Source organism: Candidatus Woesearchaeota archaeon (assembly GCA_018302225.1).
GTDB lineage: Archaea > Nanobdellota > Nanobdellia > SCGC-AAA011-G17 > JAGVZY01 > JAGVZY01.
In genome coordinates this window covers 1-41,309 of record JAGVZY010000004.1, presented here as the reverse complement: position 1 = coordinate 41,309, position 41,309 = coordinate 1, and the positions used below count along the sequence as shown (strand labels likewise).

49 protein-coding genes and 1 tRNA gene are annotated in these 41,309 nt (G+C 28.4%); 14 read left to right on the top strand and 36 right to left on the bottom strand.

The annotated features are described in order from the left end of the window. The 12 genes from J4403_00605 to truD form a co-directional block, all read right to left on the bottom strand. A partial coding sequence (locus J4403_00605; GenBank protein MBS3166691.1) for a transcription factor S occupies positions 1 to 117 on the bottom strand: 117 nt, incomplete at its 3' end. Then, entirely contained in the window at positions 114 to 686 is a 573-nt protein-coding gene (locus tag J4403_00600; GenBank protein ID MBS3166690.1) for a hypothetical protein, read from the bottom strand. The genes J4403_00605 and J4403_00600, both read right to left, overlap by 4 nt. Positions 687 to 731: 45 nt before the next feature. After that, positions 732 to 1,244, bottom strand: a complete 513-nt coding sequence (locus J4403_00595) for a TIGR00296 family protein (protein ID MBS3166689.1) — start codon at positions 1,242 to 1,244, stop codon at positions 732 to 734. Next, positions 1,231 to 1,851 (bottom strand): methyltransferase, encoded by a 621-nt coding sequence (locus J4403_00590; protein ID MBS3166688.1) that lies wholly within the window; start codon positions 1,849 to 1,851, stop codon positions 1,231 to 1,233. Before J4403_00590 ends, J4403_00595 begins: the two co-directional genes overlap by 14 nt. A 1-nt stretch (position 1,852) precedes the next feature. Then, positions 1,853 to 2,254 (bottom strand): TIGR00270 family protein, encoded by a 402-nt coding sequence (locus J4403_00585; protein ID MBS3166687.1) that lies wholly within the window; start codon positions 2,252 to 2,254, stop codon positions 1,853 to 1,855. Position 2,255: 1 nt separating this feature from the next. Further along, complete coding sequence (locus J4403_00580; GenBank protein MBS3166686.1) at positions 2,256 to 2,897, bottom strand: hypothetical protein; 642 nt, start codon at positions 2,895 to 2,897, stop codon at positions 2,256 to 2,258. Then, positions 2,891 to 4,117: a glycosyltransferase family 2 protein gene (locus J4403_00575; GenBank protein MBS3166685.1), complete on the bottom strand. Its 1,227-nt coding sequence runs from the start codon at positions 4,115 to 4,117 to the stop codon at positions 2,891 to 2,893. The genes J4403_00580 and J4403_00575 overlap by 7 nt, the downstream gene beginning before the upstream one ends. After that, a complete protein-coding gene (locus tag J4403_00570; GenBank protein MBS3166684.1) occupies positions 4,114 to 5,574 on the bottom strand; it encodes a hypothetical protein in 1,461 nt (486 codons plus the stop codon). The genes J4403_00575 and J4403_00570 overlap by 4 nt, the downstream gene beginning before the upstream one ends. Then, positions 5,504 to 6,967 (bottom strand): hypothetical protein, encoded by a 1,464-nt coding sequence (locus J4403_00565; protein ID MBS3166683.1) that lies wholly within the window; start codon positions 6,965 to 6,967, stop codon positions 5,504 to 5,506. Before J4403_00565 ends, J4403_00570 begins: the two co-directional genes overlap by 71 nt. After that, a complete protein-coding gene (locus J4403_00560) occupies positions 6,954 to 10,046 on the bottom strand; it encodes a thrombospondin type-1 domain-containing protein (GenBank protein ID MBS3166682.1) in 3,093 nt (1,030 codons plus the stop codon). The genes J4403_00565 and J4403_00560 overlap by 14 nt, the downstream gene beginning before the upstream one ends. Then, positions 10,039 to 10,371, bottom strand: a complete 333-nt coding sequence (locus tag J4403_00555; protein ID MBS3166681.1) for a hypothetical protein — start codon at positions 10,369 to 10,371, stop codon at positions 10,039 to 10,041. The genes J4403_00560 and J4403_00555 overlap by 8 nt, the downstream gene beginning before the upstream one ends. Before the next feature lie 92 nt (positions 10,372 to 10,463). Next, positions 10,464 to 11,360: a tRNA pseudouridine(13) synthase TruD gene (truD, locus tag J4403_00550; GenBank protein ID MBS3166680.1), complete on the bottom strand. Its 897-nt coding sequence runs from the start codon at positions 11,358 to 11,360 to the stop codon at positions 10,464 to 10,466. Positions 11,361 to 11,445: 85 nt separating this feature from the next. On the opposite strand from truD, the gene J4403_00545 reads away from it, so the two are divergent. The 7 genes from J4403_00545 to J4403_00515 are packed head-to-tail and all read left to right on the top strand — an operon-like array spanning position 11,446 to position 15,481. Continuing rightward, a complete protein-coding gene (locus tag J4403_00545) occupies positions 11,446 to 12,522 on the top strand; it encodes a hypothetical protein (GenBank protein ID MBS3166679.1) in 1,077 nt (358 codons plus the stop codon). A gap of 45 nt (positions 12,523 to 12,567) precedes the next feature. Then, positions 12,568 to 13,191 (top strand): hypothetical protein, encoded by a 624-nt coding sequence (locus J4403_00540; protein MBS3166678.1) that lies wholly within the window; start codon positions 12,568 to 12,570, stop codon positions 13,189 to 13,191. Positions 13,192 to 13,195: 4 nt separating this feature from the next. Further along, the gene (locus J4403_00535; GenBank protein ID MBS3166677.1) at positions 13,196 to 13,513 is read left to right on the top strand and encodes a hypothetical protein; all 318 of its coding nucleotides are present in this window, start codon (positions 13,196 to 13,198) and stop codon (positions 13,511 to 13,513) included. A gap of 1 nt (position 13,514) precedes the next feature. After that, on the top strand, positions 13,515 to 13,700 hold the full coding sequence (locus J4403_00530; protein MBS3166676.1) for a 30S ribosomal protein S27e: 186 nt from the start codon (positions 13,515 to 13,517) through the stop codon (positions 13,698 to 13,700). Between the two features lie 33 nt (positions 13,701 to 13,733). Beyond that, positions 13,734 to 14,516, top strand: coding sequence for a S1 RNA-binding domain-containing protein (locus J4403_00525; GenBank protein ID MBS3166675.1), 783 nt, complete (start codon positions 13,734 to 13,736; stop codon positions 14,514 to 14,516). A gap of 7 nt (positions 14,517 to 14,523) precedes the next feature. Next, positions 14,524 to 14,685: an RNA-protein complex protein Nop10 gene (locus J4403_00520; GenBank protein MBS3166674.1), complete on the top strand. Its 162-nt coding sequence runs from the start codon at positions 14,524 to 14,526 to the stop codon at positions 14,683 to 14,685. Further along, positions 14,642 to 15,481, top strand: a complete 840-nt coding sequence (locus J4403_00515; GenBank protein MBS3166673.1) for a PAC2 family protein — start codon at positions 14,642 to 14,644, stop codon at positions 15,479 to 15,481. The genes J4403_00520 and J4403_00515 overlap by 44 nt, the downstream gene beginning before the upstream one ends. Here J4403_00515 and J4403_00510 read toward each other — a convergent pair. From J4403_00510 to J4403_00490, 5 genes are read right to left on the bottom strand one after another with little or no spacing between them, the layout of a single operon-like run. Beyond that, entirely contained in the window at positions 15,478 to 16,785 is a 1,308-nt protein-coding gene (locus J4403_00510; GenBank protein ID MBS3166672.1) for a DNA helicase UvrD, read from the bottom strand. The genes J4403_00515 and J4403_00510 overlap by 4 nt on opposite strands. Positions 16,786 to 16,809: 24 nt before the next feature. Beyond that, positions 16,810 to 17,745, bottom strand: coding sequence for a hypothetical protein (locus J4403_00505; protein MBS3166671.1), 936 nt, complete (start codon positions 17,743 to 17,745; stop codon positions 16,810 to 16,812). An 18-nt stretch (positions 17,746 to 17,763) separates the two neighbouring features. Further along, positions 17,764 to 18,744 carry a hypothetical protein gene (locus J4403_00500; protein MBS3166670.1) on the bottom strand — a complete coding sequence of 327 codons (981 nt, stop codon included), beginning with the start codon at positions 18,742 to 18,744 and terminating at the stop codon, positions 17,764 to 17,766. A 51-nt stretch (positions 18,745 to 18,795) separates the two neighbouring features. Next, positions 18,796 to 20,100 carry a hypothetical protein gene (locus J4403_00495; GenBank protein MBS3166669.1) on the bottom strand — a complete coding sequence of 435 codons (1,305 nt, stop codon included), beginning with the start codon at positions 20,098 to 20,100 and terminating at the stop codon, positions 18,796 to 18,798. Between the two features lie 28 nt (positions 20,101 to 20,128). Further along, positions 20,129 to 21,289 carry a hypothetical protein gene (locus tag J4403_00490; GenBank protein ID MBS3166668.1) on the bottom strand — a complete coding sequence of 387 codons (1,161 nt, stop codon included), beginning with the start codon at positions 21,287 to 21,289 and terminating at the stop codon, positions 20,129 to 20,131. Positions 21,290 to 21,335: 46 nt separating this feature from the next. Between J4403_00490 and J4403_00485 the strand changes: the two genes are divergently transcribed. Continuing rightward, positions 21,336 to 22,400, top strand: coding sequence for an mRNA surveillance protein pelota (locus J4403_00485; protein ID MBS3166667.1), 1,065 nt, complete (start codon positions 21,336 to 21,338; stop codon positions 22,398 to 22,400). Next, positions 22,400 to 22,903 (top strand): hypothetical protein, encoded by a 504-nt coding sequence (locus J4403_00480; GenBank protein MBS3166666.1) that lies wholly within the window; start codon positions 22,400 to 22,402, stop codon positions 22,901 to 22,903. The genes J4403_00485 and J4403_00480 overlap by 1 nt, the downstream gene beginning before the upstream one ends. Here the strand turns inward: J4403_00480 and J4403_00475 are convergent. Beyond that, positions 22,900 to 23,985: an NAD(P)/FAD-dependent oxidoreductase gene (locus J4403_00475; GenBank protein MBS3166665.1), complete on the bottom strand. Its 1,086-nt coding sequence runs from the start codon at positions 23,983 to 23,985 to the stop codon at positions 22,900 to 22,902. The genes J4403_00480 and J4403_00475 overlap by 4 nt on opposite strands. Positions 23,986 to 24,036: 51 nt before the next feature. Here J4403_00475 and J4403_00470 point away from each other — a divergent pair, with 51 nt between their 5' ends. Genes J4403_00470 through J4403_00460 form a run of 3 tightly spaced genes read left to right on the top strand, consistent with a single transcriptional unit; the run spans position 24,037 to position 28,247 of the window. Further along, positions 24,037 to 24,897 carry a prepilin peptidase gene (locus J4403_00470; protein MBS3166664.1) on the top strand — a complete coding sequence of 287 codons (861 nt, stop codon included), beginning with the start codon at positions 24,037 to 24,039 and terminating at the stop codon, positions 24,895 to 24,897. A gap of 41 nt (positions 24,898 to 24,938) precedes the next feature. Continuing rightward, entirely contained in the window at positions 24,939 to 26,564 is a 1,626-nt protein-coding gene (locus J4403_00465; protein ID MBS3166663.1) for a TldD/PmbA family protein, read from the top strand. A 60-nt stretch (positions 26,565 to 26,624) separates the two neighbouring features. Then, the gene (locus J4403_00460; protein ID MBS3166662.1) at positions 26,625 to 28,247 is read left to right on the top strand and encodes a TldD/PmbA family protein; all 1,623 of its coding nucleotides are present in this window, start codon (positions 26,625 to 26,627) and stop codon (positions 28,245 to 28,247) included. Here the strand turns inward: J4403_00460 and J4403_00455 are convergent, their stop codons facing one another. Beyond that, complete coding sequence (locus tag J4403_00455; GenBank protein MBS3166661.1) at positions 28,248 to 28,523, bottom strand: elongation factor 1-beta; 276 nt, start codon at positions 28,521 to 28,523, stop codon at positions 28,248 to 28,250. It abuts the gene before it with no gap. A 9-nt stretch (positions 28,524 to 28,532) separates the two neighbouring features. After that, positions 28,533 to 28,703: a DUF1610 domain-containing protein gene (locus tag J4403_00450; GenBank protein ID MBS3166660.1), complete on the bottom strand. Its 171-nt coding sequence runs from the start codon at positions 28,701 to 28,703 to the stop codon at positions 28,533 to 28,535. Between the two features lie 61 nt (positions 28,704 to 28,764). On the opposite strand from J4403_00450, the gene J4403_00445 reads away from it, so the two are divergent. Continuing rightward, positions 28,765 to 28,838: transfer RNA gene (locus J4403_00445), tRNA-Arg, on the top strand. 36 nt (positions 28,839 to 28,874) lie between these two features. Here J4403_00445 and J4403_00440 read toward each other — a convergent pair. The 14 genes from J4403_00440 to J4403_00375 all read right to left on the bottom strand — a co-directional run bounded on the left by J4403_00440 (position 28,875) and on the right by J4403_00375 (position 38,091). After that, entirely contained in the window at positions 28,875 to 29,063 is a 189-nt protein-coding gene (locus J4403_00440) for a hypothetical protein (GenBank protein MBS3166659.1), read from the bottom strand. A gap of 301 nt (positions 29,064 to 29,364) precedes the next feature. Beyond that, a complete protein-coding gene (locus J4403_00435; protein MBS3166658.1) occupies positions 29,365 to 29,958 on the bottom strand; it encodes an HNH endonuclease in 594 nt (197 codons plus the stop codon). 5 nt (positions 29,959 to 29,963) lie between these two features. Then, positions 29,964 to 30,767 carry a site-specific DNA-methyltransferase gene (locus tag J4403_00430; protein MBS3166657.1) on the bottom strand — a complete coding sequence of 268 codons (804 nt, stop codon included), beginning with the start codon at positions 30,765 to 30,767 and terminating at the stop codon, positions 29,964 to 29,966. Positions 30,768 to 30,823: 56 nt separating this feature from the next. Beyond that, positions 30,824 to 31,816: a DNA repair and recombination protein RadA gene (radA, locus tag J4403_00425; GenBank protein MBS3166656.1), complete on the bottom strand. Its 993-nt coding sequence runs from the start codon at positions 31,814 to 31,816 to the stop codon at positions 30,824 to 30,826. Further along, entirely contained in the window at positions 31,782 to 32,045 is a 264-nt protein-coding gene (locus tag J4403_00420) for a hypothetical protein (GenBank protein ID MBS3166655.1), read from the bottom strand. The genes radA and J4403_00420 overlap by 35 nt, the downstream gene beginning before the upstream one ends. A 185-nt stretch (positions 32,046 to 32,230) precedes the next feature. Next, positions 32,231 to 32,695: a metal-dependent hydrolase gene (locus J4403_00415; GenBank protein ID MBS3166654.1), complete on the bottom strand. Its 465-nt coding sequence runs from the start codon at positions 32,693 to 32,695 to the stop codon at positions 32,231 to 32,233. A 40-nt stretch (positions 32,696 to 32,735) separates the two neighbouring features. Beyond that, entirely contained in the window at positions 32,736 to 33,770 is a 1,035-nt protein-coding gene (locus J4403_00410; protein ID MBS3166653.1) for a hypothetical protein, read from the bottom strand. 17 nt (positions 33,771 to 33,787) lie between these two features. Then, the gene (locus J4403_00405) at positions 33,788 to 34,537 is read right to left on the bottom strand and encodes a hypothetical protein (GenBank protein ID MBS3166652.1); all 750 of its coding nucleotides are present in this window, start codon (positions 34,535 to 34,537) and stop codon (positions 33,788 to 33,790) included. Next, positions 34,534 to 35,052 carry a hypothetical protein gene (locus tag J4403_00400; GenBank protein MBS3166651.1) on the bottom strand — a complete coding sequence of 173 codons (519 nt, stop codon included), beginning with the start codon at positions 35,050 to 35,052 and terminating at the stop codon, positions 34,534 to 34,536. Before J4403_00400 ends, J4403_00405 begins: the two co-directional genes overlap by 4 nt. Continuing rightward, positions 35,036 to 35,467: a hypothetical protein gene (locus tag J4403_00395; protein MBS3166650.1), complete on the bottom strand. Its 432-nt coding sequence runs from the start codon at positions 35,465 to 35,467 to the stop codon at positions 35,036 to 35,038. Before J4403_00395 ends, J4403_00400 begins: the two co-directional genes overlap by 17 nt. Further along, a complete protein-coding gene (locus J4403_00390) occupies positions 35,464 to 35,865 on the bottom strand; it encodes a hypothetical protein (GenBank protein ID MBS3166649.1) in 402 nt (133 codons plus the stop codon). Before J4403_00390 ends, J4403_00395 begins: the two co-directional genes overlap by 4 nt. Beyond that, positions 35,837 to 37,510 carry a hypothetical protein gene (locus tag J4403_00385; GenBank protein ID MBS3166648.1) on the bottom strand — a complete coding sequence of 558 codons (1,674 nt, stop codon included), beginning with the start codon at positions 37,508 to 37,510 and terminating at the stop codon, positions 35,837 to 35,839. The genes J4403_00390 and J4403_00385 overlap by 29 nt, the downstream gene beginning before the upstream one ends. Before the next feature lie 3 nt (positions 37,511 to 37,513). Next, entirely contained in the window at positions 37,514 to 37,714 is a 201-nt protein-coding gene (locus J4403_00380; protein ID MBS3166647.1) for a hypothetical protein, read from the bottom strand. Next, the gene (locus tag J4403_00375; protein MBS3166646.1) at positions 37,708 to 38,091 is read right to left on the bottom strand and encodes a hypothetical protein; all 384 of its coding nucleotides are present in this window, start codon (positions 38,089 to 38,091) and stop codon (positions 37,708 to 37,710) included. Before J4403_00375 ends, J4403_00380 begins: the two co-directional genes overlap by 7 nt. Positions 38,092 to 38,231: 140 nt before the next feature. Here J4403_00375 and J4403_00370 point away from each other — a divergent pair, with 140 nt between their 5' ends. Further along, positions 38,232 to 38,858 carry an AAA family ATPase gene (locus tag J4403_00370; protein MBS3166645.1) on the top strand — a complete coding sequence of 209 codons (627 nt, stop codon included), beginning with the start codon at positions 38,232 to 38,234 and terminating at the stop codon, positions 38,856 to 38,858. 1 nt (position 38,859) lies between these two features. Here J4403_00370 and topA read toward each other — a convergent pair whose 3' ends face one another. Then, positions 38,860 to 41,037 (bottom strand): DNA topoisomerase I, encoded by a 2,178-nt coding sequence (gene topA / locus J4403_00365; GenBank protein ID MBS3166644.1) that lies wholly within the window; start codon positions 41,035 to 41,037, stop codon positions 38,860 to 38,862. Between the two features lie 65 nt (positions 41,038 to 41,102). Then, positions 41,103 to 41,309 (bottom strand): hypothetical protein (locus tag J4403_00360; protein ID MBS3166643.1); only part of this gene is annotated, 207 nt, incomplete at its 5' end.

The following is a 41,309-nucleotide window of genomic DNA, read 5'->3' as shown; positions in this document are numbered from 1 at the left end:
AGTGGTTGTTTCATGAAGTTTTGTGGATCCTGTTGATTCTTCTTTGTAACCACAACCACATACAAATTCATTTTTCCGAGGCATCATTAAACTGCCACATTTTTTACAAAATTTCATGTTATAATCCAATTCAAAAGATCAACAGCTTTTATTTTTATCCACCCTAAATAAGGTATTCTAATAATTGCCTTGCCCAAAATATTTTCTTTTGAAATTTGTTTTTCAAAAGATTGAACATAAACAACATTATCTCCTTTAGTAGTAATATAATCATCTTGTAGATCTACAACCCTATGTATAATTGGTTGTTTGTATAATCCTGTAGTATAAACTGCAATTTGACCTTTTTTAAGATTCTTTGCAGAAAATAAAATCATTATATCCCCTTTATTAAATCCGTGCTTAAAATTCCAAGAATTTAAGTCTTGTTCTGTAAAATTATAATCTGCATAAAATTCTTTATTTTCTTGAATCCAAGCTTGTAAATTGTCTTGATGTTCCATACTGTTTGAAACTACTGCAACTATAGGATATTGAGTTCCTAACATCAATCCAAGAAAAGGGTAAATCAGATATTTTACTAAAATAAAAGCAAGAATAATATTAACTACCCAGCTTAAAAGACTGTCATCTTCCCAGATAAACTTCCAGAAATCTTTTAGTAATTTTATGATTTTAGGGTTCATTTTTTAAGTATAGTTTAAAATTAAAGCTCAGAAATAAAAAGGTTTCTATGTTTCAGAAATAATTTCTGCTTCAAATCTGTAAATTCTTGTTAATTTAGACTTCCAAGCATCTTCTGGAAGTCCTGCTTTTTCACAAGTCATAGATAGTGCGTCTTCAATTGAGGTTATATTAAATTCTGTAAAGACTTGTGGAAGCAACAAACCTTTGTTATACCCTTGTTCAATTATCAAACCATCCCTTCCAAGTTTTATTTCTTTAATATTTTTTACTTGAAGAGGTTTTGATAAAATACTTATTTCTATTTCTAAATCTTTTACTTCTTCTTTTTTTAAAACTGGAAATCTTGGGTCTTCAAATGCTGCAAGTCTTGATGCTTCAACTAATGCTTTGTCTAAAGGATAAATAGGTTCTATAAATCCAATACAACCTCTTAGATTTCCGTGTTTTTTAAGAGTCACAAAAATGCCTTTCTTCTCTGGAAAACCTGTAAAATTAAAATCTGGATTTAAAATTGCTTCTTTCACAGCTTCTAAAAATATTTTTTTATTTTTTATCATTTTCAACAAACCATAAGCTTACATCAATATGATATTTATTTTTTTTATGAAAAAACATTGTCTTTTTTAATGTAAATTCAAATTGCTTAATCTTTTTATATTTATTATTTTTAAGAAGATTATCAATAAAATTATCTGTTTTTGAATTTGTTAAAATATAGGAGTATTTGGATTTTTTTAATGCGACTTCTATAAATATTCTATCTGCATTTTTATTTTGAACACCAAAAGGAGGATTTTCTAAAATAGTATCAATTTCTTTATTGAATTCTTCTACATTCAAATTTAGAAATTCTGCATTAAATTTCTTTTTAGTTTCTAATTCTAGATATTTTAAATTTTTTTGAGCTTGAATTAAGACTTTTTTTGAGATATCTACAAAGTAAACTTTTTTTGCACCTAAGAGAAGAGCACAAATTCCAAGTATTCCTGTACCACAACCTAAATCTGCGATGATTTGATTCTCTATATTTTTGTTTAAATAAGCTATCCAAACCATTTCTGAAGCTATTTCTGATGGGGTGGAATATTGTTCTAATTTAGGATTAGGAGAATTGAAATCTTCTAATTTTGAAATTAAAATTTCCACTTCTTTTTTAGATACCATTTTATTTTTCTATTAATTTAACTTTGAAAAATCTTTCTAATTTTCTTATTACTTGGATTGAAGGATCTTCTGAATCGGATTCTATTTTATGAATTATACTTTCTTTTTCTGATATTTTTTGAGCTAATTCGGATTGTTTTAAGTTTAATTTTTCTCTTAATTGCTTTACTCTTTTCCCAAGATTTTCTATATATAGCGGTTCATCTTTAAAATCAGATGAAATATTTTCTTTGAATTTAAGAATAGTATTTTTTTTATGCTGCATTTGGGAAAGAGGATTATTTTCCTTTAAATATTCGATAGGTTTTCCATATTTTAAACAATTAGCGCATAAATTCATTAAAGTACTTTCTACTTTCGCTTTATAAAGCTGTCCGGAAAAACCGCATATTTCACATTGCATCTTAATTTAAAGAGTTTAATATCTCTTTATAGGTTGTAAACCCTTCTAATTTTTTGTTTGAATTAATTATTAGAGTAGGAGATTTGGTAATATTATATTGGGTTTTAATCGACTCTAAAAGCGGTTCTTGAGTGTAGGTTCTATCAAAAGAAAAAACATAAACCAATTTATTCTCTTCAACTAATTCATCTAGATTGGTACCTTGTGCAATAGAAGAACCTTGGTCAATATCATAAAAAAATAGAATCATATGATTTTTAGTTTTACAATTTTGATTCATTTTTGTAAAAAGTATAAATGCATTTAATTCTAATAAGAAATACTTTCTTTTTAAATAATTATATTCATCTTCATTATAAAATTTTTTTGATTCATAGGAAGATAGAAGTCTTCCAACCCTTACGGACTCTAAAGATACTTTTTCTGCAAGAGGGAGTGCATTTTTACACCAATCTCCACCAAATACAGAATAAAAGTCTTGATTAATGAGATAACTTTGAGAATTTAAATCACTCTCACTTAGAAGATTTGAAAGATCATTTACTCTTAATTTATCCATCTGAAAACCGATAAATAAACCAATTATAAAAACAACTAAAGTAAATATAAAACTTCCAATCAATAGTTTTGTTCGACTTACCATTTTTTCTTTAAATTTCCTGTTTCATTAATAAATGCTGAAACCCAGTGTGAAGCAATAATGTAAGGATAAATAACAAAGAATATAAATATAACGAATGGGCTCTTGATTTTTTCCTTATTTAAAATATGGGAGATGTAAAAAATATAAATTCCTAAGATTAGCATAACTACGATTGGAAAAATTAATTTATAATCTAGAGAGAGCAAAGTTTCTTTTACGCCCAAAAAATTAATATTTAAAGCTGAAAATCCTAAACTAAATAGCTCCATTAATTTTATTCTTAAAGTTTTAAAGAGAGTTATTAAAGTAAGTGAAGTTAGGGCAATTATAATTAAAGGATATAAAATATTTATTGGAAATTGAAATTTACCCATCATACCATATCTTTGATTTAAGAACATCTTACTATATTGAATATGGTGTCTTATATATCCCCTAAACCACCGCACTCTTTGCCTCCACAAGGCTTTAAATGTTAATGGGGGGTGAGTAAATACTGCGGCTTTTGCTTCCATCTTTATTTTATAACCATGATAAATTAAACGCATACCCATTTCAAAATCATCTGTTAAAGTTAATTCATCAAATCCCCCAAGTTTTTTCAATAAAGAAGTTCTATATACTGTCATTACTCCATGAGTTAAATGAAGGGTTTCTATTGAAGACATCAAAGATCTTATTACTCCAGCAATAAGATATTCTATTTTTTGTATCTTGCTTATTATTTTTTTAGGATTCTTTATTTGCATAAAAGGAACTGTGGCAGCAATTGATTCATCTGAAAAATGGGGTAATAATAAACTTAAAGTTTCAGGTTGCACTTCTGAATCAGCGTCTACATTTGAAAAAAATTCTCCTTTTGAAATTTCAAGAGTTTTATTTAACGCATGTGCTTTGCCTTTATGATTTAAAGAGATTATTGTTAACGAATGTGTTTTTGAAAAATTCTTGACTAAATTTAAAGTATTATCTTTGCTACCATCATCGGCTACGATTACTTCTATGTTTTTGTAATTTAATAAAAAAATAGAATTTAAAGTGTTAATAATCTTTTTTTCCTCGTTATAACAAGGGATGGCAATAGTCACTAAAGGATAATTTAATAAAATGTTAAGATTGGTTTTTTCTTGTTTAATTCCATTAAATAGAAGAATGCTAAACCAAAAAGTAGTCATAAATAACATGACAAAGGAAGCAAACCAGATTATAGCAGTAATCATTGTATTTCTCCTTTATTATATCTCCAAATTTCAATATTTTCATCTTTGTATATTCTTTTAAAGTTATCATTCGGGTTTTTTTGCAAAATATTCAAAACAAAGATTAGACCTTTTTCTTCGTTATTCCATATTTGTCTTTTCATTTCGGTGGTTATTAAGATGTAATCTAGATTTGTATTATTTAAATAGGTTAAAATGTCTTCAAGATTTTTAGAGCTTAAGAAAATATCATTTACTAAGTTATCTTTCTTTTCTACACCAAAACTAAAATCATCATAGAAATTCTTTTTTCCAAAATAGTTTATTAAATAACCATTATCTTTTGATGAAAGAATAATACTATCATTATTTAGTTCGTTTAGATAGGAAAATGAATTCACTGTTGCTTGAGTGGGTTCTAAATTGAAGGAGTGTGTTATGAATGATGCACCTGAAAAGATAATCCCACATATTAAAATCCAGATTGTTAAATTCTTAATAAGATAGCTTTCCCATTTATCATTTATCATTAAGATTATAGCATAAGCAGAGATAAAAGCAATTATAAAAGAAAGTAAAAATATTGCCCAATGTTCAAATATCAACAAAATTAGTCCCGGTATTAATAAAAAGTAAGGAATATAAAATTCTTTTTTCTTTTTCCAAAAAAAGAAAATGCTTGAAAATACAGTTAAAATAGCAAATAAACTTAATCCATAAGTAGCACCAAAATCAAAAATTAATGTTCTAAGTTGAATTACTGAATTGGTTGGTGCAAAAAAATTCCAAAGTATAGGGACTAATGCCAATTCTAAAACTAGTAGGATGAGTGTCTTTTTTGTATCTGCTTTCTTATAGAAAAGTGAAACCAATAAAAATCCAGTTATACAAATTAATGCAAAATAAATATCTACTAAAGCTAACAGTATATTTAAGATGATAAAAAGATTTTTTTTGTTTTTTATAAAAAGGTAAATAATAATCAAAAGTAAAGTAATTGGTAATGCAAATCTGGTTAAAACTGTGTAAAGATAAATAAAGGGTGGAGAAATTATTAATATTAAAGAGCTTAAGGATTTTATATTATATTCAAATTTTTCTAAAATTAAATAAAAGAAAGTGAAACTAATCAAACCTAGAATTAATAAGAAAATTCTTCCTGCATTAAATAGACCTATATTAAAAGTCTTATTTAAAATATACAATAAATAAGGTGTGGAAAGAGGCATAAAATTGTCCCTGCCTGAATAACTTAAGTTATCAGATATTTTTTCTGCCCCCAACATTTTTGCAAATCTGTAGTGATAGTAAGCTTCTTCTCCAGGTGGATATTCTGAGTTTCTAAGAATATTAGGCAAGAGAAGTATAACTAGACAGAACAAAACCAGTGCAAGATAGGTTATTAGTTTAGCACTGGATTTTGATGATTTCTGGGTTTCCATTCCTGATTCTTTCAAAGCAAGTTTTGTCATTTGCATATTCTATTTCTTTAACTAAATATTTTTCTTTTGTTAAATTTGAAAAATATATATAATTTATCTCATACTTTTTTATTAAATTTAATGCCTTTGTTTCTGAATTGGTGGTATAAATAGTTTGTATATCTTTTGTTTTTTCTTCTATTTCTATTCTAGAAAGAGTATAATCATCCCAAACGGTTTTTCTTTCTATAAAATAAGTTATAAGATGGCTTTCTTCTGGCGAGGTTAAAATAAGAGCAGATTTTGGGAGGTTATCCTTTAACCATTGAAGAGTATTTATTTCTTCTGAAGTAATTGAATTTTTTATAGTTTGATTTCCTGCATCTAAACTAAGATAAACATTTGAAATTAAAAATAAAAGGATAATAAATATATAAAAACCTCTTTTAAATCTAATAAGTTTGGTTTTTTTATAATATTCATATAATAATTCAAGCCCTTTTGCAGAAAATAATGTTAGTGGAGCTATTAAAATGAGTAAACCGATATAGGGGTTGATAGTCCTGGATATGAGAAGTATAATTGTTGAGATTATGAATGCTAAGTTTATAAGAACATACTCTGGAGGTTTTGAATAGATTGAAGCTATTAAACCAATTATGCCAAAGATTAAGATTAAAACTCCTACACTTAAAATTAGATTTATTATACTTAGACTAGCAAATTCTATGTTTAATGGATCTAAAGGAGTATTCTGCGTTAATCCTTGTAATCCTGAACTAAATAAAACATTCTTATAAATTAAAAGATTGGAGAATATAATTGCAAAGATACAGAAAATAATCGCTTCTCCTTTAAGTCTTTCAAGTTTCATTGACTCAGATAACATAAGTAATAAATAAATTATTAATGCAAAAGCAATTAAAATGGACATTGGAGAGATTAAGGCCAATATAAATGAAAGTATAATAAAATAGGTTATATTGTTTTTAAATTTGAGATTTAAAGAAAAATAAATTATTCCAAGCATTAAAAATAAAATGATAGGAATAAGAGATATTTTGTTTAAGGTTATTTTAAATAATACGGGGGAAAAACTAAAAAGTAAAGTTGAGATAAAACAAATTTTTTCGTCTTTACAAAATAATTTTGAAAAATAAAATAAAACTATTGCTGCAAATACAATTAGTAAAGATATAAATATTTTAATACCCCCATTTCCAAATATTGAAAAAGGTACTAATAGATAGGAAAATAATGGGGAAAGAGTAAGCAAATTTATATTCTGAGCTTCTGTCTGAGAAACTTTACCTGTATCTTTGATACTTTCTATTTGCTTTATATAAAAATAAGACTTTCCATTACTAAACTCAGGTGTTGAAAACTCGAAGATAAATCTGGATAGAAGGATTACAAAAATCAATGCAATTATATATTTATTTAGTTTCATGTTTTTTTGTTAGCGTAGCATTTTGAAGCTTCTTTCTTGACTCTTTGATTATCTCTTCTATAGATTTGCGATCCTCAATAGTTAAAATGCTAAATAAACCCATGGGTGCCTTATTTAATAGTATATGGGCTTCACTCGCTCTATTTATATCGACAAGTCTATTAATCTTATTAAATCTTAGTTTTTCCTCTTCTAAAAGTTTTTCGTCTAAAACTTTGCCTAATTTAACCATTTGGCTATGGAATTGGCCCTGTTTCGGGGAATTATCTAAATATTTCTTGTATTGTTTTAATAAAGATGCGAATTCTAATACAAATTGGTTTAGGTTTTCTTGTTTTAATAAACTGTCCAACCTTTCTAATCTTTCTTTTATAATTTTTTCGTTAAATACTAAACGCCATTGTCCTTCTCTTGACTCAGGCATTTTTTCTGATTTAAAGAATCTTAATGAAATAGTTTTATATGTATCTATAAGAAGATTATGTATTTCTCCGAATGAATCAAAATTCTTATAATATTTAGGAAGTTTTTTATAAACTGTTGAAATTTGTTTGTATCTTTTCATTGAATCAAAATAATTTCCTTTATTAACTAGTTCTTTTATTTTTGAACACTCTTCTTTCCATTTGGAAATTGGTGCTCTTCCCCATAAGTAAATATGCCATCTTTCATTTTTATCTTTTATTAAAACATATATTAATAATAAAAGTAATATAATTACTAAAATAATTAATATCCAGAAAGAATCCTTTATAATTGAATATCTTTTTGATGGAACTTCTGTGTGTGATGTGCCTTTAGTTGTGTTAATATTAACGTCTAAAGAAGGCTTTGTGAAAATTCCTTCATTGTCTTTATTTAATTTTACATCTATAGTTACATCATCGGCAGTAATTGAGAAACCTTCATCGCCATATTTGAAGTTTATTTTTGGTTTATCTTCATAACTATATTTTTTTAATAATTCTGCTAAATCTTTTTCTAGTTTATCTGTAATTCCAGGGTATAAAGATAAATCTAAACCTGATTGTTTTAACATTTTTTCAATACCTTCTTCAAGAGGGGATTTTAATTCGTAAGGTATTTCATAGGAATAACTGCAGAATTTGAATTCTGAATGATCCCCCAAGCATTTTCCATCTGAGCAAGAACATGAACAAGTTCTTGTTTGAATTCCTTTTTCTGTACAATCAGACCATTGACTACAAGACCATTGTTTTGTACAAGATAAGATTGTTGAAGATCCTCCACCACCACCGCCAGAAGAACCTCCACCTGGAGTGGATGTTGGTGTTGAAGCAGTTACTGTAAATGTAGCATTACTACAATCTACGCCTTCGTTTTCTTCATCCCACCCCGAGAAAACTATTCCTACTGAACCTGTCCATCCTGCTGTTGGTGTAAGAGTTGCAATCTCAGTATCATTGTCTGTAGCAATTGCAATATTATCTACTTCTGTATAAGTATAATTAATTGCATCTTCATCTAAATCTGTAATATATAGACTTAAATTCAAAGTTTGTGAAGTGTCTTGTACCCAACTTGTTGTTGGAATGACTGCACAAGTTGGAATAATATTATATATACTTAAATTCCAAAAGTCTGTTGTAGCTAATTGATTTGAAGAATTTACATAAACAGTTATATTATGCCATCCTGTATCTGAACCATTTGAAATATAAGTGAAGTTATCTGTAGTTGCATTTCCATAATCATCAAAGTACCATAAGTAGTCAATTGCGTCTGAGTCTGTGTCTATTGCAGTTATATTAAATGAAATTGTACTTCTTTTGGAAATATTTACTAGTTCTGATTTAGTTTTAGTAAAAAAGAATATATTTGGTATATCTGTTGAAATTCCAGGATAATCATCATAATCAAAAATATAAGCGTTTCCATTTTTATCTGAAGCTACTGCGGGTTTTGCGGCATTAGTTGCACTATTTATTGAAATATTTTGAGGTATTGTCCAAGCACTATTTTTATATTCTGTTAAAGCAATCATTCTTGTTGAAACATTTGTATATCTCCATACAACAAATAAATCAGTTCCATTTGCAGAGATTGAAGGATTGACGGCTGATGAACCATAACCTCCAGATAAGAAAGTTTCTGTACCTAGTGTATCTGTTTCAAGGTTATACGTTCTATAATAGATTCCTTCAGCACCTGCGCGTGCATCTTCCCAGACTACATGAACTGTGTTATCTACTGTAACAGCTAAGTCTGCTCTTAAAGAATTTGCAGTATCTGGAGAGGTTATTATAGGAGGTATATCTGAATAAGAATTATTACTTGCATTAATTGTACGAAGTTCTACTTCATAAGCGGTATTATCTCCGAAATCATTGTAAACAATATAATACATATCATCGTAACCTGCTACAACTTTTGGAATACCTGTATCTAAATCATCATCTACAGTTAAATTAGTTTCATTTTCCCATTCCATTGTATTATTAAATAGCCTATAATAAGTTTCAAAATAATTTCCAGATAAATCTGTATCTCTATCATCATCCCATACGACTAAGATAGTATCATTAAATCCAATTGCAACATCAACCGAATATGCTCTTGCTGAAGTATTATCCATTAAAACAGAATTGTTAGTCCAATTTTGCGCAGCATCATCATAGATATTATAATAAACTCTTCCTTGAGCTTCTGAGTCCCTATAATCTATCCAAACTACAAATGGTGAATCTGTTGAGTTTACTGCAATACTTGCATTTGATGAAGGAGAATTTATATCTACTGAGGGCCAGGAATCTCTTTCCCAAGCTTTCGAAGTTGTATTATACATAGAATAATGAACTTCATCTGTATTTGATGTGTCTGAGTTTAATTCTGTATCTGACCACACCGCATGAACATTTCCTGAACTATCAATTGCAATTTGTATATCTTGAGCATAAGAAGTTTGATCTGTAAGATTTTTTGAATTACTCCAAACATTTCCTGTTGAAGGTTCTGCATAATGAATATTTGGTGCAGAGTTTGCAAAAATAAATATTGAAGTAAATATAATTGAGACTAGTAAAAATACTAATATTCCAATTTTACTTATTTTATTCATTTTTTAATTTTAAATACCATTGATTATTTTCAAATTCGAAAATTGCTTTTTTTGGTTTGTTTTCATCTAATGTGAAAAGAAGTTCTTTTGGAATTGTTACTTCATAACTTCCAGAACGATTGTAAACTCTTCTTCTAATTTCTCTTGTTGAATTTGTTTTCAAATAATCTTCAAAAAGGATTAGTGTGCGATTAGAGTTTATTACTTTAAAGACAGCACAGAAATTGTCATCAAGGTTAAAATGAAGTATTAAAGGCTTAGGTAGAGTGGTTTCTAAACTATTTCCACGTTTGTAAATACCCCTTTCTATGGATTTTGCCTGCATTTTTTACTTACTTTTTTACTTATTTTAGTACTTATATAATTACTTATTTAGATTAAAGAAAGGTTGTATATAAAGGTTTCTGAGCCCAGAATCTAATCTTTAAACATTTGTTCTACTAAAACTGTTGCATAACATCCCTTAGGTAAAAAGAATCTAATCTCTTGCTTCCATGATTTTGGAAAGAATTCGTCTTCTGCAAAGTTTACAGTTTCTATTTGTACTTCTTGTTGATATACTCTTTTTGAAGAATCTGCACTTAAAAATGGAAGCTCTTTGAATATAAAATCTTTCTTTGTTAAACCTTCTCCAGCAAGTAAATTATTGTATTCTTCACCTTCGTAATCAAATCCAATTACATCTAAGGGTTTATCTAATCTATTCCAAAGATAAGATTGAAATGCAGAGACATAGAATTTTAACTCTCTTTTATCATATTCATTTAAAGCAGCAATATAGTCTGTGTATTTAGGTTTAAGTTTTAATAGTTCTGTTACAGTTTTATAATCTTTTTTTAATAAAGCTCGACCAATAATAATATTGTTCTTATCCATTCCAAATCTTTGATCTCCATAATAATTTTTAAAACTTTTAATTTCTTCATATTTCTTTTTTAGATTTCTAACTACAATATCAAAGAAGTTTCCTTCTAAGTCTCCTAAAGAAATAGGTTTTTTACCTTTACCAAGATATTCAAAACTAACATCTTTGAGTTTTATTGATTTTAATTTCTGTTCTGGATTTGAAAAAGTTCTTATTGAAATATATTGTTCTGTTACTGCATCTTTGTCTTTATTACCTGCATATCCAAAGTCTTTTAAGTTAATATCTAGAATATCTGCAAGTTTTCTTAAAATATCAAAAGTATTCCAGCCATCTTTTTTTAAGATAAAATAATGATAACAACAACCTTTTTCATCTTTTTCTAAGAATTTATTAATATCTAAAATTTCTTTAACAAAAAAATCTTGATTCTTATACTTTAGTTGCATAAGAAAGTTTATAAGTCCTAAAGAGTTATAAGCATTTCGTAACTATTATAAGTTATATTAGAATATACAAAATAGAGGTGTGATATTGAAGAAGATAATAATAATTCTTGATGGCTTGGCAGATTTACCTCTAAAGGAATTAGGAAATAAAACTCCATTAGAAGTTGCTAAAACCCCTAATTTGGATTATCTTGCTCGAAAGAGTCTATATGGTTTGATGTGGCCTGTTAAAGGTATTGCACCTGAATCTGATTTATCTCAATTTTTAATTTTGGGTGGAGATAAAAAAGACTATCTTGGGAGAGGAGTTATTGAGGCCTTGGGTACCGGAATTAAAATTAAAAAAGATTGTATTTATATGCGAGTTAATTTTGCTGAATTTTCTAAAAATAAGATTACAAATAAACGCATAATTCTATCTGACAAAGATATAGGGAGGGTTAATAAAATTTCTCAGACTATAAAAGTTTACAAAACAGTAGATTATAGAGGAATATTAGAAATAAAAAATGCTTCTGAAAATGTCACAAATACACATCCAGGATATAAAAAAATAAAAAACTATTCTGTTGCAATTGATGGAAATAATAAATTGAAATGCTTTGGAGATAAATTAACTTCTGAAAGAATAAATAATTTTATTGAAAACTTTGAAATTATAAATGGAAAGACATTATTGTTAAGAGGGGCAGGAAAGATAAGAAAGACTAAAACAAAAAAATTAGATTGGAATATGATTGGAGAGATGCCTGTTGAAATAGGACTTGCAAAGTTATTTAAAATGAAAGTGATTAAAAAAACTAAAAATAAAATTAAAGAGGTAATAAATTCTAAAAAATCAATTTATGTTCAAATCAAAGGCCCAGATACTTATGGACATAGGGGAGATTATAAAGGCAAAATTAAGGCAATAGAAAATATTGATAAAATGCTAAAACTTTTATGCAATCAAGATTTATTAAACAAAGTTAAACTATGCATAACCGCAGATCATGCTACACCTTGTTTGTTAAAAAGACATTCTAATAATCCTGTTCCAATCTTGATTACAGGTAGAGATATAAAAGGCCAAAATATCAAAAAATTCTGTGAAGCTGAAGTTAAAAAAGGCAGTTTAAAGATTGAAGGAAAGAGCCTCATGAAACTTTTAAATAGTATTTAAAAATTAAACAATAGATTTATAATATTTTTTAAAGATTCTAAATGCATGGAAGAAGAAAGTATTATAATCACTTATGAGAGTTTGTATGAAATTTTAAGAAGAGAGAAGTTTAAAGAAGAAATCCAGGAACTTCCAAAGGATTTTATAAAAAAAGTAGTCAATTACCTTAATGACAAAGCAGGAATAATAGAAACCCAAGAAAAGAAAAGGAGTATATTCTCTGGTGAAGTAGATAGAGTAAAAAAAGAATTCTTAAATATTAAAAAGATGATAAAAGAACTCTTTGAAAGACGTGAAAGAAAGATTATTGACAGTGCAATAATGACTGCTAGATCTGGCGGACAGCTTAATTTTAAGAATTTACTTGATGAAGAAAAGATATTTATTGAGTCATTTTATAAGAATTTATGCGAATATCAACGTGGATTTATGCTCAATCTATTAGAAGGGGTTATGCCTAGTCAACCGAAAGAATTAAAAAGGGTCTCTGATAATGTGAAAACGAAAAGCCTTTTAAAGGTTACTAGTGCTATACCTATGTTTGTAGGTCCAGATGAAAGGATTTATGGCCCATTTGAGGCTGAAGATATAATATCAATACCTCAAGAAATAAAAGAGGTATTAATCAAAAGAAACAAAGTAGAAGAAATGTTTAATACTTTAGGATAAAACTATGAAATTAAAAAAAATAATAAAAAGATATTGTAAGTTTTGTAAAAAGCAAACTGAACAAACTGTTAGTCAGATAAAAAATAGAGGACTTAATGCTACACACCATCTTACTCATGGCTCTAAAATCAGAGCTAATATAAGAGGAAGATCAAAAGGTAAAGGAAATTTAGGAAGATATTCTAGAAAAGCTATTTCAGCTTGGAAAAGAACGGGTGTAAAGGCTTCTAAAAAAATTAATATTAAATATACTTGTAAAGAATGTAAAAAATCTGTTCCACAAGCAAAAGGAAAGAGAGCTAAAAAATTGGAGATAATCTAAAATGCGAAAAAGAAAATTAGAACCTGATTCAAAGTTTATAAAAGTTAGATGTGCATGTAAAAATGAACAAATAATTTTTGGAAAAACATCTTCATTAATCAAATGTTTAATTTGTAATAAGCCTTTGGCTGAGCCAAGTGGTGGAAAAAGTAAGATTAAAGCAAGAATCATTGAAGTTTTAGGATAATTATTTTGTATATAGGAAGGATATTAAGAAAAGATGTTCTATAAGAAGAAAGGTCTACCTGAAGAATCGGAAATTGTAATGTGCACAGTTACAAAGATATTATTTCATTCTGTTTTTGTTACAATTGATGAGTATGAAAACCTTGAAGGTATGATTCATATTTCTGAGATAGCTCCTGGAAGAATAAGAAACTTAAGAGATTATATTGTTGAAGGTAAAAGGATAGTATGTAAGGTTTTAAAAGTAGATCAAATAAAGAAGCAAATAGATTTATCGTTAAGAAGAGTTAATTTAAGTCAAAAAATAGAAAAAACAAAACTTCTTAAAAATGAAGAAAAAGCCTATAAAATAATTGAAATTATTGCTAAAAAGTTTAGTCTTCAACCTTTAGAAATTTATGAAAGTACTTTGAAAAATTTACAAGGCAAATTTGAATATCTAAATGTTTTCTTTCAAAAAATTGCCGAAGATAATAATCTTATAAAAGAAGCTAAATTGAAAAAAGAAGTTGAAACTGAGTTATTAAAAATTTTAAAAGATAAAATAAAAATACCTGAAGTAAATATTAGAGCAGAAGCAGATTTGCAAACCTATAGAGCAGATGGGATAGAACATATTAAAAAAGCAATTATATCTGCAAAATCCAAATTTACAAAGGAAATTGAAATAAATTATGTTGGTGCTCCAAGATATATTGTAAATATTACTACAAAGGATTACAAGGCTGGAGAAAAAATACTTGAAGAGTTTTCAAAAGCTCTTGAACAATCATTTAAACCTGAGAAAGGCGATATTTGCTCTATTAAAAAGATTTAATATTCATATGACCCATATAATGAAGTGTACTAAATGTAAAGTTTATACGCTTGAGACTAAATGTCCTAAATGCAAGTCAGAAACAATAAGACCCTTACCTCCAAAATACTCTCCAGAGGATAAATATGGAGAATACAGAAGAAAGTATAAACAGGCAAAAAATGTTTGAAATAAAACAAATAAAGGATTTTGGAAAATTAGAGAATCCAATAGTTATTGAAGGTTTGCCTGGAATGGGTAATGTGGGTAAAATTGCTTTAGATTTTATGATTGATGAATTAAAAGCTGAAAAAGCTTATGAAATTTATTCTGATAGCTTTCCTCATTCAGTTTTTATAAATGAAGAAAACCTTGTTGAGCTTCCTAAGATTGAAATTTTTAGAAAAGGAAATATTTTATTTTTGACTGGAGATGTTCAGCCTTCAAACGAACAAGCATGTTATGAGTTTTGCACTAAGGTCCTTGATTTGTTTGAACAATTAGGTGTGAAAGAGATTATAACTACAGGTGGAATTGGTTTAAATGATATTCCTCAAAATCCTAAAGTTTATTGTACAGGTAATGACAAAGAAATAATTAAAAGATATACTTCTAAATATTCTAAGTTTAATGATAAAATACATAATGTTGTAGGACCAATAATGGGTGTTTCTGGCTTATTAATAGGCTTAAGTAAAAAAAGGAATATACCAGCAATTTCATTTTTATCTGAAACTTTTGGACATCCAACTTATTTAGGAATAAATGGGGCCCAAGAAATTTTAAAAGGTTTAGACAGCACATTAAAACTGAAACTTAATCTTAAGAAAATGGAAAAAGAAATTAAGAAAATGGAAAAAGAAATTGATAGCTTGTATAAACCTGAAAAAGATGAAGAAAAAGTTGAAAAAATTGATAAGACTCAACCAAAAAAATTAATTGCAGAAGAAAAGTTCACACAACACACAAATAAATATATTGGTTAAAATTCAGATAAAGATTTTTGTTCTTTAAGTTTAGGAATTGTTTTTGATTTTATATTAAGAGGTTTCTGAATAATTTCTTTATCTCCAAAGATTGGAATTCCATATAAGCCATCATAACCAGGTTTAACATTTACTTTTCCGTGCCTTACATTAATAATAGATTCTACTAATTTTGGGTCACATACTTTTGCGAGTTCTTCTTCTGAGACATTTAAAAGAATATTAAACTCATTATCAAATTTCTCAATCAGTAGATTATAAATATCCCAACATTTTCTAGTTGCTAAGCCAGTGTCATAAATTCCAGAAATTATTTCTGAAAGAGGAATCATATTATAAAAAGGTTTTACAGTTTTTGGTTTAAATCCTGGCGCTCTGTCTGCTAATTGTTCTACTCTTTCTAGAACTCCTATTGTCATTTTTTGATGACACTTTGGACAGATTTGATTTAATTTTTTAGATTCAACTGGATCAACGCAAACATTACAATTTCTATGTCCAGTATAATGATAAATACCGTAATTAGGGTTTGTTTCTATAGTTCCTATTATGTTCTCTCCAGTTCTTAAAGCAGTTAATATTGATTTATAAGAGATTTCTTTGTTGAGATTTAGTATTGTGGCTTCTCTGCCTATTCTCCATGGCCAAAAACTATGTATATCTGAAAAGCTAACTAAATTATATTTATCTAATTGGCTCAATCTATAGTTCATTGCAGGATCTGAAGACATTCCAGTTTCTAGAGAGTGAATATGCTTTGTTTGATCTTTATAACAATCTTCTACCTTTGAGAATTGATTATATTCTCCAAATAAAGAAAAATAAGGTGTCCAAATATGTGCTGGAATAACTTCTATATCTGGAGAAATTTTTCTTAGCATTTCTACAAAATCTGGACAGGATATTTTGAAAATTGGGCGACCATCATAATCTACACGTCCACGTTTTTTTAATTCATCTGTAATTTGTAGTGCAGTTTCAAAATCTGGTGCAATAATGACATTATGAATCCTTCTTCCTTTTCCATCTTGAGTATAAATTAGAGAAATTTCTGTTTGAAATATAAATGGAAATTTATCTCTTGATAAATAAATTCCTTTTCCAAAGCTAGTATCTAATCCAGAGTCTTCTGCAGGAACTAATTCTTGTTTTAATTCTTTTGTCCATTCTGGATGAGTAAAATCTCCTGTACCCAAAAGATTTAAACCTTTGATTTTTGCATATTTACTTAAATTTTTTATAGAAATATCTTTGCTACAAGCTCTACTATACCTAGAATGTATATGTAAATCTATGAAAAACATTTTAAAAAATAAAAAAAATCAAAATCAAGTCTTTTTAATTATGACTTGTTTTGATACTTCTTGTGTAAAGCTATAATCTAAGGAAGCTTCAAAGTTTATATTATAAGCTTTTCCTGAGACTGCTGCTTTTTCACAGATTAATTTTGCAGTATTATCGCTCTTTAGTATAACTATTCCAGAATTACCTGAACCTTCTGTAAATCCACAATTAATATCTGTTGGAGAGTTTATGTGAACAGTTATTTTATTTTTATCTTTAGATTCTGGATTTTCAACACATTCTATAACTTTTCCATCTCCAAGTTTAGAAATTTCTAAAGTAATTCTAACTGCATTTTGTACTATTTCTTGTCTTATTGAAGTTATTTGAACTGGTGCTCCTGAATTGGAGTTTGCTGTAACAAGATTCTTTGTTTGATCAATTAAACATGTTTGATCTTCTGTAGCCCTGCTTGTTGAAGGTATACAGAATTTGTCTAATTTAAACATTGTTTTATAAGGATAACAGGCTTCAACTGAAAGATCGGGTTTGTAATCTGGTGACATTGTTTGTGCAGTATAAGTTGCATAACCTAAATCCACTATTGCATCATCATAATCTATTTCATTATTTAATCCTTTTGATGCTGGAAGTAAATCATGAATAGTTGAAGATTTTGGTTTTGTAAGTTTGAAATTTTTATCTGTAAAAGTTTTAATTATTTTTACTACAACTGTATCTTTTTTTACGGGATATTCTCCTTTATTTTTAAGAAGAACGCTTATTGGAAATTGTTCATTTTGATAATTATTTGTTTCGGGAGGCATATCTTGAACAAAACTTAATTCTAAGCCTTGATTTCCACCAATAAATGTTGCAGAGGTGTCTACTTTCTTTTTACTACTACAATCTGCTCCTGAGACTACTAAAAGTCCTGAAAGCAAAATTACAAGTATATAATTTATATATTTAATGTTCATGTTTAATCTCCTCCTGATTTAAACCACATTTTGATTCATTTTTGCTTTTAATTTGAATGTTCCTTCTTTTTCGATTACATATCCAAATTTAAGATTAATATTAGCTTCTAATGGGTAAGATTTATCTTTTTCATAATAAATTTCTTTACAAATTACTTTTGCATTTCCTGAATTGTCAAACATTGCATAATTTGCAGGAGTACATTTTGCAGTACCATATTCTCCTGGAAGTGAAACTGTAATTTTTGCTTTATTTTTTATTGCACTATCTGAAATAGAAGGGCAAGATCCTGAAGAGATTGATGAAGAATCATATACTTTTCCAGCATCAGTATTTTTTAGTAATATGGTTAACATTATTTCATTTTGGTTTTCAGTTGGAATAATATCTTCTTTTATTGAAACAATTTGTATCGGTCCGCCTTGTGACGAAGGAGTTAAAGTTAACATTCCAGTGTTACATGAATTTTCTGCACCTACTTCTAAAGATTTTAAACAAACACTAAAGGGTATATTCATTTCATATGAATAACAAGCTTTTCCTTTAATAGGATAATTTGTGTCTAATCTATAATCTAATTTAAAATTATAACCTTCTTCAATATATTCTTTTGATTCTCCACCAATCATATTTCTTCTTCCATACAAATTTCCAAGAGGTAAACAAGTATCTGGCTTTGAAAATACATCTTCACTTAAGCTACCAAAACAGACTGCACCATCTTGAACATCAAATGCACCTTCATTTTTTACAGTAAAACCTATACTAAAAGGACTATCTTTATAAATTTCTGAAGGAGGACGCCCTTCCATAAATTGTATGTTTAAACCTTTTGTTCCTGAGAAATCATCTTCTTTTGTAACTGATCTAGAGCCCCCACTATTACCTAAACTAAATGATTTTAAGCCTGCACTAGAAGTATCACACCCTGCACCAGCAGTAAGTAATATTAAGCTTACAAATAAAACTAATAATATCTTAAATTTACTAAATACCATATTAGAATTATTAAAATAGTGCTTTAAATAGTTTTCTATAAGATTTAAAGATTAAATAAGTAACTCTGCACTTTTTTCTTTAGTGCTATCAATAGAATTCATATTTATAGTTGTTTTTTCTTTTAATTTATAAGCATAATTTGCTATAAGTCTTGCTTTAAGAGTTACTGGTGCTCCAAGTGTTTGCTTTGAACCACCTAAAGCCAATTCTGAAACTTGTACTGGAACTGAAATGTAAGCTTTTTGACCTTTTTTTAAAGAATTTTCCCATTTTTTTATTTCTGTGTCTTTTAAAGAATAAGAATTTTGCTTAGCTTCAAAATAATCAGAATAGTCTTGTAATGAAACTCCTTTTGGCAGTTCTAAACTCAAACTATTAATCTTTACTTCAGTATCTTGCTTTTTGTTGATTAATCCTAAGTTTAAGTAAGTCAGGCCATCTGATAAAGATCCATCTTTAGACATACCTTCAGCTACAACTGGCTGAGAATCAAAATAAAGAGAAATGTCTAAGTCACTTTTATAATTCATTATAGAAGGAATTTGCTTTCTGTCTTTTGGACTGAGCGAATAGTCTACATCTGGACTTACAATATTAATATCTAATTCTGCAAAATTTTCAAAATAATAGGTTAATGTGAAGTAAATATCTTTTGAATTATAAGAAATTAAATTTTTTCTAAACTCTTCTGAAGTTGTTTGTTTAAATGTACAAGTTGCAGTGTCTTCATAAGGTTCACCAGTATTTGGATAGGTTACTATTTGTTTGCTACCTACTTTTCTTTGTGGAAAACCGGTTTTTAATTCTCCTGAAGAGTTATCCATTTCACAAGATATTTCTGCAGGTATACTTTTTATGTTTTCATCAAGTTGATTGATTTCAATCTTGCTTCTTACTCTTAAGGGAGAGGTTGATGAAATAAAACCCCCATTTATACCCGAGACTACTTCTGCTTTTCCCAATTCAATCCCTGTTTTTTCTGAATTTTTTGTGTTTGAACTTTTGAATTGATAACTTGGCCCTTCAGTAATCATTCTAGAAGTTTCTTCTAATCCTTCTACACCAGATTTTACAAATGGTTTGATTGCATCATCATAAAGATTTTTTAGAGGTTGTAGGGTGGTCTGTGTCCATCCTGAGTCTGAACCTAATGTAAAAAAACCTATGATAAGCAAAACAAATAAGACAAATATAATTAGGTTAATAGGAATATGAATAGGTTTGTGTTCTTTTGTTTTAGACTCACCGGATTCTATTTTGTTTTTAATTTTTTCTTTTACTGCACCACCTAAAAAACTAAGGAAACCTGAACCCTTTGGACTAGTTGGGGGTGTAACTGAAGATGCTTCTGGCATTAATAATCAACCTCTCTTTTTAGTAAATTTATTTTGCAATTTCAACTTTAAGACTTATTATCTCAAACGATGTTAAAGGTTCTATTTTTAACGAATTATCTCCCTTTTGTATATACTTTGAGATAGAAGTTAAATAATTACTTTCATCTGTTGAAATTTCGATTTTATTTTCGTTTATATAAACATTAAGCTTTTTGCTATCCCCATATAAGAAGAAGGAAAGTATTACATCTAAATTTCCAAACCTTATTTCTTTGTAATCTGAGTCGTCTATCTTAAAGTAATATTCTGGGTATCCTTTTTTCTCTGAGATTGTTTCTAACTTTATATCATTAATTAAATAATTTCCTGAAGTTGTTTCAAATATTAATTTATTTGGCCCCTGTATTAAATAAGATTTGTCTAACTCTATGGGTGTTTCTGTGCTACAATCTAAATAGCTGTTAAATATAATATTATTATTAAGATATATTCTTAATTTTGAGCCAATTTCTTCTGAGATACATTCATAACTTAGTAAAGCTTTTGAAGTTCCTGACAATTCTGAAGCAGTTATAGACAGTTGTCTTTCGGCATTATTATTTACAATACTGTAAGACTTTCTTGCTTTAATATATTCTATATTATATAAGTTAGTTCCGACTAATAATCCTGGAGAACCTACTGAGACTCTTATTAGGTTGTTATTTTTAATTTTGGAATTAGGAAGTTGAATAATTTTGGGTTGATTTTTTTCAAGTTTTTCATCGAAGATTATTTCATCATTTAATTTAATAATTAAATTTCCTGACACTTCTGAAGCTAAAACATATAATGATAAATCTTTAATATTTTGTGGTTCATCCACCTTTAAATTAAATTCTCTTTCAATCGAGTTAAAAAGAGATTTTTTAACCTCTGTTCCATCTGACAAAGAGATTACTTCACTTTCATCTTCTGTAAACAAATGAACTGGTTGAAGTATATGCTTGATTGTTGCTTCTTTTTCTGTAGGATTTACATTACCTGTATACTCAGATAGAATTACTTTACTATTATTTGTTCCTGAAATTGAAGGATTATCACCAAGAAGATCATGTCTTTCTTGCGAAGGCATAAGCAGTATAACTACAATCATAAATAATGCAATCACTGCTATAAGACTTGCTACAGCAGATGCATTTGTATCCACACCCTTCTTGAACTTCATTATAGCAATGAATAGCTTTATTTAGTATATATTCTTTTCTATTTTAATGCAGATTATAAAAAAGGATTTAAAGCAGGGGATAATGGTTTTAAAAATTACAAATCTTGAAGATTTCTGGTATTTAAGTTATATTATACGACCAGGAGATAAATTAAAAACTTCTATGAGCCGTAAAGTTAAGCTGGATAAGGGTAATGAAAAGTCTCAAAATACAATTAGAAATTTTACTGGAACAATTATTGTTGAAAAAGTGGATTATGAACCAGATAAACAAGATTTGAGAATAAATGGAATTATTACTGAAGCTCCAGAAGATATACCTAAATCTTATCAGGGGGTTTCACTTGAGAATAATTCTGTATTTACTTTACAAAAAGATAATTTTTTGAGTTATGAAATGAAGAATATAGAAAAATTGTCTAAAGGAGATAATAAAAATATTTTAATTGTCGCTATGGATAGAAAAGAAGCTTCTTTTGCTTTGTTAAGAAATAATAGTTATGAATATCTGTTTGATTTAGAAGGTGAAGTTCAAAATAAGAGAGAACCCGACAAAAATATTAAAGGAGAATTTTATGATGAAATAATTAAACTGATTAATTTATATAATGGGAAATATTCTCCTGCAACAATAATAATTGCGTCTCCTGCTTTTTGGAAAGAAGAAATTGCTAAATTCTTAAAAAATGAGGGTGTTAATAAAAAAGTGATATTTGCAACTTGTAATAATACTGGGAGAAATGGAATAAATGAAGTTTTGAAAAGGCCTGAAGTTGGAAAAGCTTTAGAAATGAAAAATGTTGTTAGAGAAAATGAAATTATAGATGAATTATTTTTAGAAATTTCAAAAGATAGAAACTTTGTTTATGGGTTAAAAGATGTTAAGGAAGCTTCTGAATCTGGAAATATAAAAGAGTTAATTGTTACTGAGAAAATGATTAAAAAGTATATTCAAAATAATAAATTTTTAGAGATTGAAGATATAATGAAACTTGCAGATGATTCAAAAAGCGAAATACATATAATCTCTGAAAAAAATGATGAGTCTAAAAGAGTAGATGGTTTGGGCGGAATTGCAGGAATAACTAGGTATAAAATTAGAGGTGAATGATGGTTTCAATATGTGTAGAAGCAGTAATAAGATTATTATTTGTTATACTTAAGGTTCTACTTAATCATTGGTTCTTAGCTTTGATATTAATAGGTTTAGGTGTTGCAATTAAAGGATTTTTAGGTAATATTCTTATTGGTGGATTGAGTGCATTGTCTCAGTTTGTTAGTGATTTAATGTCTATAGGGATTTTAGGCGCTTTTATTACTCCCCTCTGCGGTTTGGCCTGGGTAATTTTGGCAGTAAGATCTGATGCACCATGGTATGTTAAATATCCGGCAATTATTCCTGTTATGATTATTGGAACAGGTTTAGAAATATTGCCTATTTTTGGTATACCTACTGCAATTTTTGCATTTTTAATGAGTGATGATTTTATTGGCGGAATGTCAACTGCTACTTTGATAATTTTAGCTACACCATTTTACTTGGCTTTATTTGGAATTCCAGGTCTAACAGATATTTTATGTTGGATAGCCAATACAGGTATGAAATTATTTTAGAATAATATTTTTGTTAAATATTTTAGTAAAGAGGGATTTTTAAATAAAATTTTTAATATAAATTTTGAAGGATAATCCATATCTCCGAAGTTCTGTATTTCAGATTTTGATTTATTTAAATCTTTAATAAAAGAATTATAATCTTTGTCATCAAAGTGATTAAGAGTTTTTCTAATTAAAGAATGAATTAATAATTCTTTTCCAACTTTTCTTCTCCATTCTTTATCATAGTTTAGACCATATTTAATTGAATTTGTTAAAGCATTAGAACAATTAAATCCAGTTATTAAACCTCCCCCTGTAGTTGGTTTGACCTGACAAGCTGCATCTCCGACAAGATAAATATTATTTAATTGGGTTTTAACTTTTGAATTATAAATCGGAATTAAACCTGCTTGAAGGCCTTTTTGCTTAACCTTCAGTCTTTTTAAGAAATTATTAAAATGAATTTTTGGGTTTGATTTAGTTGCAATTCCAATTTTATATAATTTATTTCCTTGTGGAACTATCCATCCAAAAAAATCTGGGAATCCTTTTCCAAAATAAAGTTCTACAAAGTTTTCATCTTTGTCTTTTAAATTTGTTATTGTTTGTAAACCATGTAAAAATTTTCTACCTTTAAATAAATTTGATAATTTTGCTGTTTGCGATAAAGGTCCATCTGCACCCACTATATATCTTGAGGTTGCTGAAGTTTTATTAAATTTTAAGGCGTTATTGGCTATTAATTCTAGTTTGTGATTTAGAAAAGGTTTTACACCTTGCGAAATTGCTTGTTGGAATAATTGATTATCAAATTTATCTCTGTCTAAAACAAATGCAACTTTTGATTTTTTGACTTCAAATAAAGAATTGTCTGAAGAATATATTCTTGCTCCATCTATTTCAGTTTGTATTGTTTCTTTATCTGGCTTTACAAAATCTAGAATATTTTTACTTACTAAACCAGTACACTGTATAGGTTTTCCGATTATGGATTTTTGATCAAAGAGATTTACTTTAAAACCTGCTTTTGCTAAATTAAAGGAAGTATAAGAACCTACCGGGCCAGCACCTATGACTGAGACATCTGAATTCAACATAGAACTAAAATTGTAAGAAAGTTTATAAATATATTTAAGGATTGGTTAAGTATGTTATATCTAATTTTAAGCATAATAGCACTTTTAGGTTTGATTATTGCTACAATTGTAGATATTAAAATTAAGGAAATTCCAGATGTTATAACTTATTCTTTAGTTTTTCTAGGGTTATCGATAAGAGGAATTTATGCTATAGCTGAAAAAGATGCTAAAATATTTACTATTGCCTTAATTTACTTTTTAATATTTTTTGCACTTGCAAATATTTTGTACTATACTAAACAATGGGGTGGAGGGGATTCCAAATTATTAATTGGAATTGCAGTGTTGTTTGCGACTGCGCCTTTTGAAACTAAAATTCCTTTTGTGTTAGTTATATTTATGAATATATTAATTGTTGGTTTGCTATATAATTTATTCGGTGCAGGTTATTTAATTGTGAAAAACTGGAAAAAATTTATTTTAAAGTTTAAAATAATAAATAAAGAAATAAAAAAACAAAAGTATTACACCTTTATTTTGGCAATAATTGTTTTTTTATTACAATTTTTTTTAGACGATGCAATTTTAAAGATTATGTTTAATGCTATTGCCTTGTTTAGTTTAATTTCTAGTTATGCATGGGCAATATTAAAGTCTGTGGAAGAATGCTGTATGATTAAAGATATTCCAGTTAAAAATTTAAGAGAGGGCGATTGGATAATTAAAGATATTTTTATTAAAGGCAAAAAAATTTATAATTGCAAGAGCATAGGCGTTGAAAGAAAACAAATAGACTTATTATTAAAAGCAAAAATTAAAAAAGTGACTATTAAGGAAGGATTTGCATTTGCACCTGCGTTTTTGTTAGGTGTTATTATTTCTTTAATATTCAAAGAGGTTATCTTATTCCGGTTAATAAACCTTATTTAGATTGCATTAGTTTTATAAACATTTTTGGAATTTGATATTGCATGGTTAAAATAGAACTGTTTAATATTCTTGAAGAGGGCGTTAAAATGGCTAAAAGTATTGATTATACTTCTAGAGATGGCGCTAAGCATAAGCCCTTCTTTGTTTCTATGAGCGGAAAAGAAACTGAAGATTTTAGTTTTGAATATAGGAACGGGGGGCTAATAAAAAAAATTAATGATCTTAATCCTGTGTTAGTAAGAATTGAAATCCGCCTAGGTGACAAAAAAGAAGGGGGAAGTTTTTCTTCAAATACCTCTGAACTTCCTAGAGATATGAACAAAACTTCTTGTATGAAAGAGCTTAATCATCAGATTAATAATACTTTTTGGGAATCCTATGAAAATCTTAAAGATAGGATGAAAGCTGCAGAAGGTTTTTTAGATACACGAGATTTATTTGTTTATTTTGCTGATGAAAAACCAATTAGATATGTTGCTCAAGAAAAAAGACTTCCTTTAGATTTGATTAATGAGACTTCTGAAAATATAAAAAAAATTTCGCTTGAGTCTCTTAGAAGAAAAATCTATAATATCTATTCTATATTTGATTTTAATAAAACTAGAAATTATATTGTAAATAGTGAAGGTACGCGAGTATTTACAGAAAGCAAAAATTATAGGATGGGTTTTACAGTTGAAATAATAAATCAAAAAGGAATAATTATCCCTATTAGTTATAGTATTGCTAAAAGCAGTCTTGCGAAAATACCTAATTATAATATACTTAAAGAATTATGTGAAAAATGTATTGAGGATGCCTTTGCAATAAAAGATGCACCAGCCATACCTAATGGCCTTTATCCCACAATACTTGATCCTGAAAACACAGGGGTAATATTTCACGAAGCAATAGGTCATGCCTTAGAAGGGGATAGTTTGCAAGGTGATGCTGAAAGTTATGAAGAAGAACGTGAAAAGTCTACAATATTTGAAGATAAAATAGGCGAAATTGTAATGCCTAAACATCTCTCAGTTTATGATGATCCTACTCGAGTAGATTTATCTGGATATTATTTTATTGATGATGAAGGCACTAAAGCAAAAAAAGTAATCCTTGTAGAAAAAGGAAAATTAAAAGGATATTTGAATTCTAGACAAAGTGCAGGATATTTAAAACAACATTCAAATGGGCATGCAAGAGCTGATAAAAATAATACACCGAAACCTAGAATGAGTAATCTGTTTATAGAATCAACAAATAAATATTCTATTGAAGAGCTTGAAGAAAGAGTAAAACAATATTGCGTAGAGAATAAAAAACCTTTTGGATTAATTATGGAAAGAGCTTCACAAGGTTTAGCTTTACCAGAAGATGCTTACTTTAGCACTCATCCAGTGCATGTTTTCAAGATTTTTCCAAATAATAAAAAACGTGAAAGGGTTAGTCATATGTATATTGTTGGAACACCTTACAAATTATTACAAAGCATAGCTGCGGCAAGTAATAGATTGGGTACTTTTGAAGGATATTGTGGTTCTGTCTCTGGTTGGGTTACTTCTGCTGAGATTGCACCAGATATATTCATCCCAGAATTAGAACTAAATAAAATTCCTAAATCTTCATATGAAAAGCTTAGAATACAAGTAACAAGAGCCCCTGAAAGATATTTTAAAACAAAGAAGTAATACTTGGATTAATTATGTAACATTAGTTTTATAAGCTTAAATCTTTAAAATGTGCTTTGTATGGCTGATGAGAAGTTATTTGGAGTAATGGAAAAAGGACTTAAAAAGGTATTAGACGCTAAATATAATAATAAAATTCTTAGCCCATTTTTTACTTCTATTAGTACTAAAAATAAAAGAGAACTACTTTTTAAAATTAAAAATGGGGGTGTAATCAATGAAGAATTTAGTGAAGACGACCCGATTCAAGGGAGAATAGAAGTTAGAATAGGTGATTATAAAAAAGGGGGAGGATTTGGTACAGAAGAGATTATTCTTCCTACAAATATAAATGAAACTGGAAGTATGAGAGAATTGATAAGGGGTTTTAACAAAGCTTATTGGGATGCTTCTGAGGATTATAATATCAGAAAACAAAAGAATATAGAATATAAAGGCTTAAGAGATGTATTTTTGTATTTTTCTGAAGAAGAACCTATTAAGTATATTGCAAGAGACAAAAAAAATTTGGATGTTACTGGAATATACCAAGATCTTGAAGAAAGATTATCTGAAGTATCTGCAAAACTTCTTAAAAAAGAAGTATTAAACACTAATATATCGTGTAGGGTGACTCAGATTAAAAGATATTTAATTAATTCAGAAGGCACTAAAGTCTTTACACCTTTTTTGAATTATGCTATTAATCTTACTATTGAAATGTTAAATAAAGAAAATTTAGTTATTCCTTTGTCTCGTCTTCTTTCTGGAAGAGATTATACTAAATTGCCTAACAATGAAACCTTAATCGAATTGGGTGAAAAATTAATAGAAGATTTAAATGAAATTAAAGATGCACCTGTTGAAGTACATGGTGTGTATCCTTTGCTTTCAGAAGGTCATTTTGGCGGGTTTGTTGCACATGAAGGTGCAGGACATATTCTTGAGGGCGTAATTATGCAACAAGATATTCGTGAAAGATTTCAAGAAAGAAAAGTTAATATTTTTGAAAATAAAATAGGCAAGAAAGTTGCTCCGGATTTTATCTCATTATATGATGATCCTTTAATTCCTAATTCGTATACTTATCATTTTATAGATGAAGAAGGAGTTAAGGCAGAAAAAGTTGAATTAATTAAAAATGGGATTCTTAAAAATTATTTAACTTCTAGACAAAGTGCAGGTTACTTAGGTATTAAATCAAATGGTCATGGTTTGGCTCAAGATACCTTATCTCCAGTTTCAAGAATGAGTAATTTGATTCTTGAATCTGAAAAAGTGTATAGCTTTGATAAATTAAAAGAAAAGATGATTAAAATTTGTATAAATAAAAAAATACCTTATGGTTTGATTATGCGTAGAGCTTCTCATGGGTGTATAGATTATGAGAATTCTCTTTTAACAGTTTATCCAGCTTATACATTTAGAATTTATCCTGGAAGAAAAAAACTTGAAAGAGTAAGAGATGCTTATATGATTGGAACAGTTTATACTTTGTTAAATAAAATTGTTGCAACAACTGATCAATATGTTTTTGATGATGGAACTTGTGGTTCGTTGTCCGGAGAAATTCCCTCTACAACTTATGCTCCTGGAATATTATTTGAATCTGCAGAAATAGGCAGTTTACAAAGAGATATTTTAGATAGACCTGGAAGACCAATTGTAAGAATTCCGAGGAAATATTTTAGAAATAAAAAATAATTATCCAAACATTCTTCTTACATCAGTTACTGAAACACTGTTAACATTTTCTATCTGAGAAATTTCGGATTCTAATTCGTCTGTTGAACCTTTCTTTTCATCCATTGTAAAAATTAATTCTATACTTTTTAATCCAAATGCAACAGGTTTTCTTTCTGATTTTGCAAGTTCGCCATCAAAAGCTTTAATTTTTTCTTTTGCTGATTCTTCAATTGCATCTAAATCATCATCTGGTGAAGAAGGCATTATGCTTAATGTAACAATTACTTGGGCCATTTTAATTTCCTAATTAGGTCCTGAGAAACCACATTTTTGACAGAGATATTTTGAGCCTAGTTCTCTGCAATGCTTACATCTAATTATAACAAAATCCCCACAATTAGGACATTTGAACTTAACTACGCCCCTTTGATTTGCTATAGGAACTTTACATGAATTACATATTAAATCTGTCATGCTAATCCCAAATTTAAAGAACCTTTATAAATCTTTTGAAATACTATAAACTTAATTTAAAGCCCCTATAGTATAGTTTGGATAGAATGCAACCCCGCGGAGGTTGAGACCCAGGTTCAAATCCTGGTGGGGGCATGATAAACAAAAAGTTTGATTATACTAAAAAAGACCTTATCGCTTTTTCTTTTTAGATTTAGAGGATCTTTTAACTGATTTTTTCTTACTAGCTCTAAACTTTTGAGAGAATTTCCTTTTATGTTTCTTGATCCTTAACTTTGCAAGTCTAATTAATTTCTTAACTTTTGACTCTTTGCTTTTGTTACTTGGTGATCTTCCTGCAATTTTTTTTCTTTTTACCATTTTACAAAATAAATTAGTAAGCTAATTTCTGGACTCGGTGACTGAGTTCCTCAAACACTGCTTTGATCGAAACTTAACCTATAAATGTGTTTTAAAGGTTATCTCATTCGCGTCACAGAGAAGCTTAACAGATACAGGTTTCGTACAGTGAGTTATAGTCCAGGCACTGCATTAATGGTTGATATCTGACAGAGGCTTGTATGAACACATCCTTTTCAGGACAACCGAAATGTCCTAACCAGCTTACTATTTTTAATATAAATACGAACTAAGATATATAGTTTTCTATTAAAATAAGAAATTAGTTCTTCCAAATAATGTGTCCATTAATTTTGTGTTTATCATAAAGTTTTAGAATATCTTCGCAAAAAGATATTAATTCTTTATCATTGTTTTTCTTTGCGAGTTCATAGAGTCGAAAAAACATTCTTTTTCCAGTTTCAGTTTGTTTATAGTATTTCTTCTGAAAATTATGTTGAGCACATAAAGTTTGGCCATTTTCAATTTCTGCTTTTCCACCAAGTTCTTTGGGTTTAATATGATCTGCATGAATTTCTACTCCTTCAGCTCTACCTTTTCCACAAATGACACATTTATATTTATCTCTTTTGAAAATTTCTTCTTTTTGAATTGGAGTAAAGTCCTCAAGCTCTCGATGTATAATAAAATCAGGGTCATATTTATAAACACCTTTTGAAATCTTTATTAACTGGCCTTGTTGAGAGAGTTTTCTTATTGCTCTATCAGGATCTCTAAAAATTTCTCCTGTCTGCTTTTTTAATTCTGCAACTGCCCAGTCTACAATCTCTGGATGTTTTATTTCACGTTTAGGATTTTTCTTAAAATATTCCATAATTAAATCTGATTGAGATAAACTTTTTATTTTTTTAATCATTTTATTTACCTAATTAATAGTGAGGGTAATAGTTTTTTATCTAAAATTTTTGTTTCTTCTATTATTCTTTTTTTGGCTAAAGAATAATATTCTTTATCTATTTCTAGGCCTATAGCTTTTCGATTATTTAGTAATGCTGCAATCATTGTTGAACCACTTCCCATAAAAGGATCTAAAACTGTATCGCCTACATAACTGAATAATTTTATGCATCTTTTTGGTAATTCAATTGGAAATGGCGCGGGGTGGCCATTTGCCTTTTTTTTATTTTGGCCATTAAATGTCCATAAACCATTTGTCCAATTTATGAATTCTTCTTTTGAGATATCTGATTGTTTTTTAATAATTTTTTTCCATTCTTTTTTATATAAAATAACTATTAATTCTACAGGAGCAATAACATAAGGTGCAGAAGCACTAAGCCAAGATCCCCAAGCTGTTCTTCTTGAAATATTCCCTTCATTCCAAACTATAGTTGAATGATATTTAAATCCAATTTTTTTCGCAAGAGTTGTTAAATCTGCTCCAACACTTTGTTGGCCACCCTTATTTTTATCTAGGGGAATATTAAGACAAAGTCTTCCGTCTTCTTTTAGCCATTCAAAACAACGAGCTAACCATTTAGAACTAAATTCAAGATATTTTTTATAAGTAATCTTATCATTGTGAGAATTATATTTTATATCTACATTATAAGGTGGAGAAGTAATTATTAAATCTATACTTTGGTGGGGAATTTTATCTGTTAAAAGTGTATCTTCACAGAATAATTTTAAATCTCCTATATCTAATAACTTTTCTTCTTGCATATATTTAATTTAAGTCTGTTTAATTTATAAGGCTTTTTAAAAAAATAAAAAAGGACTTATTCTACATCCTTAAGTCCATCTGTTGTAATGTTAAAAATTGCTTCTGTATCTGGTAAATGTGGTGCATCTATCATTCTTGCAACTCTTGTTCCTTTTTTTCCTTTTCTTAAGTAGACTCTAACAGTACTCATATGCGCGACTATGTGTCCCCCTATAGCTGCTGTTGGGTCACCAAAGAAAACATCTGGCCTAGACATTACTTGATTAGTAACATATACTGCTAAATTATATGTTTGTGAAAGTTTTAGTAATGCGTGCAAGTGTTTGTTTATTTTTTGTTGCCTGTCTGCTAAAGTGCCTCTTCCAATAAACTCTGACCTGAAATGTCCCATTAAAGAATCTACAATTACTAATTTTATTGGAAGTTTATCTTTTTTAATTAGAGATTCTATTTTGTCTACTAATAACATTTGATGATCTGAATTGAAAGCACGAACACCTCTAAAATTTTTTAGAACAGCATCAACATCCATTCCTAAAGCTGTTGCAATTTGTTTCATTCTTTCTGGTCTAAGAGTTCCTTCTGTATCAATCCAAACAGCCATGCCTTCTGCACCACCTTTTTCTCTTGATAATTGAACTGTAACTGCAAGTTCATGTGCTAAGCTAGATTTTCCAGAACCATATTCACCATAACATTCAGTAATACCCCCTGTTTCTACTCCACCACCAAATAAATTATCTAGTGCTTTTGCACCTGTAGTAATTCTAATAACATTATCACGCTTTCTTAACAAATCATCACCTGATTGGAAACCAACATCAAACTTTTCACGTGCAGCATAAATTATTTTTCTTGCTGCAGCTTCTGTAACTCCAGCAGCCTCGGCTAAATCTGCCGGGCTTGCAACTGAAATACTTAAAAAATTATCAAAACCAGATTCTTTTAATTTTTCTGCTGTTGCTTCTCCTACACCGGGTAATGAGTCTATATCTAAAACTTCTTCTTCAGTTTCACTTTTCTTCATCTTCTTCACCTTTTTCATCATTTAGAAAAAGTTCGTCTTGCATTTTTTGTAGAACTATTATTGCTTTTGTGATGTCTTGTTTTCTTAAATTAACAACTTCATCACGCCAGATATCTTTGTCTTTATCTTTCCAGAATCTTCTTAAAGATGCTGTCTTGAAACCTACTTTGTTTCCTTCTATTATTTTCTCATTGAACCATAGAACTGCTTCTATGTTTCCTGCTCTAAATTTTTTTATTGGTTTTGTCATATTTCCACCTTCCTTTCGGATTTTATTTCATTAAAATCTCTGATTTTAATAATCAAAGATTTAAGTTGTACTAAACTATAAGGTTAAACCCTTGGGCTAAGGGCGAACCTCATGGCTTAAACAAAGTAAGTACTTACTTCTTTATAAGGCTCACGCATAGATGTCAACTATGTCATAATGTCGAATTAGATTATTAAGCCGTATATCTTAATTATATCTAGGCCTATTAAAATAAATAATAAAATTGTTTCTGAGAATGTTCCGGTTTCTATAAATCCTGAAACATGAAGCTTTGCTATTGGGTTTAAATAATTAATACCTGCAATTGTAAACCCGTCTATAACTAAGTGGCTTAAATATCCTAAGGCTAGAGCTAAAGCGTACCATTTTCCAATTAAAAAAGAAAAGGCAAAGTAAAGTAAGGCTAAGAATAACACTGAGTGAAATATACCTCTGTGCCCTAAAAGAAAATTTGCTAGTTTTGAAATAAGGGGGACTTTTTTTCCTATCTTGCTTTGAGGAGTGTCTAAATCTGGAAGTAAAGCACCAAATAAAACAAGAGGGAAAAATAAGTAAACTGGAATTTTGAAGAATTTAAATAGGAATAATCCACATAATAATGCAAAGGCTAAGTGTGTTTTCCATCTCATTATAAACTGAAAGAATTTAAAATTTATATACCTAATGATTTTAAACTAATAATTGTTCTACAAGAACTTTTGGATCTGCCATTTCAATTTGTGAGGCGATAAATTCTAATTTGTTAAACATTGCATTTTTAGTTACTTTTCCATTAATTACCATTTGTGAGCCTAAGATTGATTTTTTAAGTTCATCAAAGCTTATTGTTTTTTCTTGAACTTTTTGCATTATTGTTGAGTCTATACCTAAAATCTTTTCTGCTTGTTCTCTAAAGCAAACTACTCGTATAGCATCTGTTCCATCATCTAAGAAAACAGTTATAACTGGGTTAAATATTGGAGTAACTTCATTATGTTCTAGGCATTTGAAAATACCATTGTCTTGTCTTACTCTTTTTCCACATTCTGGACAAACTTCATAGAATTTTGGTTCGAATATTTGAACTATGGTTCCAATTAAGCTTATTCTTTTATCAGACTCATTTAATTCTGAGATTTTCTTTCTTGTAAATTCTCCTAATGAAGCTACAAAATCTATTGCTTCTCCTTCTGGATTAATATCTACTTTTGAATCTGCGCCTAAGTGAACTTCTTTATAACCATTATTTTCACGCACATATCCACTGGTTACTTTAATAATATCATCTTGTTTTATGTTTTCTATTAAGGGCATTAATTTTTCTTCCCAGATAACAATTCTTGTCTTTCCTGTTTCATCTCCAATTAGCATACTTGCAACTTTTCCAGAACGTTTTTCTGTTTTGAATTCTTTTATCCCATAGAAATTAACCACTTTACCACTAAGCTCAATACCTCTCATCCCAGGCGATAATTGATTTATTTTTACACGCTTTTTATTAAGATTAAGAAGTTTCATTCCAAGCTCATTTGCGATAATGTGGATTGCACCTTCTTTAGAAATCAAACCAGATAGTTTGTCCATTCTTTCTTTAACTTTAGAATCTATTTCATCAGAAGAAAGCCCTTTTTCTTCCATAATTCTCTTTTTAAGTTCATCAAAACCAAGAGTAAACATTTCAAATTTTTGAGGATTTTGGGGTATAAATAGATATGTATTCTCCAATATACTCTATAAAAAGTTTATATTGAAATAAATAATTCTAGGTTATTTTTTGTGTCTTTTAGTTTATATGTTTCTTTATTTATTTGAGTTAATTTAAAACTATAGTCTTTTGTTTTTGCACATTCTTGAATATTATCATTTTTCTGTTGGCAAGAAATTAATAATTTTAGAGAACTTATTGTTGTTGAATATTCTTCAAAAAAATCTAGATGTATTGTTAGACTAAAGGGTTTTGAATGGGTTATAGTGTATTCTTTTTTTAATATCTTTTCTGAAGATGAAATTTCTAATTCTATTCCAGATTTAGAATTAAGTGTAATATCTTCATTTTGAATGCTTAATAAAAAATCTTCATTCTTTAATTTATATTCTGAATTTTTTTGTATTTCTTGATTATAATAATTAAAGTTTTCAACAATTTTATTGAAAAATAAATTTTTTAGTTTATCTTTTTCAATATTACAAAGATTTTCTTTATTAGCTATCAAATAAACTGTTTCTGAATTATAACTAATAGAACCACAATTTTTAGTTGTAAGAATATTTGAATCTGATTTTGCTTGAGTAATAGAAATATCTAAAGCTTTTTCATAATATAAACTAATATACTCTGTATCCCAGACTACTTTATTTATATCTGTAAGCAAGGTTGTATTTTCTTCTAGACGATAAGTTTTATTTGTTTTATCTGCAATGAAAATGCTAATTACTAAAAATATTATTAAGGCCCCTATAATTCCTGAAGTCATAAACATTCCTTTTTTCATATTCTAGCCATCTCCATTAAGATAAAATCTTGTTTTCCTGGATCTTCTCCCCATTTCAAAATAATAGGTATTAAACCTTTATTTCCTGGCAGATAATAAGTTAATTCTGAGTCATATTTTATTGGGCCCTTACTTGCAACTAAATCACCCAAGATGTAAATTCCTGCATTTCCAGCACTTATTGAGTTTAAGGCAAATTTTCCATTCTCTCTAATTATTTTTGAATTATCTTTGTTATTTTCAATAATTAAATCAGCAATAGATTTACTTTCTACAGGAGTTCTTAAAAAATTTAATAAGGCAATTCTTGGTTCTAAATCCGGAGAAACCTGGAAATTTAATTCTGTTAATCCTCTGTATTCTTGAAAAGTAGCTATTGGACTTTCTATTGTTTTAGTTATATCTGTAGATGAAAGAACAAAGACTAGCACTGCTCCGAATATTAGTAATATTGAAGCAAATACTAAATCTCCTGAATCTTTTGGATAAAGTCCTTTTTTATTTGAGATATTCAATTGTCAATCTCCCCTTATTTATTTCTTTTCCATCTGTGATTAAAATATAAGTTTGTGAAGATAGAACGGTTGGGTGTTCTTTTCCTATTGTTTTTTTTAAAACTATATTATATTTTGAAGATTCATACTCTTCAATTGAAAGGTGTATAGTTATGTAAAGCTGATTATATCCTTTAAAGCATGTATCTAGATCATTAAATTTTGATTTGTCTATTACTCCTAAGTCTTCTGTAGACAAACATTGTATTGCTCTATTTAATATTAAAGATTTGTCAGCATCAAAATAAATTTTGTCTATATGGAGAGATTTTATCTGAGGTATGATTAAAAAAGATCCAATAGTGATTAAAAAAAGTGCAAAGACATAATACCCTCCTTTGAATCCTCCTGTTCCACCTGAACCTTTTTTGTTCATGTTATTTTTACTTCTCCTGAATCTTTTTCAATTGAAACTGCTTGTTTTTCAAGGTTTATTTCCTTGATAAATGGAGGCATAATTATGTGTTCTGCTCTAGATTCCTTGCCTGTTGAAAAATAAAGATGAAGTAAATCATTTTCTAGTGAACTTTTTATTCTGATTTTTTTTGGATAGTAATAATTTACTTTAGTGTTATCTCTGAAAGTATCTACTAATAATGCTGATTTTGGAATTTCTTCTGAAGCTATTTGATTGGCTAATTTTTCTGTTGAAAAAACATTGTTTATTGAAAAGTAAATCATAACTATAACGATAACTATAAAAATCATTTCTGCAGTTTCATAAAAAACTAAATCAGTTCCTTTTTTATTTGAAAGGGGTGTATAAAGTTTCATCGTATTTGTATTCTTTATTTGGTTCTAGATAATATTGCTTTTGAATTTTTGCTTGAGAGTCATAATAATAGAATCCCTTGGATTTTACGCTTATTAGATTTCCCTGTGCATCTTCTTTTAAATCATTTAAAATCTGGAATGCTTTTTTCTGGGCTTCAGTTTTTATATTTATAATATTTAAAACATCATCAAACTTTACTTTTTCATTTATATTTGATAGTCTAAACTTTTTGTTTATTGGATCTATTTGTACATATTTTATTTCTATAAGCGGTAGAATGATTTTGTTTGTGTTTAGAATGAAATCTTGGGTTCCAGATTTGTAAACACCATCTTTTAGAGAAACATCTTTCATAAATGGATTTACTGAGATTAAATCTAATTTTCCCTCTTCTGTAGTTATCTTTAATTTATTCCAAATATCTACCCAATTGTTTGTTCCAGTAATTTCAAGCTCATAGCCCTTGATTTCTAAGCTTTTTTGTGTGTTGTCTAAGGCTTGATTTGATTGAGTTGCATCTAATGCGCCCTTAATCTCGTAAAGAATTCCTTTTATTTCATCAGTATTAGTAAAATTGAACTTTGTATTTTCTTTTATATAATCATTTATTACTACTTTTACTATCGGAATCTTTACTAAATCTTCTGCAGGTATACCTTCGGTAATTTCTAAATCTTCAAATTGAGTAGCTTCGTTATCTAATTCAGATTTAGAGTTTTTTTCTTTTAATTTTGAGGCGATATTGTCTGCAAATAATTTTGAATTTATACTATTTGGAAGGAATTTTGCTTCTACTGAATCTTCTGTGACATCATAATTTACTTCAAAGATAATAATTGAATTAATATTGTCTGAATAAATTTTGTCTCTATTCAAATCTGAATTGAGTATGAATTTGTTGTAAGATTTAGAAGAGGAGATTGGCGCTATACTATTCGGTATTGCCAAATTATTAAAATTTATGAGAGTTAAAGAGTTTATGTTAAGATGGGGTTTTGAGACTATAATATTTAATTTGTTTTCATTACAATAAGGAAACATATTTTCTAGTTCTCTTATTTTAGAAATACTTGATAAACCTTTAAAGGTTATAAGTATGGGACTTTCTTTAGTTTTTAGAATTAAGAAACTACTTGGTTGATTTGGTTGTCCTAGTTTTAAGTATTTTTCTTTATCTTCTTTAGAAATTTTAAAACCTTCTATTTTTATTAAATCTTTTGAAGTTTCTAGTTTTTTAAGTGTATAAGTAAATGGAACTTCAGATTGATCTAACTCTGCCTTATATAATAAACCTGCAAAGTATTTACTTTGAACTTTTCTTTCTTCTACTACTAATTCTAAGTTAATAATGTCTTTTTCATCTGAATCAGAAAGTTTAATTTTTCCAGGGCTGAGTTCAATAACATATTCCTGAGGTAAATCCATATAATTAACATAGCATAAACAATTGCTAATCTGATAATTAGAACATTTATCATATTCTGTTGAGATTGTATCCATAATCAAAACAGTTTCATCTTTGAATAAAGGTTTGCTAAAATAGGCAATTAGAAATGTAGCAACAAGAGCAATAATGATTAGAATGAATACAAAACTAAGAACAAATTCTAGGGTTGTTGTATCGCCTCTTTTTGAAGATATCATCTTTCATTTTTTGATTGATTCTGCAATGTTTAAATTTGAGATTGTACTATTTGTTTGGTCTGCAACGCCAAACAAACTTGAAGCAGCATTACTTATTTGTTTACTAAAAATTAAAATAACTGTAATCAAAACAATTAAAGCAATTATTGCTATGATTACTGTTTCTAAGGATAACTCTCCTTTTTTTGAACTCTTAATTAACATATTGCTTCTTTTTCTATTCCATTTATATCTGGAATCATACATTTAGCACTTATTGGAGGTTCTGTACATTTAATTGTTAATTCGTCTTCTTCTACTTTTCCATCATTGTTTTTATCAATTGCAAATGGTTTAGTACAAAAAGGCATACTCTTTATTCTTTCTAATGGATTAGGCAAATTTTTTGCAGTTTCACAATAATTTTGACAAGCTTGCACAGTAATAGATAAATCATCTCCAAGTGTACCTGAAATAAAACCTAATTTCTTTCCAATAGTATTGAATGTTCCTGTAAAGAAAAACACTACTACTAATAAAACTATTAAAAGTATAATTCCTGTTATTACAGTTGTAAGGGACATATCTCCTTTCTTATTCATCATGACCACCTCAGGGTTAATGTAAGAATAAAGAATTTATACAATATATAAAGTTTTCTGTGAAGTTAGGGGGTTTTCTTGTAAAAATCGGCTTTTAAGCTAAGGAATAGATTTATATAAATTTCAAGGCTTATGATGTTATGCTTAAAACACTTAGTAAAGATTTTGATGAATTTTTGAATGGGGGGTATAAAGAGAATTGTATAACTCTAATTTATGGCCCCGGTGGATCTGGAAAAACAACGTTATGTTTGATGGCTACTATTTCTGCAATATTAGAAGGTAAGAAAGTTTTATTTTTAGATGCAGAAAATAGTTTTAATGTTAAAAGATTGGAACAAATTGCAGGTGAGAAATTTAAAGAAGTTTTAGATAAAATAAGTTTAATTAAAGTAAATTCTTTTAACAAGCAAATAGAATTAATAAATAAACTAGTTGCTTCTAAAAAATTATTTGATTTGATTGTTATAGATACAGTAACCTATTTTCATAGGCAAGAAATACGTGAAAATGAAAATATTGATGCTAAGTTGAGATGGCATATGTTTAATATTAGGGATATAGCAAGAAAGGGTAGTGTTGTGTTGTTAACAAGTCAAGTTTATGAGGATATCACTGCAGGAAAGTTTAAACCGGTTGGCGAAAAAGTAATGAATGATAAAGTAGATTTTAAAATTAGACTGCAAAAAGATCCTAGAAAAGCTTTAATGAAAGAAAGAGAGTTCTTGTTTGAGATTTATGATGGGGGGATTAGAAAGTTAAACTAAGTTAATCTTTATCTTCTTTCTTCATCTTTTGCATGTATCTGCATTTAGGATAATTAGAACATCCAATAAATGAACCATAGAAAGATTTTCTAACCAGTAATGGGCTTCCACATTTAGGGCATTTTGTGCCTGCTTTTAATTCTGGAACTTTTTTAGAGAGACAATTAGGATTAATACATAACTCTTGAGGTTGCCTTGATTTTCTAATTATTTGGACTATAGGATAATGACAAGTTTCACATAATTTTTCTGTTGGTTTAGTTAATGCGTTTTTAGGCAAACCAAAAGTAGTTTTACATTCTGGATATCTATCACAAGCAATAAATAAACCAAATTTGCCTTTTCTTATTGATAACTTTCCTTTTTTACAGATAGGACATAAACCTATATTGGTTGCTTTCTCTCTTGTTGAAACTGTTGCACCCAAAAGTTCTTCTCCAATTTTCTTTTCATGCTTTTTGAAATGTTCTAAGATTTTAATTAATGTTTTTTTAGCTTCATCTAGGACAGTTTCAGGTTTTAGTTTGTGTTCTTCTATCGCTTCCATTTCTTTTTCAAAGTGTCTTGTAAGTTTTTCATCTAAAATTAAAGGGGAATACTTTTCAAGAACTTCTACAGTTTTTGAACCTAACTCGGTAACATTAATTGATTTTTCATCTAAATAATTTCTTTGATAAAGATTTTCTATAATTGAAGCTCTAGTTGCTTTTGTGCCTAAATTTCTTTTTTCTAATTCTTTAACTAAAGAAGCTTCAGTATATCTTTTTGGAGGTTGAGTTTCTTTTTTATCTAAAGATAATTTTTTAATAGTTAGTTTATCCCCTTTATTTAAAACAGGCATTTCTTTTTCTTCTAATAAAACATAAGGTTTGTATAAACTAAACCATCCTTGTTCTTTAGTTCTTGTTCCTTTTGCTGTAAAAGGTTCTTTTTTAACTAGCAAATTAATAGTTGAAGTTTCTCTTACTGCAGGTTCTGCAAATGTTGCTAAGAATCTTTTTACAATTAAATCGTAAACTTTTAATTTTTGATCACCTATATTACTATGCTCTCCTGTTGGATAAATAGCTGGATGAGCGGGATCTGTTTTTTTACCATTGTTAGGTTTTAATGTAGATTTTTTTAATAAAAATTCTGCAGATTCTTTGTAGTTTTTAGTTTTTGATAACTGAATCAATATTTTTTTGTAACCTATTGATTCAGGTAATTGTTGTGAAGATGTTCTTGGATATGAAATTAATCCTGCCAAATATAATTCTTGGGCTATTTGTAAAGTTCTTGAAGGAGTATATTTGAAAACTTTGTAGGCTTCAATTTGTAAAGAAGTTAAATCAAAAGGATTTGGTGGTTGTTGATTGGACAAAGATTTTTTAAGATCTTGTACTACTACAATTTTTTCATTTTTTATATCTGTATAAGTTTTTGATGCCTTCTTTTCATCCCAGAATTTATCTTCGTCATGCAAAGCTTCTAATTCTTTTGGAGAAGCGGTGTTTAATGCTATTTCCCAATAGGGTACTGGTTTGAAAGCTTGAATTTCTCTTTCTCTATCATAAAGTATTTTTAATGCAGGTCCTTGAACTCTACCTGATGAGAGTATTTTAAAAGAACCTGTTGTTTTTACTGCTAAAGTTAAAGCTCTTGACAAATTAATACCATACATCCAGTCTAGTTTATGTCTTGTAACACCCGCATTTGCTAAACCCCAGTTAATTGTTTTTGCAGCGTGTTCATAAGAATCAATTAATTCATCTTTTGTTAAGGTAGAATATTTCATTCTTTTACCATCTTTTTGTTTACAAATAAAATTTAAAATATTATAACCTATAACTTCTCCTTCAACATCATAGTCTGTTGCAATTGTAAAGTCTGTTGCAGCTTTTGAAAGTTTAACTAAAGTGTCATAGAACTTTTTTGAGAATTCTGATGCTTTTGAAACTTTGAATGAAGGTTCCCATTTCATTTCAAAGACAGGATATTTCCATCCATTTTTTTCTGCTTCCATTAAATTAAAAAGGTGTCCTGCTGCACAGGCAATAACTATTTTTTTTCCTTTGTGTTCTAATTCAAAATAAGAAACAGTTTTATTTTTTATAGTATCGGGTTTAGTATCTGCTAGAGCTTGTGCTATCTTTTGAGCAGCACTTGGCTTTTCACAAATAATAAGTTCATAGGCCATAAATAAGAAGATTTGGCGAGAAGTTTAAAAAAGTTTAGATTTATTATAACAATCAGCTAAAAAACTTAACGACCCTTCGGGTTGTAAAAAACTTGTACCCGACCATTAGAGCTCGCGTTAGCCAAATCAACGTCGTTAGCACCAACCCAGTCGTTCCCGATACGATAGACCCCACGGAAACCACTTAAATCAGATGAAACTAATACTTTAATACCTTTATTATCTTTAGATTTAATTATTTTTTTAGTTTTAGAATCATAAGTTAAATAACC

Bases quoted from the DNA above. Each gene is read 5' to 3' on its own strand.
- J4403_00505 (MBS3166671.1), bottom strand. From the start codon at position 17,745: ATGAACATTAAATATATAAATTATATACTTGTAATTTTGCTTTCAGGA.
- J4403_00600 (MBS3166690.1), bottom strand. From the start codon at position 686: ATGAACCCTAAAATCATAAAATTACTAAAAGATTTCTGGAAGTTTATC.
- J4403_00485 (MBS3166667.1), top strand. From the start codon at position 21,336: ATGCAGATTATAAAAAAGGATTTAAAGCAGGGGATAATGGTTTTAAAA.
- J4403_00385 (MBS3166648.1), bottom strand. From the start codon at position 37,510: ATGATATCTTCAAAAAGAGGCGATACAACAACCCTAGAATTTGTTCTT.
- J4403_00590 (MBS3166688.1), bottom strand. From the start codon at position 1,851: ATGGTATCTAAAAAAGAAGTGGAAATTTTAATTTCAAAATTAGAAGAT.
- J4403_00470 (MBS3166664.1), top strand. From the start codon at position 24,037: ATGTTATATCTAATTTTAAGCATAATAGCACTTTTAGGTTTGATTATT.
- J4403_00490 (MBS3166668.1), bottom strand. From the start codon at position 21,289: ATGAAGTTCAAGAAGGGTGTGGATACAAATGCATCTGCTGTAGCAAGT.
- J4403_00500 (MBS3166670.1), bottom strand. From the start codon at position 18,744: ATGGTATTTAGTAAATTTAAGATATTATTAGTTTTATTTGTAAGCTTA.
- J4403_00575 (MBS3166685.1), bottom strand. From the start codon at position 4,117: ATGATTACTGCTATAATCTGGTTTGCTTCCTTTGTCATGTTATTTATG.
- J4403_00560 (MBS3166682.1), bottom strand. From the start codon at position 10,046: ATGAATAAAATAAGTAAAATTGGAATATTAGTATTTTTACTAGTCTCA.
- J4403_00380 (MBS3166647.1), bottom strand. From the start codon at position 37,714: ATGTTAATTAAGAGTTCAAAAAAAGGAGAGTTATCCTTAGAAACAGTA.
- J4403_00415 (MBS3166654.1), bottom strand. From the start codon at position 32,695: ATGAGATGGAAAACACACTTAGCCTTTGCATTATTATGTGGATTATTC.
- radA (MBS3166656.1), bottom strand. From the start codon at position 31,816: ATGATGAAAAAGGTGAAGAAGATGAAGAAAAGTGAAACTGAAGAAGAA.
- J4403_00475 (MBS3166665.1), bottom strand. From the start codon at position 23,985: ATGTTGAATTCAGATGTCTCAGTCATAGGTGCTGGCCCGGTAGGTTCT.
- J4403_00510 (MBS3166672.1), bottom strand. From the start codon at position 16,785: ATGTTTTTCATAGATTTACATATACATTCTAGGTATAGTAGAGCTTGT.
- J4403_00435 (MBS3166658.1), bottom strand. From the start codon at position 29,958: ATGATTAAAAAAATAAAAAGTTTATCTCAATCAGATTTAATTATGGAA.
- J4403_00580 (MBS3166686.1), bottom strand. From the start codon at position 2,897: ATGGTAAGTCGAACAAAACTATTGATTGGAAGTTTTATATTTACTTTA.
- J4403_00395 (MBS3166650.1), bottom strand. From the start codon at position 35,467: ATGAACAAAAAAGGTTCAGGTGGAACAGGAGGATTCAAAGGAGGGTAT.
- J4403_00450 (MBS3166660.1), bottom strand. From the start codon at position 28,703: ATGACAGATTTAATATGTAATTCATGTAAAGTTCCTATAGCAAATCAA.
- J4403_00520 (MBS3166674.1), top strand. From the start codon at position 14,524: ATGACCCATATAATGAAGTGTACTAAATGTAAAGTTTATACGCTTGAG.
- J4403_00585 (MBS3166687.1), bottom strand. From the start codon at position 2,254: ATGCAATGTGAAATATGCGGTTTTTCCGGACAGCTTTATAAAGCGAAA.
- truD (MBS3166680.1), bottom strand. From the start codon at position 11,360: ATGCAACTAAAGTATAAGAATCAAGATTTTTTTGTTAAAGAAATTTTA.
- J4403_00555 (MBS3166681.1), bottom strand. From the start codon at position 10,371: ATGCAGGCAAAATCCATAGAAAGGGGTATTTACAAACGTGGAAATAGT.
- J4403_00495 (MBS3166669.1), bottom strand. From the start codon at position 20,100: ATGCCAGAAGCATCTTCAGTTACACCCCCAACTAGTCCAAAGGGTTCA.
- J4403_00525 (MBS3166675.1), top strand. From the start codon at position 13,734: ATGTTCTATAAGAAGAAAGGTCTACCTGAAGAATCGGAAATTGTAATG.
- J4403_00370 (MBS3166645.1), top strand. From the start codon at position 38,232: ATGCTTAAAACACTTAGTAAAGATTTTGATGAATTTTTGAATGGGGGG.
- J4403_00375 (MBS3166646.1), bottom strand. From the start codon at position 38,091: ATGAATAAGAAAGGAGATATGTCCCTTACAACTGTAATAACAGGAATT.
- J4403_00540 (MBS3166678.1), top strand. From the start codon at position 12,568: ATGGAAGAAGAAAGTATTATAATCACTTATGAGAGTTTGTATGAAATT.
- J4403_00570 (MBS3166684.1), bottom strand. From the start codon at position 5,574: ATGCAAATGACAAAACTTGCTTTGAAAGAATCAGGAATGGAAACCCAG.
- J4403_00515 (MBS3166673.1), top strand. From the start codon at position 14,642: ATGGAGAATACAGAAGAAAGTATAAACAGGCAAAAAATGTTTGAAATA.
- J4403_00460 (MBS3166662.1), top strand. From the start codon at position 26,625: ATGGCTGATGAGAAGTTATTTGGAGTAATGGAAAAAGGACTTAAAAAG.
- J4403_00480 (MBS3166666.1), top strand. From the start codon at position 22,400: ATGGTTTCAATATGTGTAGAAGCAGTAATAAGATTATTATTTGTTATA.
- J4403_00530 (MBS3166676.1), top strand. From the start codon at position 13,515: ATGCGAAAAAGAAAATTAGAACCTGATTCAAAGTTTATAAAAGTTAGA.
- J4403_00390 (MBS3166649.1), bottom strand. From the start codon at position 35,865: ATGAAACTTTATACACCCCTTTCAAATAAAAAAGGAACTGATTTAGTT.
- topA (MBS3166644.1), bottom strand. From the start codon at position 41,037: ATGGCCTATGAACTTATTATTTGTGAAAAGCCAAGTGCTGCTCAAAAG.
- J4403_00440 (MBS3166659.1), bottom strand. From the start codon at position 29,063: ATGGTAAAAAGAAAAAAAATTGCAGGAAGATCACCAAGTAACAAAAGC.
- J4403_00565 (MBS3166683.1), bottom strand. From the start codon at position 6,967: ATGAAACTAAATAAATATATAATTGCATTGATTTTTGTAATCCTTCTA.
- J4403_00595 (MBS3166689.1), bottom strand. From the start codon at position 1,244: ATGATAAAAAATAAAAAAATATTTTTAGAAGCTGTGAAAGAAGCAATT.
- J4403_00420 (MBS3166655.1), bottom strand. From the start codon at position 32,045: ATGACAAAACCAATAAAAAAATTTAGAGCAGGAAACATAGAAGCAGTT.
- J4403_00465 (MBS3166663.1), top strand. From the start codon at position 24,939: ATGGTTAAAATAGAACTGTTTAATATTCTTGAAGAGGGCGTTAAAATG.
- J4403_00455 (MBS3166661.1), bottom strand. From the start codon at position 28,523: ATGGCCCAAGTAATTGTTACATTAAGCATAATGCCTTCTTCACCAGAT.
- J4403_00405 (MBS3166652.1), bottom strand. From the start codon at position 34,537: ATGAAAAAAGGAATGTTTATGACTTCAGGAATTATAGGGGCCTTAATA.
- J4403_00430 (MBS3166657.1), bottom strand. From the start codon at position 30,767: ATGCAAGAAGAAAAGTTATTAGATATAGGAGATTTAAAATTATTCTGT.
- J4403_00535 (MBS3166677.1), top strand. From the start codon at position 13,196: ATGAAATTAAAAAAAATAATAAAAAGATATTGTAAGTTTTGTAAAAAG.